This is a genomic window from Bifidobacterium saimiriisciurei (genome assembly GCF_010667655.1).
GTDB lineage: Bacteria > Actinomycetota > Actinomycetes > Actinomycetales > Bifidobacteriaceae > Galliscardovia > Galliscardovia saimiriisciurei.
In genome coordinates, this window is sequence record NZ_WHZU01000018.1 from 1 (window position 1) to 48068 (window position 48068).

General features: G+C 65.7%; 26 protein-coding genes. 18 read left to right on the plus strand and 8 right to left on the minus strand.

Going from position 1 to position 48068, the window contains the following annotated elements:
* Positions 1-2854: DNA-directed RNA polymerase subunit beta' (gene rpoC, locus GFD18_RS09610; RefSeq protein ID WP_163228278.1), on the plus strand; the 2854-nt coding region annotated here is incomplete at its 5' end.
* Positions 2855-2988: 134 nt separating this feature from the next.
* Here rpoC and GFD18_RS09615 read toward each other — a convergent pair.
* Positions 2989-4197 carry a putative ABC transporter permease gene (locus GFD18_RS09615; protein WP_163200313.1) on the minus strand — a complete coding sequence of 403 codons (1209 nt, stop codon included), beginning with the start codon at positions 4195-4197 and terminating at the stop codon, positions 2989-2991.
* Between the two features lie 288 nt (positions 4198-4485).
* Here GFD18_RS09615 and GFD18_RS09620 point away from each other — a divergent pair, with 288 nt between their 5' ends.
* On the plus strand, positions 4486-5082 hold the full coding sequence (locus GFD18_RS09620; protein WP_191997378.1) for an FHA domain-containing protein: 597 nt from the start codon (positions 4486-4488) through the stop codon (positions 5080-5082).
* 46 nt (positions 5083-5128) lie between these two features.
* Here GFD18_RS09620 and GFD18_RS09625 read toward each other — a convergent pair whose 3' ends face one another.
* The 7 genes from GFD18_RS09625 to GFD18_RS09655 form a co-directional block, all read right to left on the minus strand.
* The gene (locus GFD18_RS09625; protein WP_163200274.1) at positions 5129-5695 is read right to left on the minus strand and encodes a variant leucine-rich repeat-containing protein; all 567 of its coding nucleotides are present in this window, start codon (positions 5693-5695) and stop codon (positions 5129-5131) included.
* 7 nt (positions 5696-5702) lie between these two features.
* Positions 5703-6677, minus strand: a complete 975-nt coding sequence (locus GFD18_RS09630) for a PP2C family protein-serine/threonine phosphatase (protein ID WP_163200275.1) — start codon at positions 6675-6677, stop codon at positions 5703-5705.
* 1 nt (position 6678) lies between these two features.
* Complete coding sequence (locus GFD18_RS09635) at positions 6679-9279, minus strand: transglutaminase-like domain-containing protein (protein WP_163200276.1); 2601 nt, start codon at positions 9277-9279, stop codon at positions 6679-6681.
* Positions 9276-10526, minus strand: a complete 1251-nt coding sequence (locus tag GFD18_RS09640; protein ID WP_163200277.1) for a DUF58 domain-containing protein — start codon at positions 10524-10526, stop codon at positions 9276-9278. Before GFD18_RS09640 ends, GFD18_RS09635 begins: the two co-directional genes overlap by 4 nt.
* Positions 10527-10560: 34 nt before the next feature.
* Positions 10561-11973: an AAA family ATPase gene (locus tag GFD18_RS09645; RefSeq protein WP_163200278.1), complete on the minus strand. Its 1413-nt coding sequence runs from the start codon at positions 11971-11973 to the stop codon at positions 10561-10563.
* 26 nt (positions 11974-11999) lie between these two features.
* Entirely contained in the window at positions 12000-17936 is a 5937-nt protein-coding gene (locus GFD18_RS09650; protein WP_449727618.1) for an Ig-like domain-containing protein, read from the minus strand.
* A gap of 118 nt (positions 17937-18054) precedes the next feature.
* The gene (locus GFD18_RS09655; RefSeq protein WP_163200279.1) at positions 18055-19461 is read right to left on the minus strand and encodes a serine/threonine-protein kinase; all 1407 of its coding nucleotides are present in this window, start codon (positions 19459-19461) and stop codon (positions 18055-18057) included.
* 150 nt (positions 19462-19611) lie between these two features.
* Here GFD18_RS09655 and GFD18_RS09660 point away from each other — a divergent pair, with 150 nt between their 5' ends.
* The 16 genes from GFD18_RS09660 (at position 19612) to GFD18_RS09735 (ending at position 47929) form a co-directional block, all read left to right on the plus strand.
* Positions 19612-20625 carry a zinc ribbon domain-containing protein gene (locus tag GFD18_RS09660; protein ID WP_163200280.1) on the plus strand — a complete coding sequence of 338 codons (1014 nt, stop codon included), beginning with the start codon at positions 19612-19614 and terminating at the stop codon, positions 20623-20625.
* Between the two features lie 17 nt (positions 20626-20642).
* The gene (locus GFD18_RS09665) at positions 20643-21902 is read left to right on the plus strand and encodes a zinc-ribbon domain-containing protein (protein ID WP_163200281.1); all 1260 of its coding nucleotides are present in this window, start codon (positions 20643-20645) and stop codon (positions 21900-21902) included.
* Positions 21903-22023: 121 nt separating this feature from the next.
* Complete coding sequence (locus GFD18_RS09670; RefSeq protein WP_163200282.1) at positions 22024-23241, plus strand: zinc ribbon domain-containing protein; 1218 nt, start codon at positions 22024-22026, stop codon at positions 23239-23241.
* Between the two features lie 19 nt (positions 23242-23260).
* Complete coding sequence (locus GFD18_RS09675; protein ID WP_163200283.1) at positions 23261-24286, plus strand: serine hydrolase; 1026 nt, start codon at positions 23261-23263, stop codon at positions 24284-24286.
* A gap of 498 nt (positions 24287-24784) precedes the next feature.
* Positions 24785-29446, plus strand: a complete 4662-nt coding sequence (locus tag GFD18_RS09680) for a PD-(D/E)XK nuclease family protein (protein ID WP_225433052.1) — start codon at positions 24785-24787, stop codon at positions 29444-29446.
* Positions 29443-33645 (plus strand): ATP-dependent DNA helicase, encoded by a 4203-nt coding sequence (locus GFD18_RS09685; protein ID WP_163200284.1) that lies wholly within the window; start codon positions 29443-29445, stop codon positions 33643-33645. Before GFD18_RS09680 ends, GFD18_RS09685 begins: the two co-directional genes overlap by 4 nt.
* 140 nt (positions 33646-33785) lie before the next feature.
* Positions 33786-35132: an MFS transporter gene (locus tag GFD18_RS09690; RefSeq protein ID WP_163200285.1), complete on the plus strand. Its 1347-nt coding sequence runs from the start codon at positions 33786-33788 to the stop codon at positions 35130-35132.
* A gap of 62 nt (positions 35133-35194) precedes the next feature.
* The gene (locus GFD18_RS09695) at positions 35195-36526 is read left to right on the plus strand and encodes an MFS transporter (protein WP_163200286.1); all 1332 of its coding nucleotides are present in this window, start codon (positions 35195-35197) and stop codon (positions 36524-36526) included.
* Between the two features lie 73 nt (positions 36527-36599).
* Positions 36600-37346, plus strand: a complete 747-nt coding sequence (gene dapB / locus GFD18_RS09700; protein WP_163200287.1) for a 4-hydroxy-tetrahydrodipicolinate reductase — start codon at positions 36600-36602, stop codon at positions 37344-37346.
* Positions 37347-37632: 286 nt separating this feature from the next.
* Entirely contained in the window at positions 37633-38538 is a 906-nt protein-coding gene (gene dapA, locus GFD18_RS09705) for a 4-hydroxy-tetrahydrodipicolinate synthase (RefSeq protein ID WP_163200288.1), read from the plus strand.
* A gap of 57 nt (positions 38539-38595) precedes the next feature.
* Entirely contained in the window at positions 38596-40395 is a 1800-nt protein-coding gene (locus tag GFD18_RS09710; RefSeq protein WP_163200289.1) for a ribonuclease J, read from the plus strand.
* A gap of 115 nt (positions 40396-40510) precedes the next feature.
* Positions 40511-43105, plus strand: a complete 2595-nt coding sequence (gene pepN / locus GFD18_RS09715; protein WP_163200290.1) for an aminopeptidase N — start codon at positions 40511-40513, stop codon at positions 43103-43105.
* 17 nt (positions 43106-43122) lie between these two features.
* Entirely contained in the window at positions 43123-44802 is a 1680-nt protein-coding gene (locus GFD18_RS09720; RefSeq protein WP_163200291.1) for a PucR family transcriptional regulator, read from the plus strand.
* A gap of 366 nt (positions 44803-45168) precedes the next feature.
* Positions 45169-46113, plus strand: coding sequence for an ABC transporter permease (locus GFD18_RS09725; RefSeq protein WP_163200292.1), 945 nt, complete (start codon positions 45169-45171; stop codon positions 46111-46113).
* Positions 46114-46128: 15 nt separating this feature from the next.
* Positions 46129-47022, plus strand: coding sequence for an ABC transporter permease (locus GFD18_RS09730; RefSeq protein ID WP_163200293.1), 894 nt, complete (start codon positions 46129-46131; stop codon positions 47020-47022).
* 1 nt (position 47023) lies between these two features.
* Positions 47024-47929, plus strand: coding sequence for an ABC transporter ATP-binding protein (locus tag GFD18_RS09735; RefSeq protein ID WP_163200294.1), 906 nt, complete (start codon positions 47024-47026; stop codon positions 47927-47929).
* The last annotated feature ends 139 nt before the right edge of the window (positions 47930-48068 follow it).

Sequence of the window (48068 nt, forward strand, 5' to 3'; positions counted from 1 at the left end):
CGGCCGTTCCGTGATCGTCGTCGGCCCGTCCCTGCGCATGCACCAGTGCGGCCTGCCGAAGCCGATGGCCCTCGAGCTGTTCAAGCCGTTCGTCATCAAGCGTCTCGTCGACCTCAACTACGCGCAGAACATGAAGAGCGCCAAGCGTCTCGTCGACCGCGGCGACTCCGAGGTGTGGGGCGTGCTCGAAGAGGTCATCTCCGAGCATCCGGTGCTGCTCAACCGTGCACCTACGCTGCACCGTCTGGGCATCCAGGCGTTCGAGCCGATCCTCGTGGAGGGCAAGGCCATCCACCTGCCGCCGCTCGCCTGCGCCGCCTTCAATGCCGACTTCGACGGCGACCAGATGGCCGTCCACCTGCCGCTGAGCGCCGAGGCACAGGCCGAGGCCCGCTCGCTGATGATGGCTTCCGACAACATCCTCAAGCCCGCCGACGGCCACACCGTGACCATGCCTTCGCAGGATATGATCCTCGGCCTCTACTACCTCTCCACCGTGATCGAGGGAGCCAAGGGCCAGGGCCGCATCTTCTCCTCGCTCGACGAGTGCCGCATGGCCCTCGACCTGCACGAGATCGACCTGCAGGCCAAGGTCCTCATCCGCGTGCCCTCCGACTTCGTGCTGCCGAAGAACTGGGAGCCGGGCGAGGTCAAGGTCGTCGACCCGCGCGACGGCGAACCCGACACCGTCAAGGAGGAGCGTTTCGCCGACGGCTCCGTGCTGTTCGCGACCAGCTACGGCCGTATCCAGTTCAACAGCACCCTGCCGGTGGACTACCCGTTCGTGAACCACCAGGTGGCCAAGAAGCAGCTCGCCGGCATCGTCGACGACATCGCCTCGCGCTACTCCACCCAGCAGGTGGCCGCCTCCCTCGACGCCCTGAAGGACATGGGCTTCACGCGCGCACCGTGGTCGGGCGTGACCTTCGCCTTCTCCGACGTCATCGAGCCGCCGGAACTCGACGATCTCGTGAACAATTCCGAAGAGGAAGCCCACAAGATCAACAACAACTACAACATCGGTCTGCTTACGGAAGAGGAGCGCCGCCAGGAGCTCATCGACCTGTGGAACGAATGCACCGACAAGGTCTCCAAGGCCGTCGAGGAACACTTCGACCCGCAGAACAACCTGTCGATCATCGTGAAGTCCGGTGCACGAGGAAACATGATGCAGATCAACCAGATCGCCGGCATCCGTGGCCTCGTGGCGAACCCGAAGGGCGAGATCATCCCCCGACCGGTGAAGTCCAACTACCGCGACGGCCTGTCCGTGCTGGAGTACTTCATCTCCCAGCACGGTGCGCGTAAGGGTCTGGCCGATACCGCACTGAAGACCGCAGAGTCGGGTTACCTCACCCGTCGTCTGGTCGACGTCTCCCAGGACGTCATCGTGCGCGAGGAGGACTGCGGCACCAAGCAGGGTCTGAAGATGAAGGTCGCCGAACGCGACGACGACGGCAACCTCGTGCTCGTCTCCGCCGCCGACGGTGGTCCGTACTCCCGTCTGCTCGCGGCCGACGTCATCGACCCGGCCGACGGCGAGACCGTGCTGTACAAGCGTAACGACGCCCTGTCCATGGACGTGCTCAACGACCTCGTCGCCCACGGCGTGGAAGAGGTCAAGGCCCGTTCCGTGCTCACCTGCGAATCCAAGCGCGGCGTGTGCGCCAAGTGCTACGGCTGGTCCATGGCCACCAACAAGCTGGTCGACGTCGGCGAGGCCGTCGGTATCGTCGCCGCCCAGTCCATCGGCGAGCCCGGTACCCAGCTGACGCTGCGTTCCTTCCACTCCGGTGGTGTGGCCGCCGCGTCCGATATCACCCAGGGTCTTCCCCGTGTCACCGAGCTTTTCGAAGCCCGTACGCCTAAGGGCGAGGCCATGATCGCCGAGTACGACGGCACGGTGAAGGTCGAGGACAACGAGACCGGACGCACCGTGACCCTCACCCCCGACGACAAGGAGGCCCGCAACTCCGACGGCGACAAGGTCGAGCAGTTCACCTACAAGGTGACCCGCCGCGTGCCGCTGCTGGTGAAGGACGGCGAGCACATCAAGCGCGGCACCAAGCTGTACGAAGGCTCCGTCGACCCGAAGCAGATCCTGCGCATCATGGGCGCCCGCGCCGCGCAGACCAACATCGTCGAGGAAGTGCACACCGTGTACCGCTCGCAGGGCGTGGACATCCACGATAAGCACATCGAGGTCATCGTCCACCAGATGCTGCGCCGCTACACCGTGCTCGACTCCGGCGACACCGAACTGCTGCCGGGCGAGCTCGTGGACAAGGCCCGCTTCAAGGAGATCAACAAGGCCGCCGTCAAGGCCGGCAAGAAGCCCGCGACCGGCCGTCCGGAGCTGATGGGCATCACGAAGGCCTCGCTGGCCACCGATTCGTGGCTGTCCGCCGCCTCCTTCCAGGAGACCACCCGCGTGCTCACCGAAGCCGCCCTGAACCAGAAGGTCGACGACCTCAAGGGCCTCAAGGAGAACGTGATCATCGGTAAGCTGATCCCGGCCGGTACCGGCCTGGCCCGTTACCGCAACGCCAAGGTCGTCCCCGACAAGGCGATCCGCGACACGATCTACCCGAGCTTCGGCCTCAGCGAGGACGACGGCACCAACCTGAACGACCTCTCCGACGCCGATCTGAGCGATGTGGACTTCTCCAACATCGACTTCGGCGATCTGAGCCTGGGCGACGACTTCAACCCCGACGATTTCCTCAACGATCTCGGCGGCGAGTCCGACCTCGGCGATGACAACGCCTCCGGCAACGGTGACAACGGCATCGACCTCGGCAACCTGCCGACCGACGGTACCGACGACACCTCCCTGCCCGGCGACATCAAGTAGTCGATAACAGGCCGACAGACAGCAAGGAGCCGCAGCCCCCGTTCCGGGGCTGCGGCTCCTTTCGTCGTATTGGCGGACATTCGGATCCTCGTCGGCGAATATTCCAACGGTCGAATATTCAAATATTCAGGCCGTCACACACGGCCGCTCAGCGTCGGGTCGATGGTCATCGTCTGGAAACGATGCTGCATGTAGGCGTCGTCAAAATGATTCGCGAAGAACAGTTCGATCGGCGAACCCGGCTCGAATCCAGCGACCCTCGTATACCAGCAGTCCAAGGCCATCAGCGTCATCGTGCCATCGACGAACATGAGCACGAACGCCGCGACCGTCACCGAATAGCGCCACGCCCATGGAATTCGGTTGATGAGCCGCAGCAGATGCGGCAGGCACCAGCGTATCCACAACAGGCCGAGGCATCCCCACATGATCATGTACTTGCCGCTCGTGCGGCCGCCGATCGACAGCCACTGGCCGGTGTAGTCCCACGCCGTCACGCCGAACGCCACCTGCATGAACAGGCTGGTCGCATATTCGAACGCGCCTCCGATGATGGCGCTGGCGATGAAGATGAGCAGCGGCCGGCTATCCCACAGACGGTTGAGGAACACGGTGAGCAGGACCGCGCCGAAACCATAGATGGGAGAGAAGGGGCCGTACAGCAGGCCGGCGCGATCCTGCCATTCGCCGTTGTACAGGACGAAATGATAGACGGTCTCGATGCCAAGACCGACGACGCAGGCGACGACGAACACCCAGAACAGGTTGAAGAAGTCCAGCGCGATGTACCCTTTGCCGGTCAGATCACGGCCGACCATACCGATTTTCGCGGCCTGTTCGAGCTGGTCGCGTTCCCTGAGCCGGCGCAACGTACGCTGCAGCTCGCGCTCCCGACGCAGCCACGGGTCCGCGGTGATGGAAATGGTCACCAGCAGAATCAACTGGATGAACGGCAACAGCAGTTCGATGTCCAGACTGTACAACGCCAGGTCCGACAGTCCCTCGACGAGGGTGACGGGAATGAGCGCATACGCCCATCGGGCGGCATGACGGCGACGGTTGCGTACCAGCAGGAAGCCGAACACGATGAGGCCGGCGCTGTTGACGACCAGCACGACCGCATGAATGCAGGAGAGGATGAACGTCAGGGACGTGTCGACGTTCGACGGGTTCAGCGCCCGGACCGCGACGACGATGGCATACACCAGCATCGGCAGCGTGACAAGGCCGTTGACCAGGCACAGTGCGCCGTAGACCTTGGCGATCAGCGGCAGGCGACGGCCTTCGAGCGCGCGTTCGCCGACGGCCGTCTCGTTGTCGAGCGCGGCCTGCGTGGCCGCCATCGTGGTGTCACGCGCGAGATCGTCGACATCGGGAGGCGGGACGGCGGGCACGCTCCGCCCGGTCGTTCTCGTGCCATGCTGTGGATGAAGCGGTAATGCCATGTCATCTCCCCGAACGTGAATGAGTAATGACGTCTGTATCCTACGATGTCTGTCATCCTAACCGATGCGATGACACGGCAGCGACGTCTGGGAAATCGATGTCTGCGAATGCGATGGCGTATGGATGCCGGATGCCCGGCGAAAGAATGACGACGCTTTTACGCGATGTGTGGTAGGAATGAAATCATGACCTCTCATATTCCTTATCCGCCGCCGCCCGAGCCGGGCTGGTACGACGACGACAGCACCGTGCTCGGCCAGATTCCGGTCGTCTCCCAGGATGGTGCGTCTGCTGACGCTTCCGCAGATGCCCCTGCGGCGGTGCAGGAGCGGACCGGCGCCGAGCCGCAGCATGTGGAGGCCCGGGCCTCCGGCTCCGAGGCGATCGATGACGCCAGCCAGGACTGGGACAGCACCGTGCTTTCGCCGTCCTTCACCATGAAGGAGCCCGAGCACCGGTACCGTCTGCATAACGAAAGCACCGGCCAGACGGTGGTGCTGGAGAAAAGCACGCTGCTGGGACGCAAGCCGAGCCAGAGCATTCCCGAAGGCGCCACGTCGGTGACGCTGGCTGACCCGACCCGCACGATCTCGCGCAACCACGCCGCCGTAAGCTTCGACAAGGACGGTGCGCTGTGGATCGAGGACTACGGTTCGTTGAACGGCACGTTCCTCATCGTCAACGGCGAGGAATCGCAGGTGGTGAAAGGCACGCCCGTCAAGGTGAGCGTGCCCTGCACCGTACGCATCGGCGACCAGTTCTTCTCCCTCGAAGAGGCCTAGTCCATCCGAATCATCTGAATCGTCTGAATCATCCAGGACCCGGAGATCAGCCGCGCTGGGCGAGTGCGGCATTGATGGCCGGGTCTCCCAGGGAAGCCAGCCAGTTGAGCAGTTCGGGGTAGGTGCTCGGGTTCTGCGCGATGTACACGCGCAGCTCGGGTGCATACTGTGCAATCTGCGCGATGGTCATCAGGTCGGTGTTCGGGTCGAGCGCCTGCGCCACCGTGAACCCGTACTGGTTCGTGGCGACGGGCTGCTCGGCCACCTGCTGCACGGGCTGTTGAGCCTGAGCCTGAGGCTGCACGGCAGGCTGCTGCGGTTCGGCGGCCGCCGGTTCCTCGTATGCGGGCTGGGCCTGCTGGGGCTCGTCCCGCACCTGTTCCGAAGCGGCCTGACCGTAAGGATTCGTGGCGACGAAGCCTCGTTCGCGGGCCGTCTCCTTCGCCCTTTCATCGCCGAACTCGGCGATCCACCTCAGCAGTCCGGGGTATGCGCGCTCATGGGCGGCCACATTGGCGCCGAACTCCGGGTTCTCATAGGCGATCTTCGCGAGAAAGACCGGATCGGCATCGGGGTCCTGCACGGCGGCGACTGCGGAGTCATAATCAACCATGGTGTGCTCACTTTCCATTCTGTCCGGCATTGCTCCGGGCGGTTACAGTTCTCAGTGTGTCCAACGTCGAGTCGTCGACGTCGAAAATGTCCTCATTGTGGGCGATTTTCACGTACGACCATGAATCGTCGTTTCCGGCGTCGTCGTCCGTGATGCCGTCGTGGCCGTCGGCCTTGGTGACGTCCACGACGATCACCGTCACGTTGTCGCGGCCGCCGGCGTCAAGCGCGGCGGCGACCAGCGCGTTCACGGCGTCCTGCGGCGTCTCGTGCGCGGCGGCGATGGCCGCGATGGAGGCGTTGTCGATCTCCGAATGCAGGCCATCGGAGCAGACGATGAACCGTCCGGTCAGGTCGGCGCGGAAGAAGTCCGGCTCGATGCCCTCGGGTGCGCCCACGCATTGCGTGATGATGTTGCGCGGCACCAGCTGTTCGGCGAGCTCGGGAAGCATGGCTCCGGTGTCGATGACCTCCTGACGGCGAGAATGGTCCCTCGTGATCTGCACCAGGGACGAGGCCTCCCATGCCGAGCCGTCGGGCGTGCGGCCGAGATGGTAGGTCCGTGAATCACCCACGTTGACGACGTACCAGACGTTGCCGTCACCCGTCTCATGTCCCAGCCGCTGATGGAATCCGAAACCGTCGTCATCGTCCGCGGCGTCGGCGAGCGCGGAGGCGTCGGCGAGGATGAGGCCGGTGGCCGTGGTGCCGGCCACGCCGCCGTATTCCGCGCCGAGCCGCAGCGTCTCCTGCTGCGCGGTCTCGAACGTGGCGCCGATCATCTCCTTGGATCGCGTGGGCTGCTGTGCCAACGCGTCGAAACGCTGCAGCGTGCGGCTGCTGGCCTCCTGTCCGGCCACGCCGCCGCCCATGCCGTCGCAGACGAGGAACAGGCCGTGACCGATGAGACCGCAGTCCTGGTTCATGCTGCGCTTGCGCCCCACGTCGCTCAGCAGGGCGGCATCGATATGCAGATCGGTCATGTCATCCTTTCCTTGTCGTGCCGTTGGCGTCGGCATCGGCTGTGTCGGCGGCGGTTCCGTTGCCGGAGCCCCGGCGTGAACGTCCGGCGAACGGTTTTGCCATCAGCGATCGTATCGTGGACCATGCCGAAGCGCGCCACGTCGCCGTCGTTCCGTCACCATTGTGCGTCGGATTGGCGGATATCGGGTCGGCGAACACGCCCTTGAGCGAAAGTTTCGTACGGATCCGACGATTGCGCGGCAGGCCGCGCAGCATCGCCGCCCGTACCTGGTCGACCGTGTTCCAATAGGTGGCCGCCGACTTGTCGTTGAGCGTGATGCCGGAGAACGCCGCGTAGTCCGCCTGCTTGCTCAACGCGTCCAGCGTGGACTGCGGCAGTGCCAGCTGGCGGGCGAGCTCGCGGCTCTGCTCCCGGCGCGTGCCGGTCGCATGGACGCCGCTTTGCCGCGCCAATATGCAGATCTGGCGCCATCCCTCGGCGATGCGCATGTCGGGGTCGCCGCGTTTGCGGGCCCTGGAGAGCATGACCGCCTTGATGCCAAGGATCGTGCCGACGACGATGAGCAGCAGCCACAGCGGACTGCCATACAATGCCACCATGCCCACGACGCGCAACACCTTGCGCAGCCATAGCGACGAGGATTCGTCGTCCGCATCGCTGCCGCCGAGATTCGACTGGCCCTTGGTCTGGTTTTCGTCGCGCAGCGGATCCTGCAGCGGCACCGGGGGCTGGCGGACGAGGTTCTGCGGCTTCGGGGGAGTGAGGTTCTGGTTCTCGTTGGGGACCTTCGTCTCCTTCGGCGTCGGATAGAACGCCGTCCATCCGTAGCCGTCGAGCTTGATCTCCACCCAGGCCTCGATGTCGTTGCCGGTGAAGTCGATGCTCGTCGTGCCGTCCTTGGCGGTCTTCGTGCGCGCGTCGGTGATCTCGCCGTCCTTGTTCTTCGGGATGAAGCCGAGCACCACGCGCGATGGCAGTCCGAGCTCACGGGCCATCAACGCCATGGCCGAGGCGTACTGTTCGCTGTCTCCGACCATCGAACTGCCGGCCAGCAGCTTGTCGATGCGGTAGGCGCCGTGGCCCGGCAGCGACGGATAGTCGCCCTTGAGGCCGTGGGAGAACCAGCCGTTGTCCTTGAGCTTGTCGGCGAGGCGCTGCGCCGCCGCCCCGCCGTCGGTGCTGCCGCCGGCGAACGATGTGGCGAGCTTGCCCACCGAATCGGGCACGTCCTGCGTTTCGGGCTGGGAGATCGAGTCCGCCTGTGCGTTCTCGACCTGCTTGTCGGTCGGCTTCGCCGGCACGACGCCATGCTCGGTGTATGTCAGGTTGCCGCGCACCTTGTTGGTGAGCAGACCGGAGTTCGTGTCGGTGTTGTAGTAGAAGGATTCGGCGTCGCCGGATGCCGAACCGGATCCGAACCTCACCGACGTGGCCACGCCGGCGGTGGGGAACCACACGTCGTCGAGCCCGTTGTGCACGGTGAACGTGGCGGTGAAGCGCTCGCCCTTCGTGTTTGCGCGCTCCTCGCCGCCGATGGTGTCGCCCATGCGGCGGTAGTCCGAGGAGTCGGACGATTCGGACGAGTCGGAAAGGTTCCACACCGTGCCGTCGAAGCGGTCCATGACCGCCAGACGGACGGGCGTGCCGGCAGGCAGATTCCTCACCGTCAGCAGCTTGTCGGTCTTGTGGTTCTTCACGAAGGCGCGCATGCCGCTCATGGGGCTTGCATAGTTGTAGGGGCTCAGCGGCGGTTCGTACTTGTCGCGCAGGATCTGACGGTCCTGGCCGACGGCGAAGGATGCGCCGACGGCGGCGCCCGCCGCGATGACGACGATGAGAATGGCCGAGACGAAGCGGTTGAACTCCAGCAGTCGCATGCGCCAGCTCAGCCAGACGATGAGCAGCAGCGCCAGCACGACGCCGATGGCCACCGGCTGCACGCCGACGCTGGTGCCCAGAGCCGCGCACACGGCGAAGTTCACGGCCACGGCCACCAGCGACAATACGGACACCAGCTGCTTGCGGGCGAGCGCGAACACGCCGGAGAGGAAACTCATCCACAGGACGATGGTCAACAGCGCCATGAGGTCGCCTTCGCCGGTGCCGACCGCCGGATCGATGGAGATGAGGTACTTGTATGCGCCGAACGTCGCCGAAGCGCCCTTCGCGAGGGTGTCCACGGATGGGATGACGTGAGCGATGGTCGTGTTCTGCAGTGCGATGACCGGCCCGACGACGAACTGCGCGACCAGCAGGAACACCAGCTGCCACCACAGTCGCAGCGAGGTCTTCAGCCCCGCGAGCGCGACGGCGACGCCGATCAGGGCGGCCGGCAGCGCGCACAGCGCCCACATGCCGATCGTGCCATAGACATCGATGAGGTTGGCCGCCGCGAGAAGGTTCGTCACCAGCATGACCAGCAGGCTGATGAGATGCGACGGCATCGACTGGGCGTCCAGCAGCGCGGTGCCGCGCAGGCGGTCGCCGCCCTTGAGGCCACGCGTGATCCATATGGCCGAATGCGTGGATTCGGCCCACGTGCCGGTCGCCGTGCCGGTGCCGGTCACGGTGCCGTCCTGAAGCGGAGTGAATTGCGTCATGCGAGCACCCCCATCACCATGGGCAGGTCGTCGAGCTCGCCGATGGTGGCGAGCACGAAATCATCGAACCGACGGATCGAACGCTGCGCTCCCATGTCGGCGCACAGCACCAGGCATGTCGCGCTTTTCGGCAGCGGCATCACCATGCGTTTGATGACCTCCACGTTTTTCATGCTGCCGACGACGAAGCAGTAGAGCGAGGCGTCCGGGCAATGCCTGAGCGCCGCCACCGAAAGATTCGGGTTCTCCTCAGCGTCCGGCAGGATCGCGCTGCACGAGTCGAGGAATCCCATCGCGTTCTTCGGCGTATCATGCTCGTCGTCGACGAGCACATGAAGCTGACGTTCCTGCAGCACGCACTGCACGCCGATGGACGCATAGACGGATACGGCGAGCTCGAACTCGGCGGCGTCCACGTAGTCGTGCGGGCTGACGCCGATGCCCAGCGCCGTCGTGGTCTTGCGCGTGGCCTCGTACTGCCGGATCATGAGTTTGCCCGACTTCGCCGTGGACAGCCAGTGCACGTTGCGCATGTCGTCGCCCGGCTGGTATTCGCGCAGACCGTAGAAGTCGAGGTCGTCGTCGACGATGTCGCCGCTGGGCTGGCCCTCGAGATCGCGCTGGATTCCGGCGTTCAGCGATTGTAGGCGCGCGATCTTGGGATGGATGAACACGTTGATGCGGCTGGCCAGCGTCTTCTCGTGGCGAATCAGACCGAACGGGTCGCCCTTGCGGATGCGCAGCGGCCCGACCGGCAGCACGGCGCGCGAGATCGTCGTGAACTCCACGCTGGTGTGTTTCTCCTGCTTCGGCGCCAGCGCGGGGATGGAGAAGCTTTCATGCATCGTGCCCAGCGACAGGTCGCCGCGCGCATGCGTCGTCGGTGTCTTGCCGGGGTTCTTGATGGAGACGTCGACCGGCACCACGTCGCCCACGGTCAGGTGACGGCTCGGCACCGACAACGCCGCGGAGAAGCCGGTGTTGCCCAGCGACAATCCTATGGCGATGACCATCATGACCGAGGCGACCACGCACATCGCCAGCAGCTCATGCCAGCGGACGAACGAGAACGCGACGCCGCAGACGACGGCGAAGCCGAGCACCGTCCAGCCGAGCGGCGATACATACGATTTGAGGAAGCGCAACGGGCGTTTGCCCTTGTTGCGCCAGTCGCTGCGCCTGCCTCGGCGCGGGGGAGCGGAGCGTCCCCGGCGCCGGACATGCTGATGCAAAGCGGGATGAGCCATGATCATTCGTTCCTTACGGTCTCGTCAGGCTCTGTCAGGCGCCGATGGTCGGGGCGACCACGTCGTCGAGGATGGATTCGATGACGCTCTTCGCGGTCTGCCCGGCGAAGGTGGCCTCGGCGGTGAGGATGATGCGGTGGGCCAGCACCACCGTGGCGAGGTCCTTCACATCATCGGGCACCACGTAGCCCCGGCCGTCGGCGGCGGCCCACACGCGGGCCAGACGGATGAGCGCCAGGGCGCCTCGCATCGAGGCGCCGACCATCACCTGGTCGTTGTGGCGGGTGGCCTCCACCAGACGCACGACATACTCCTCGATCGCCTCGTCGGCGCGCACCGTCTGCGCGATCTCGCGCAGACGCAGCACGTCATCGGCGCTGGCCACGGCCTCGACGGTGTCCGCGCGGTCGCGCACATTGGCCTCGTGCAGGATCTTCAGGCTCGCCTCATGGCCGGGGTCGCCCAGCGAGGTCTTGATGAGGAATCGGTCGAGCTGGGCCTCCGGCAGCTTGTAGGTGCCGAGCTGCTCGATGGGGTTCTGCGTGGCGATGACGATGAACGGCTGCGGCACCGGATACGTCACGCCGTCGACGGTGACCTTCTGCTCCTCCATCACCTCGAGCAGGGCCGACTGCGTCTTCGGCGACGCACGGTTGATCTCGTCGGCCAGCACGGTCGCCGCGAAGATCGGGCCCTGACGGAACGTGAACTCGCCGCTCTTCTGGTCGTAGAACGTGACGCCGACCACGTCGCTCGGCAGCAGGTCGGGGGTGAACTGGATGCGCTTGAACGGCGTCTCGATGGAGTTGGCGAGGCCTCGCGCCAGCTGGGTCTTGCCGGTGCCCGGATTGTCCTCCAACAGCACGTGGCCGCCGGCGACGAGGGCCGCGACGCACTGGCGGATCGTGGTCTCCTTGCCGATGATCACCTGGGAGATGTTCGAGACTATGGTGTTGAACACCTGGTCGAAATGCGCAACGTCGGCGTCGGGCGTCGGCAGTACGGCCGCATTGGCGGTGGCGTGGCTGACGGACTTCGGCCGGGGCTGATTCTTCGGCTGCCGGGACGGTTTGGCGGCAGTCTCGGGGGCGGCCGTCGTGGCGGGGGCCTGCTTCGGCTGGGACTGGGCCTTCGACTTCGAGGGGATCGCCACCTTCTTGGTGGCCGGCTTCGGACGCTGCGGCAGCGCCGGCTTGCCGGCTTTGTGCTCGGACTCGGCCTTCTTCGGCGTCACATGGGTCTTGGAGCTCAGCTGCGTGGCATCGGAGAGCACGGTCGTGTCCGACAGTCTGGTCGTGTCGGAAAGCACCGTGGAGTCCGACAGCACCGTGGAATCATCGGCCTTGTTCGCCGGCCTGGCGGCGTTCTGCGGCCTGTCCGCCTGCTTGGGGGCCGTCTGCTTGGGCGCGTTCTGCTTGGCGTCGGCTCCGGCGTTGGATTCGGTCATGGTTGTTCTCCTTTGTTCCCTGTTCTCTAGTACAGCTGCCGTAGCGCTGCCGGTCTGATGAACGGCGATGACTGCCGCTCCACATATTTCGATTCCACCGATGGTTCGGGCGTCACCACCTTGCGGGTGCCGTTCACCGTCTGGTCCTCCACCTTGGTGGAGTAGTTCGAGTCGCTGTTCAGCGTGACGGTGAGCGACCAGGTGGGCGCGTTGCTGGCGATGCCCTTCGCGTCGATGGTCGTGCGGTCGGGGGTCCATCCGTCGATGGTCTGTCCGTCGACGACCAGCTGGTAGGTGGCGTTCTGCCCATAGCGGTTGATGGCCTGCGAGGCGCCGGTCACGGTGATCTTGTCGTGGTCGGCGGAGTCCCACGTCAGCTTCATGACGCTGGCGTCGACCTTCGGCTTGACCTTGTAGGTGTAGTTGTCCTGCGAGGAGACGGCCTCGCCCTTCTGCCCCTGCAGCGTCTGGTAGGCGGTCGCCTTCGGGCAGCTCGACCATTCGCCGATGGGGATGCTTTCGTCACCGCTTTTATCGCTGTAGGTCTTGCCGCCGAAGGAGACGACCACGGCATCGACGTCGCCGACGCTGGACCAGCTGACCGAGCACGAGCCCTCGCCATGGGATGTACGCAGCGTCGGCTTCTTGATGGCGTACGTGGGCGTGATGGTGTTCGAGGAGGCGGCCGCCGGCGCGGGCCCGGTCTTCTCCGGGTTCACCGTGGCCGTCACCTGCAGCGGCTTGAACAGCTCGTCCTTGCCGATGGTGAAGCTGGTGCCTCCGCCGCCGCAGGGGACGCTGCCGCCTCGGGAGACCTCCACGCTCGAGCATCCGGCGCCGTGCAGGTCGCCGACCTTCACCTCCACGCGGATCGTGTACGGGTCGCTTTCGGACTGTGCGATGCTCACGCTCGGCTTGTCGACGTCGCCCCACGGCGCGTCGTTCTTCGTGCTCGTGCCCTCCACGCCGTCGCCGGCGCGGTTATGCGCCCGCACCTTGGCGGAGAACGTCTGGCCTCCGGCGCTGCCCGGCACCTCGAACGTGGCCGAAGTGGAGTTCACCGTCTGCGACTGGCTGCCTGCGGCCGACGATATCGTCACCGTGTACTTGTCGGGCGCGCTGCCCACATAGTCGGGCGTGCTCCACTGCACCGAGACCGCATGGTATCCGCCGGTCACCTCGATGCCGGTCGGGGCGTCGGGCACCTTGTCGGGCATGCCCTTCACCGTGTTCGACGGCGCCGACCAGCCGACCTCGTTCATCGCCCTGACGGTGAACGAGTATTCCTTGCCGTTGGTCAGGCCGGTGATCTGACAGGTGGTGTTGGCGCCGCAGTTCTTGGTCTTGCCGTCGTAGTCGACCTCGTACTGGGTGACCGGGCTGCCGTTCGACGATCCGGGCGTCCACGCGAGGTTCACCGCGCCGTCGGCCGGCGTGCCGGCGACGGGGGAGAGCAGCGGGGCGTTGGGCTTGTCGACGATGGAGACGGTCACCGTGGCGGTCACGTTGCGCGAGGCGTCCTTCGTGCCGTCCTGAATGGTCACGATCACCTTGTTTGTCGAGGCGCCGATGTCGTTGCCCGGCGTGATGGTCAGGTCGCCGTTCGCCGTATAGCTCACGTTGAGCTTCGCCGCGTTGTCGGTCGTCGCGCCGATCACCGTCAGCGGCGTATCGGGGAACGGGTTGTAGGCGCCCTGCAGGATGTTGACGTGCTCGGCGGTTCCGGCCTTCGCCTTGATGCTCATGCCGGAGACGCGCGCCAACGGCTGGTTCGTCTGCGTGACCCGCAGCGTCACGCCTGCGCTGACGGACCCGCTGTCGGAGTATTTGATGCTTACCGGCATGTTCACGATGGTTCCCGGTTTCGCGTCCTTCGGCGCGCTCACCGTCAGATTGCCGTCCGAGGACAGGCTGGACTCGATGGGGGAGGTGCCGCCCGACGTCGAATACGTGTAGGCGCGCTCGTCCTCGTAGGTACCCTCCGGTGCATGCGTGAGCTCGCGCAGCGATACGGTCTTCCGCCCCTCTCCGGGAACCACGTCGATGGTCGGCGCGGAGAACGTGGGCGGCGGCACCTGACGGCCGATCACGGTGATCGGCAGCGTGATCACGGCCGAATTGATGATGGCGTTCTTGTCCTTGTCCTTCTTGCCGTCGACCGCGGTGAACGTGATGGATGCGGGGCCGGCGTAGTCCTTGGCCGCGGTGAACTTGAGCTTCGTGTCGCTCACGTACAGGTCGCCGCCATCGGACTTCGTGGCGCTTACCGAGCCCTTCGACTCGATGGTCGCGGTCTTTCCGGCGCCGACGCGCACATAGTCGGCGATGTTGATCTCGATGGTCTCTCGCGCGCGCACCTCGAGCTTCGGGGCCTTCGGCCGCAATGTCGGCGGGAACACGCCGTATGCCGGCACTTGGATGAACGCCGTCGACGTGACGTCGTACTTGGTGTTCGTCACCGTGTACGGCACCGCGCGGGCCTCGTCGGTCAGATCCACGGAGATGACGGTCGACTTGTCGCCGCCCTTCATGCGGGCGTGGGACGATGCGCTGGGATGCACGGCCACCTTGAGCTCGTCCATCTTGCCGGAGGGATTGGCGATCCAGTCCTTCACGTCCACGTCCACGGTCTTCTTGTCGATGGTCGCGGCCGCCGGGACCTTGTAGTCGTAAGCCGTCGGCGGTGATATCGGCGCCTTGTCGGAGACGTTCACCGTCAGCGTGCCCGTGTCGGACAGCCCGGCCTTCGTCTTCACCGTATAGATGATGTATGCGGTGCCGGCGCTGCCCGGCGCGGTGAGCTCCACCATGTTGTTGCGGGCCTTGGCGTCCTTGATGCCCTGCAGCTCGAGCTTGCCGTCGAGCGTGAGGCTCTCGCTGTCTCCGGAGATGTCGTTGAGCAGGACCGGCACGTCGACCGCGGTGTTCGGCCGGATGGATATGGAGTCGTCGCGCGCGTACACGCCCGAATCGGATTCGCTCTTGAACACGCCCACGCGGATCTGCGCCTGCGCGCGCTGGCCGGTCCAGTCCTCCACGGCGTACGAGAAGGTGTCGGTGCCGGAGGAGTCGGCGTACGCCTCATACACCAGATAGTCGGCGCCCGTCTCGGTGATGCGGCCCAGCTTCGGCGCCGCGTTGCCCAGTCCGTTGAGCGTGTCGCCGTCGCCGTCCACGTCGATGCCGGTGAGCGTGATGGGGATCTTCACCTTCTGTCCGGCAGCCACCTGCGCCTCCACGTCGGCGGGCGTGGGCGCGGGCTTGTTCGCCGCGTCCTTCTTGTGCACGGTGATGGTGATGGTGCCCGAGGCCGTGTTGCCGAGATTGTCCTCCACCGTGTAGGTGACGGGGAACACGCCTTCGGCGTCGGTCGCCTGGTAGCGCACCGTGTTCTCGGAGACGAACACCAGTCCCTTGAACGTCTTCCTGTCGTACTGCAGATGGTCGCGCAGCTTCACGGTGGTGCCGTCGGCGTAGCTCACGTGGTCGAGCACCGGCACGGTGACGATGCCGTCGGCACGCACCTGCGCGTTGATGTTGCCCGCCTTCGGGGCGGAGTTCTGCGTGGAGAGGGCCGGCGGCTGCAGTATGATGCGGCCCTCCGACGAGCCCTGGGCGTTGGCGACGGTATAGGTGACGGTCACCGGCTTCGTCGGCACCTGCCGCGCGGTCAGATACACGCGCTTATGGCTCACGATGCCGGTCTTCACGCCCGAATCGCCGTCCACGCTCACCGAACTGATGGCCAGCACGCCGCCCAGCGGGTCCACGTCGTTCTTCAACGGCTCGACGATGGCGGTGTTGTCGGCGCCGAGCAGGGCCACGTCGTTGGCGGCGATCGGCTTGGCCGCGCCGCCGCCGACCGGCTGCACCTCGATGCGGGCGAGACCCGTGGCCGGCTGCGTGCCCTGGGCGATGGTGTACGACACATAGTAGGTGCCGGGGTTCGCGGCCTTGAACGTGAACGTCATGTCCTCGTTGTTGGCCGTGGTCGAGGCGTTCTTCGGCTGGTTCACCGCCGAAAGCTGCGCCGGCTGCACCGACGTGCCGTGCACGTACGGCTTGAGGTCCACGGTGATGCTCTTGTTCGGCTGCGCCTGGCGAACCACCGGGTCGATGACGGCGATCAGCGTGTTCGCCGGCCTTACGGAGAAGTACACCATGCCTTTGCCGGTCGATTCGCCGTCGGAGACGGTCACCTCCACGCCCACGCGGCCGCTGGACTGCGAACCGGTGTTGAACACGAGCTGGCCGTCGGCGCGCGTGGAGACCATCACCTGGTCCGAATTGGTCGGCACGGCGGAGACGAGCGTCATCGGGTCGCCGTCCGCGTCGGTGAAGCTCGCCAGCGCGTTCGCCGTGTACGAGGCGCCCTGCTCCACCTGGTATTCCGGCGGGGTGTCGGTCTGACGCGGCGCCTTGTTGCCGCCGTCGGCGATGGTGAGCGTCACCGTGGCCGACGACGTCTGCTCGCGGCCGTCGGAGATCGAGTACGAGAACTTCACGGTGCCGGCGGAGGCGTGCGTGGCGTCGAGCTGCAGGTACCGTCCGTCATACACCGGCGCGACGCTCATGCCGTCGCCTACGGACTCCACCTTTTCGATGCGCAGCACCGAGCAGTCGGTCTGCTCGTCGTTGCGCAGCACGTCGAGGATCTCCTCGCTGCCCGCGCGCACGCCGAACGAGTCGTCCACCGCCTTGATGGAGCCGGACGTGGCCGAGCATTTCTCCGCGAAGTTCTGATGGTTGGTGGCCGTATCCTGGCTTTCCGCCGTCTTTTCGGTCTTTTCCGTCTCTATCTTGTTCCACTGGATCTTGATGACGTCGGTGGAGGAGTCGGGATTCCAGACGTTGCCGTTCGTCACGTCGTTGAGCACCACCAGACGATGGTTGGTGCGGAACTTCAGCTGCGAGGTCTCCGTGACCTCCTTCAGCGTCTGGAACTGCGGGTCGGACTTCAGCGAGCCGTTGCCCGGGGCGCCGCACGCCTTGATGAAGTTGTTGGCCTTCTGGCTCCACGCCGCGTAGATGCAGCCCGCCGAGGAGACCGGCTGCGCCACGTCGCCGGTTCCGCCGGACTTCAGCTGCACGGGCCTGTCCTTCGGATGGTCGAGGTTCGCCAGCATCAGGCCGCCGGTGGTGGATGCGGCCACCCATGAGGAGTCCTGCCGGTCATCGACCGGGGCCTGCTGGAGGGTCACGCGTCCCGTTGCCGGCAGTTCGATGGAGCCCTTGTCGAACGTCAGCGTGGAGTTCGAGACCACGACCGGCCTGCCGCCGACCACGGTGAAGTCGTCGGCGACCAGCTGCTTCCCCCCGTTGAGCGAGCCGAGCTCGCGGGGGTTCGTGCTCTGTGGATTCTCCAATGACAGCACCATGGCGTCGGACGGCCGGTATCCGTAGACGACGCCGTGGCTGTCGACGACGATTCTGCCGCCGTCGCCGAGTCTCATCGACGGCTTCGACGTCGTAGGGGTCACGGAGTCGATGGAATCGGCCTTGCCGACCCACACGTTGCCGTTCTTCGTATTGATGAACGCGACGGTGTCGCCGCCGATGAACGACGTGGTCTCTCCCTTGAGATCCGTCTGCCCGGCGATGCCGATGGTCGACGACTTGACCGCCATCGCGCGGCTGCCCTCGGTGAGCACCGTGTTCTCGCTGGCCTGCGATACGTCGAACTGCTGCGCCGACGAGGACACCGCCGCGTCGGCGTCCTGCAGTCGCACGTTGAATCGTGCGGCCTTCTGGTTCTTCAGCGACGTGATCCACACGGTGCCGTTGTCGAGCTGCACATGCTGCCGGGTGATGGAACTGATGATGATGGCGCCGGCGACCACGCCGAGCACCAGCAGCAACGTGATGACGGGCATAATCCAACGGTTGCGCCTCGTGGGCAGGACATTGCGGATGCGCGCCAGACGCGCGCGTACTGACGGGTGTGCTTCCTCGCTGCCGTTCACGGCTTCCCCCTACTTGCTGGCTTGTGCTCTCGGTCTCTCGATACTGCAACTCATGGTACGCGGCCGGTGTAACCGGGGCAATGCCCACGATTATTGCCGGCCGCTGGAAAATCATGCGTCATCGTCGCACGGCGCAGGCGGTCGCCGGCGTCTGGGACATCTGGCGGTCGGCCCGCACGATGCTCACCTGGATGCAGGTCTGCTCGTCGGTGACGTCGTCGATGGTCACGGTGGGGGAGTCCACGAGCGTGGTGTCGGCGTCCTGCTGGGCCGAGTCGTCGCTCACTCGGCTCCAGGCATACCGATCGCCGTCCTGCGGGTCGGGATTCGTCCACGTGAACGTCACCGAGGAACCGGAATAGCTGCCCGTCAGGCCGGTCGGCGATGGCACCTCCCTGGTGGAGATGCCATCATCCGACGGGTCGCCGCCCTTGTTCAGGGCGCTCGCATCGTCGCCGACGACCTGTGACGCGTCTCCACCCCGTCGCGAATCGACGTTCGGCAGCACGACACCGACGAACAGGCCTACGACGACGGCCAGCGCGGCGAGCGCCGAGACGGCGATGATGACGGGCTTCCTCCACGACCTGCCGGACTGGCCGACGACCTCCGGCGAACCGGCCGCGGGCGCCTGGCGCTTGCGGCGTCGCTCCTCGGGCAGATACTGCGGCACGCCTTCGACCGTGACCGGGGTCTGGTGCCCATAGCATTCCTGCTGCACGCGCTGCAGGTCGCGGGCGAATTCCAACACGGAATAATACCGTGCGTCGGGATTCTTGTTCATGGCACGGCGCAGCACCTTCTCCAACGATTTCGGCACGTCGGAGCGGCGGATGCGCGGCAGGTCCTCGTCGACGATGACCTGCGCCAGCTCCTTCGTGTCGGCGACCTTGTACCCGTATTCGAACGGTGAGTGGCCGACCAGAAGGCCGTAGAGCGTGGCGCCGAGAGAATAGATGTCGCTGGCCTCCGAACCGCCCGAGCGGCCGGTGAGGATCTCCGGCGGCGCCCAGGGGATGGAGAAGCCGCGGGCGCCGCGCGTGGTGTAGATGGTCGTGGAGATGCCGAAATCGGCCAGCACCGGCAATCCCTGCGCCGAGATGAGGATGTTGCTGGGCTTGAGGTCCCTGTGGATGATGCCGCGCTTGTGTGCGGTGAACAATGCACTCGCCACGTCGATGCCGATGGCGAGCACCTGGTCCACGGTCAGCTGGCTGGAGCGCGACAGCTCCTTGTAGCTGCCGCCGCGCGCGTATTCGAGCACCATGTAGCCGCGGCCGTCCGCCGTGATGCCGGCGTCGTAGATGGAGAGGATGTAGGGGTGCTCGGAAAGCTGGGCCATGAAGTTGGTCTCGGAGCGGAACCGATTGCGGTCCTCGCGCCGCGCGGTGGCGGCGTTGTTCACCTTGATGGCGACCAGGCGGTTCGGCGTCCGCTGGTGATACAGGAACACCGTGGCCGTGCCTCCCGAACCCAGGGTTCGTATGAAGTCGTAGCCTTCCAGAAGTGGCGGGTTGCCGTTCATGATGCTCTCCTCGGCTTTATGGGTCCTGCTGTCTTGCATCCTAGCGGGGGGAGCGGGATATCGTCGGAATCCTTCCGTTGTAACCAGCCTCGGCTTACAATGGGTCGCGATAGAGAAGAGCCCCCGTATATGCAAGGAGAAGCGAAGCATATGAAGATCTGTGAGCAGTGCGGACTGCAGAATCCCACCGAAGCGAAGTTCTGCCGCGGCTGCGGCCATCCGTTCCCGGCCAACGAGCCGGTTTCCGAAGAGACCCTGCTTTCCGAGCACGCGGCCGTCCCCGCGCCGTCCGCAGTGCCGGCCCCCTCCACCCCTCAGCCGCAGGCCGCGGCGCCCCAGCCGACCGCCCAGCCGGTGTATGCCGCGCCCCAGGCCCCGCAGCCGACGGCCGTGCCCCAGCCGCAGTACCAGGCCCAGCAGCAGCCCACCCAGCCGATCGCCATGCCCCAGCAGACCCCCGTGCAGGGGGCTCCGGCCGTCGCCCAGCCCGGCGCCGCCAACGCCTTCTTCGTGTGGCTGTGGGAATCGTTCAAGCATCCGTCGAAGCGTTACGCCACGCAGGCGTGGTGGGCCATCATTCCGCTCGTGTTCAATGCGTTCCTCATGGCCCTGACCGTCTACATGTGGGAAAGCAAGGCCGTGAGCGCAGCCGCCAACGTGGGCAACGGCATCCTCGGCGGACTGAGCCACGACCTCACCGGCAGCTCGTCGTACGCGCCGCAGATCGCGTCGCCCGGCGTCTCCATCTCCGAGCTGTTCAAGTTCTGGGTCATCTTCGCCGCCCTGCTGTACGTCATCGTGCTGATCTGCTTCATGGGCCGCAAGATGCTTGGTGAGGCGCAGACCACGTTCTCCACCATCCATGTGGAACTGGCGCAGAAGACCATGCCGATGGTGGCGCTCAACCTCGTCGCCTTCCTGTGCGCGCTCATCGGCTCCGGCATGCTGTTCCTCTCCTCCCTGCTGTTCATGGTCGGCCTGACCTTCATCATGGCCATCCCCGGCGCGATCGTGGCCCAGGGCGTCAACGCCCGCAAGCTCGACAAGACGTGGATGTGGATCTTCGTCATGCTGCTCGGCGGCCTGATCCTGTTCGTGTTCTTCATGATCATCGCCGTCGCCGGCGTCGCATCCGCCGTCTCCACCGTGCAGTCCCTGCTGTAACGGGGGGAAACGGCATCATGATTTTCTGCACAAGCTGCGGGGCCCGCAACGATGACGGAACCAGGTTCTGCATCAGCTGCGGTCATGCCCTCCAGGCCCAGAACAACGTTGCCGCGCCGCTGCCCACGGCCGTGCCCATGCCCGGCGTGCGCTCGCTGGCCGACGTCGCCGACGCCACGGACGCCACCGACGCGGCCGCGCCCACGGTCCCGCAGAAGATGAGCCGTCGCACGATGATCATCCTATGCGCCATCGGCGCGCTGATCATCGTGCTCGCCGCCGTGTTCATCACGCTCAGAAGCACCGTGTTCTCCCCGCAGGGGCCGTTGAACTCCTACGTTTCGGCCATCGCCGAAGGCGACTACGAGAAGGCGTCGAAGCTCGTCGACCCGGGCGTGGAGAACGACGCCCGCGCCCTCATGGTCAACAAGGCCGGCGAGAACGAGAGCCGCCGCATCAAGAACGTCGAGGTCTCGTCCATCAACCAGAACCGCGTGACCGGCAAATGGGAGGCGACCGTCTCCTATTCGGTCGATGGCGTGCAGAAGTCAAGTCAGATCACCATGGAGTCCGCAGGCAAGAAGCTCCTGTTCTTCGACTCGTGGAAGGTCGCCTCGCCCATGCTCACCACGTTGAAGATCGCCGTGCCGAAGACCATGACCAACGTCTCCGTCAACGGCGTCGACATCGACCTGTCGAAGGCCGCCACCGACAAGAGCGACGCCTCCGAGCCCGACGACCCCTCCTCGGACGTCGACTATTCCGAGATGGTGGAATACTCCGTGCCCGCATACCCCGGCGTCTACAACGTCGGATTCGCCGACTCCCAGTACGTGACCGGCAACGAGGTGAAGATCAACGACGCCGCCAAGGCCGCGTATCTCGTGCCCGAGGCCACCGACAAGCTCAAGAGCGAGATCCTCTCGCAGGTGCAGAAGCGCATCGACGACTGCACGGCGTCGAGCGCGCTGAGCAAGGACGGCTGCTCGTTCTCCAACGGCAGCTTTTCCTCAAGCTCCTCCATGGCGTACACGAACATCAAGCGAACCGCCACGAACACCCCCGAGATCGCGGAACTCGATCTGATGAGCGGCAGCTTCACCACCACCACGATCCAGACCACCATCACCTACCAGGAACGCTACTATTCCGACCAGCCGTGGGAGAACGACTCCGAAAGCGACTCCGGCACCATCTCCGGCACCATCAGCCTCAGCAACGAGAAGCTGACGGTCGACATCCCCAACACCGACGAGGACTCCGACGGCGGCTGGTGATCTACGCCATAGGCCGGAACCATAAGCAGCCATAAGCAGGGTCGTCGGGAGACCGGCGGCCTTTGCGCGCCCCGCAAACAACCACGACGAACAACCGAATGAGGACGAGAAGAGGACGACGATGAAATTCTGCACGAACTGCGGCGAGCAACTCGACGAGGAGGCCAGCTTCTGCACGAACTGCGGCCAGCCGGTCGACGACGCCGAACTGGGCGACACCCTCGCCGGCGATCCGGCGCTGGGGGAGACCATCATCCGCGGCAGCGACGACCCGCAGTCGCTGCCGGCCATCGACATGCCCGAGGAGGCGCCCGTGCAGGCGGCGCCGACCGTCAGCATGACGCCGGTCGACCCGCAGCCCCGACAGACCGTGCCGGCGGCCGGTTCCGTGGCCCCGCAGCCGCAGGCCGGGCAGCCGGCCGCGCCGGGAGCCGCCGGCGGCAACGGCAACGGTCCGAAGAAGAAAAACCTGCCGCTGATCATCATCGCCTCCGTCATCGCCGCGGCGCTGTTCATCTGCGGCGGCATCGTCTACGCCTACAACGCCGGCGCCTTCTCCGACGACGGCGACCAGAACAGCGAGCCGACGGCCACCGCCACCGTCACCAAGACCGCGACGTCCACGCCGACGGCATCCTCGTCCAGCCCCACCCCGAGCCAGACCGCCACCACCAAGGCCGCCCCCGCCCTGGACCCCACCAAGCTCGACGCCATCGTCAACAAGTACTCCGCTTCGAACTCGGCCGTCGCCGTCGTGCCGGTCAACGGCGCACAGGCCTACTACTCGCAGCAGGCGAACAGCAAGTACGTGGCCTCCGGCCTGTACCTGCCGGTGTATCTCGAAGCGCACAGCACCGGCAACTCCACGGCCGCCAGCTACGCCGACGCCATGATGAAGACGATGAGCAACGAATACGGCAACAGCGCGATCAGCGCCATGGGCGGCCGATCATCGCTCAACAGCTGGCTGTCGAGCCAGGGCTACACCAACACCGACTTCGAGCGTGACTTCGGCGACGTCTCCGCCTCGTCGGCCGGCTACGAGAACTACACCTCCGCCGCCGACGCCGCCAAGATGCTCGTGGCCACCGAACAGGCCGGCGGCACCGGCCTCATGGCCTACAGCCTCGCCTCCGAAGGCGTCTCCGCGCCGGCCGGCACCTCCATCAACGGCCATCGCGGACAGGGAATCAAGAACGCCTACAACTTCTTCATTGTCATGAAGTCGTCCAAGGGAGCCGTCGGCGTGGCCGTGATGACCCAGAACCAGGGCCGCAGCGTCGCCGTGCAGATGGCCAACGACATCCTCGCCGAAGTCAACGCCGAACTGCTCAAGTAGTCGGAGCGAAAACACGAACATGGCAGTGAATGGTTCCGATACGCCGCAGCACAGCGGCGGGCACGGCGCCCATGCCGGCTCGCCGCGCCGCGGCGGACTGGCGGCGATCGTCATCGTCGTTGTCGTCATGGCCCTGCTGGCCTGCGTCGCCGTGATCTCGGTGCGTCGGCATAACGCGGCAACGAGTGCGTCGTCGGTATCCTCGTCGGTCGCGTCGTCGTCGAAACAGGCGCCTTCGACGGCGTCGGCAAGCGCCACGAAGAAGGCCGTCCCCACCGTCGACCCCGCCGAGGCGGCCAAGCGGTCGAAGCAGAGTCAGCTCGACGGACTCAACACGAAACTGGCCTCGCAGATCGCCGGCTACCCCGGCACCTGGTCGGTGTACGTGGAGGATCTGAAGACCGGCGCCTCGACCTCCATCAACAATCATGTGCAGCCATCCGCCTCGGTCATCAAACTATATGTGATGCTCGCCGTCTATACGAAGATTGACGAGGGCGGGATGCAGGAGGACTTGGCCACCAACGATCTGCTCACGCAGATGATCACCGTCAGCTCGAACCAGGCCACCAACACGCTGGTCAATCTGCTTGGCAACGGCGACACCAACGCCGGACTCGACGTGGTCAACCAGGTGGCGAAGGCCAACGGCTTCAACGAAACGCGGATGAAGGACCTGCTCTACGATTCAGGCACCCACGACTCCAGCCTCAAGCAGACGTCGGTGTCCGACTCCGGCAGGTTCATGGCCAAGGTGTATCGCGGACAGCTCGTCTCGAAGCAGGCGAGCGAGAAGATGCTGAACCTGCTGCTGCAGCAGCAGCGTCGCGCGAAGATCCCCGCCGGACTGCCGCAGGGCACCAAGGTCGCCAACAAGACCGGCGAGATCATCGGCACCGAGAACGATTCCGCGATTATATATGGCACGGCCTCGGACCATAGCAGCGACTACGTGCTCACCGTGATGACCCAGAACGTGGAGAACGGCACCGCCCAGACCCAGATCGCCGCCCTCTCCACCACCGTCTGGGACACGCTGCACTAGTCATTGTGGTCGGCGGCGGCCGGCGGTTTGCGGATGGTCTACGGGCGTAAGCCTACCGGTCGGATGCATGGTGTCTCGTGGATTCGAGCGAGTATCGTGATTATTTGCGATGCATGCCATGCGTATGACCTCATGGTGTTGGACGCGAACGGAAAATCGCCGTATTTGCGTTGTGGTCCAGCGAATCTCAATCAATTCGATGGACCACAACGCATTTCGCGCCATATGCAACGCAATCCATCAATTTCGACCATGATTTGATGGACTGCGGTGCTTTTCGCTGTAAATACGGCGCAATCCATCACATCCCAAACATCGGCAATCCAAGAACCGCATGATTCCAACGTTCTTGAAAACACCCTGCTCGTTTTTCGATGGACTACGCCACAAATTCCTTAAAATGCACCGCGCTCCATCGCGATGAATCATAAGGAACGTCGTTTTGCGCGACGATGACCGAATGGCCGCATATCCAACGGTATCGTGGTGGATATGACGATGGAATGCACCAGGGATGAGGCGCTGCAACTGGCGAAGCGCCTGTATATCGGCATGCTCGGCCGGCCGGCCGACGGTCATGTTTCCGGACCTGCCGATGGTCGGCGTGGTTTCGACGATGACGACGATGCCGCGCAGGTCACCAATACGCTGCTGGTCGCCGGCGCCCCGCGCAGCGGCAAGACCGAGTTCGCGTTCGCCGCCCTGCTGGCCGCGCTGGATGAATTCGGCGAGGACGCCGCGGCGATGACCGTATCCGGACGCGTCGCCGCCGAGGACTTGGGCAATCGGGTGATCGCGCATATCGGCGCGACCTCGCAGGCACGACCCGTCACCACATTGTCCGCGCTCGCATTCCGCATGATAGCCGCGGCCCGCTCGCATGCCGGGGAATCCGCGCCACGACTGCTCAACGGCGCCGAACAGGACGCTTTGCTGCGTTCCGTGCTCGCCGTGCACGTGTCGCATGTGCAGGCCGGCGACCAATGCGACACCTGCCGGCTGCTCGGCGCATACTTCGCCGAATCGCATTGGTCGAACCTCATCGCCGCGGATGCGGATATACGGTCGGCGCCGAACAGGCCTTCGGGCGCAAACGGGCAATCGCAGCCGAACACGCCGACGTCGACGAGCACGCAGACGCCGCCGAACGGACGGCCCGGCGACGAACACCGCGCCGATACGACCGACACCCTGCTGATCCGTGGCATCAGCGACGCGTTCGTCAACCAGCTGCGCGACATGCTGGCGCGTATGAACGAACTCGGCGCTACCCCGAGCAAAGAGGACGCCATCGTCGAAACCCTCGCCGACAACCGGGGCGAGGCCGGCATGGCCAGCGAACGGCTCGCCGCGCAATGGCGTCTCGCCTTCGCGCTGCGTCGCGAATACCAGGCCGCCGTTGTGAACGCCTACCCCGACGAGTACCGTCTCGACGCCTCGCAGCTGCTGGCGGTCGGAGCACAGGCGGCAGCCGGAGTCGATGTCGCGGACCTGCCGCGTGCCGTGATCGTCGACGACGCCCAGGACATGACCCTCGCCGCCATGGCATTCCTGCAAACGCTGGAACGACGCGGCTGCAAACTCGTGCTCGTCGGCAACCCCGACGAGGCCGTACAGGGATTCCGCGGCTCGTATCCGGAATTCCTGTTCCTCCGCGCGGTACAACCGGCCCCGCACGCCATGGCTGCCGGCGATGACGATGCCGTCGGCACCATCGACGACCGTGACCTCGGCCGACTCGGCGCGCTCGCCGTCACACTGCGCGAACGAACCGGAAACGAACAGGCCGGCAACAAAGACAACGAAGACAACGAAGATGCGGAGCATCCGGTCGACGCCTCGCCCGTTCCCGAGGCCCCCTCGTACCTCGATTTGGTGGCCTCGCGCATATCGCTGGGCATTCTCTCCGTGGAGGCGAACCCGCAGCCGGTCGCACGCCGACTCGGCAAGACGCCACGATACCGCGGCGCGATGCCGATTGTCGCGACCGACGAGACGCAGGACCTCGCGCAGGACGGCACCGTGCGCGGCGCACTGTACCGCAGCGTCGGCGAGGAGCTCGACGACGTCGTATGGCATGTGAAACGCGCCCACATGGTCGACGGCCGTTCATGGAACGACATGGCGGTCATCGCCCACGACAACGCCACCGTACGCGTGTTCGGCGAACGGCTGCGGCGCGAAGGCGTGCCCGTGCGATACTCGACGGTCACACGCCCACTTAAGGAGGAGCCGTTCGTACAGGGCCTGTTCGCCATGATCGAACTGGCAAGACTGCGCAACGAAGGACTCGCCGAACGCATGATCGCCGGCCGGATGAGCGGCCCGCGCACCCTGGCCGCGCTGGTCCGCGCCCGCATGCGCACGCTGCTCGCCAGTCCGTTGATCACCGTGCAGCGGGGGAGCGGCAGCCGGCCGATGCGCATGGACGCCGTTACCGCGGCACTGCGCTCGCTGGAATCGTTGTCACGTGTGATCGGCTCCGAAAACGATGATGCCGCATCAGGCGGTCGCCACGCACTGCAATCCATGATGACGCAATGGGCCGGACTGTCCGACGCATTGTCGACGGCGCAATCCGAAAGGCAGGACAGCGCCGGCATCGTCATCGATGATTCCGTGTTCAACGGCGAGACCACCGGCGACAAGTCCGGCAACGCCATCGTCGGCCCCGACGCAACGGATGCCGGCCGGACCATGCCGTTCAACGCCGACGCCATGCTGTTGCTGCTTGCGCAGGGCGGGGACGGCGCGGACCAGGTGCTGCAGTCCGTGCATGCCGTGCTCGGCAGCCGCGGCGACTACACCGATCCGGAGGCCGCGGCATTCGCCCGCGCATGGGGAATGATAGGCGAACTGGCCGAATCCATGCGCACGATGCCGGTGCGGGAGTCACGATACGTGCTGTGGCAGGCATGGCGGACCAGTGCGGTGGCCGAACGTTGGCAGCGCGAGGCATTGGAAAACACCGAAGACGGCCGTGCAGCCAACGACCGGCTCGACGCCGCCATGAGGCTCTTCCAATTCAGCGAGTCGTCCGGCGCCAAGCGGGACGTCATGGACTTCATCGACCAGGTGCGCAACCTGGAGATCGAGGCCGACTCGCTGGCACACGTCGGACCGGTCGAACAGGCGGTGACCCTGACTACACCGGCCGGCGCCGTCGGACGGCATTGGGGACTGGTCTGGCTGCCGGCCATCCAGCAGGGCGTCTGGCCGAATCTCGCCGCACGAAACACCATGTTCGGCACCGAGGACCTCGCCGACGTCATGCTGCACGGACGCATCGGCGCCATCGGCGGCGGCGATATCGCGTCCGGCCGTTCGGAACGCATGGCATCCGTGCTGTACACGGAGAAGAAGAGCCTGCTCGTGGCGTTGACCCGCGCGGACGAACGCGCATACGCCAGCGCGGTCGCGGACGACGACCACACGCCGTCGGATTTCCTCTACGGATTCATGCCGGAACGGTTCCATCGCACCGAAGAGCCCGAATACGTCGAGGTCGGCCAGGAGGGCGAGTTCTCCGGCCTGGAATTCAGCGCGCGCGGCATCATCGCCGCGGCGCGCGGAACCTTGGGCAGATACTATCGGAACGCCGAATCGGCCGACGACGTCAATGATGTAGTAGACGACGCGACCGCCGCAGACGCCGCGCGTACGCTGGCCTATCTCGCCGAACACGGCGAGAGCGAGGCCGATCCCGCGCATTGGCCGTTCCTGCACACGGCATCGCAGGCCGTTTCGGACGCGGACGATCGCGCATCGGACGATCGTGCCTCGGACGACATCACGGCGAATGATGCGGCCGACGCGGCGCCGCAATCCGATTCCGCAGCCGCCTCCGGCATCTCCTCGAACGCCGACGCCGTATTCGCCATCGAATCCCTCCCGACCGGCGTTCCGGCGAAGGAACAGGAACGATTCGCCGCCGACGATGAAAAGACCACCGTGGTCACGCTGTCGCCGTCCGCCGTGGACGGCATCTGGAACTGCCCCGTCTGCTGGCTGATGGACAACCGGTTCGCCGGACCCCGCCCCTCCGGCGTGGCGTCCGGCTTCGGCACCATCATCCATGCGGTCGCCGAACGGGCCAGCGCCGAACACCTCGACCTGCCCGAACAATGGGACGGCATGATGCGTGACGACGCCGTGCAACGCATAGCCGACCGCATGACCGAGATCTATCGGGAACTGCGCGTCGACCCCGATGATGCGGCAAGCGTGGCCGAACGATACGCGGCCCTGCGCAAGGACCGCTCCGCCCCAGGACTGCTGCATCACATCGCCGAATACTTCGTCGACAGCAACGACGCCGCCTATGCGGCGACGAAGAAGGTCACCATACCGGTCGGCACGCTCGTCGCCGCCGAATGCGAGAAGCCCTTCGTCGCACGGTTCGGTCTTGACGACATCGTCCGTGCATACAATGCCGTGCCAGACTCCGAGCCGGTCGACGCCGACGAACTCTACGCCATCATGGGCACGCTCGTCGGTGGTTGGCCGCAGGGCATGCGGCCGGACCTCGGCATCCGCATCTCCGGACGCATGGACCGCGTGGAAGTGCGCCGGACCGAGGGCGGCCACAAGCAGATTCGCCTCATCGACTACAAGACCGGCCGCACCCGAACCGCCAAGCAAAGCTTCAGCGACCTGCAGCTCGTGTGCTATCAGCTGGGCCTGCTGTTCGACGAGCAGACACGACGAAGCGAAGGCGCCGCCGCATCCGGTGTCGCGGACGTCGACATCGCCCAGTCCGGCCTGTTCTTCGTGGCGGGCAACGCCTCACCGTCGAATTTCTACGGACCGGAGGGCTGCCATCAGCCCGCGCTGTTCCGCGACGGCCATCTCAACTCCGATGGATTCCTGCCGCGCAATCGCGTCGGCATGCTGTCCCGCCTGTTCGACGACCCCGAGCTGCCGGCCATGCGGCCCGACGACGTGGGCGAGGACGCATGGAAGCGTCTGCTCGGCGAGCGCGGCACGCAGACGCTATGGGCGCTTACGATGATCGCCCGTGTGTTCTATGCCGCCGGGGCCGTCGAATCGCAGCGGCTGGTGGCGCATCCCGATCCCGCGCACGTCGACGGCTGCTGGCATAAGGACAGCTGCCCGGCCTGCGCCGACGACATCACATCCGTACTGGAGGTCCGCTCATGACGACGTTCACCGATACCGCGGAACAGGCCGCGGTCATCAACGCTCCCGCACGCGACGACGTGCTGGTGGTGGCCGGCGCCGGCTCCGGCAAGACGTATACCATGACCCGGCGCATCATCTCGCTGATCGAACGGGGGGTGCCGGCCGAACGCATCCTCGGCCTGACGTTCACGCGCAAGGCGGCGTCCGAACTGCTGTCGCGAGTATCGGCCGCCGTATTGTCGGCGTCGACCGATGGGAACGCCGACGGAGATGCCGACGATGAGGGAACGGCGGCCGATCCCGACCGCGCGTTCCTGAAGCCCGACATCTTCACCTACGATGCGTTCTTCCAATCCATCGTTCGCCAATACGGCCTGCTCGTCGGCATGGACCAGAACACGCAGCCGCTGAGCGACGCCGGCGCGTTCCAATTGGCCGGCGACGTGGTCGGCCGGCATATGACGTTGCTGTTCGCCGCCGGCAACGACGAGGACGCCGATGCCGGCGATGATTCCGCGCCGACGCTGGACGACGGCGAATCCGACCTCGGCGCCTTCTCCACGCTGACCGGCCAGTTGATGGCGCTTTCCCACGCGATTTCCGATGCGATGATCGGCGGCGACGTCATGACGTTCCACGACGCCGTGGAACGCGTGCGTCGATGGGACGGCGCGTTCATCGAACGGCTGACGACGGCCATCGGCGACGAGACCGTCGACTCGGCGGAGCCGAGGTTCAGCAAGCCGCCGAAGCGTCTGAAGAAGGACACGGACGACTCGTACGCCGAGAAGATCGCGGCGTACGAGGCGAAACGACGCGAGGAGATTCATCGGCATGCGTTGTTCTCCTGCGGCAGGCTGCTGGCGTCGACGCGCCGCCGGGAATTGCTGCTCACGCTCGCCGAGGAGTTCCACGAGGCGAAGAGTCGCGCCAACATGGCGGAGTTCAGCGACTTCACCATCGCCGCGTTCCAGCTGGTGCGACGGTTCCCGTCCATCGGCGAGGAATACCGGCGCCGATACTCGCATGTGTTCTTGGACGAGTATCAGGACACATCCACCACGCAGGCCACGCTGCTGGCCGCGTTGTTCCACGTGGAACCCCGTGATGCCTCGAATCGCGGCGTTTCGGCGCATACCGCGGTCAACGCCGTGGGCGATCCGTTCCAGTCCATCTACGCGTGGCGAGGCGCCAGCCCCGGCGCGTTCCGCATGTTCCAGCATGACTTCGGCATGGATATGCATGGCCGCCCGTATGCGCTTTCGCAGACACGGCGCAACTCCCGCATCGTGCTCGAGGCTGCCAACGACCTGACCATACCGCTGCGCCGGACCCCACGACGCCCCGGCAGCTCGCTGATGCGCGAGGTGGACGTCGCCGCGCTGAACCCCATGGAGCAGGCGCCGCTGGGTACGCTCGGCGTGCAGGGATACACGAACCTCGGCCAGGAGATCGACGCCGTGGTGCGGTTCTCCAAACAGGCCATCGCGCTGTACGGCGTCGACGCCGAAACCGGCGAGCGCCGTGACGGCACGCATGTGGCGGTGCTGTTCCGGTCCAAGACCGCGTTGCCCGCGTACCGTGACGCCTTGGAGGATGCGGGCCTCACCTGCGAGGTCGTGGGGTATTCCGCGCTGTTGGAGCGGCCGGAGGTGCGTGACCTGCTGGCGTTGCTGCACGCGGTCGCCGACCACACCGACACCGGCGCGCTCATGCGGCTCATGGCCACGCCGCGATTCGGTCTCGGCGCAGACGATCTCAAGGCCGTCGCGGCCGTGGCGGACCAGCGGAATCTGGAATACCGGTATCGTTCTCTTGTCGAGGCCGGGCTGGCCGTCGGAGACGAGCCTCGTCGCGAATGGGGCGGCATCGTCGCCGCCCACCGCGACGTCGTGCCCAACGGCGTGTTCCTTGCCGACGTGCTGATGGACGAGCATGTGGAGCGCATGCTGCGGCCCGTCCCGGCATCCGCGGCATCCGGCAGGACCGTATCCGACGGGGGAGTGCGGCTGCTGGCCGAGGTCTCCCATATGCTGCGGGCCGTGGAGGCGTCGGCGCATCGTCCGCTTGTCGACGTCATCCGTGTGGCCGTCGAGGCGCTGGGGCTTGACATCGACTGCGTGGTCGCGCAGTCGATGGCCGATGCGTCCGGCCGGCGAACGCCCACCGACGCTCGTGCCTCCATCGACGCCGTCATCGACCTGGCCAACACGTATCTGCAGGAGCTGCCTGACGGCACGTCGCCGTCGCTGCGCGGCTTCGTCTCATGGGTCGACGCGCTGGGTTCGGTGCCCGAGGCCTCGCAGGGCGTCAGCTCCGGCAAGGCCGACGTCACGCTGATGACCATCCACCAGTCGAAGGGCCTCGAATGGGACGCCGTCGCCGTGGTGGGACTGAAGAAGCGCGGATTTCCCAGCTCGCAGGGCGATCACCTGAGCGTCAGACCCGACGACGAGCATATCGGTGGCGTGAAGGACGGCGTCTGGGAGCCGCCGGAATACCGGGAGACCGCGCGCACGTGGCTGGTGGATCCGACCGCCGTTCCGGTGCCGATCCGTGTGGATTCCGGCATCCTGCCGCGTTTCCCCCATGACGCCGACGTGGAATCCGATCCGATTGCGGAGCTTGACGGTCTGGCCACGGCGGAGGCCATCGCCACCGAGGTGTTCGTCGCCGATGCCGAGGCGATCGCTTCGGTATCGGCCGCCGGCCCGGACGATACCGCGCCGACCGGCGACGAAGGGCGCTTCCTCAGCCAGGAGGAGGAGTACGGCCGACGGCTCCATGCCGACGAGCGTCGTCTGATGTATGTGGCGTTGACCCGAGCCCGATACGACGCCATGCTCACGTTCAGCGCCGACGGCGACATGTCGTCGCTGCCGGCCGACGACGCCAAGCCACTGGACGTCGAACGCGCCGCGTCGAACTTCTGGATGGAGGTGCACGAGGCATTCGCCGCACATGACCGGGCCGTGAGCGAACCCACGAACGTCGGATCCGCGGCCGGCGGCGGGAAGTCGGTTCCGTCGGCGTTGACGCAGTCCGTCGCCGGCCTGTTCGTCGGCGAGCGCGCACAGGAGTACGAGAACGCCGTCGTCGGCGGAGCATGGCTCGATCCCCATGACGACGATTCGGACGAGTCGGAGCACCCATGGCCGCGTCCGCTGGAACCCGTGGTGGCCGACGCGATGCGCCGCAGCGCGCGGGCCGTCCGACGGCAGATGGCCGGCGACGGCCACGACGGCCAATTCACGGCCGGGGAAGCAGACGTCTCCATCCCCGATTCCGCAGGCGATTCGACACTGCTCGCCCATGCCAGAAGACTGGTGGAGGCGGGCCTGTTGTCGTCGTCCACGGGCGGCCGCGACGATGATACGGCGACTCGTCCGGACGACGTTGCCGCGCTGCGTGCCAAGGGCGAGCGCATCCTGATGACCGGGCGCCAGAACGTCACGGCTATCCAGGCGCGGTCCACCGCCTTGGGCGACGGCGATTCGGAGGCCGAACGCCGGCTGTGGGCCGGCATCGTCCGGCCGATTCCTCGCGTCGCCTCGCCGAGCGCACAGGCCGGCACGATATTCCACGACTGGGCGGCGCGATTCATCTGTCCGAACGGCGGCGACGCCATGACCGCATCCGGTGATGTGGCCGTCGGCTCGCGTGCCGCCATGATGGACGACCTTCGGCGCCGCGAACACGAGCTTGCAAAGGATGCGGCTTCCACCGGCGCGCCATCCGGCGAGCCGGATGACAGCGCCTCGGGCGCCGGCGTCGACGGAAAGCTGCTGACATGGCAGCGTCGCCTCGCCGATTCACGATGGGCCGGCAGGCGGGCGATCTGGGCGGAACGCTCCATCGTCGTCGCGGTGAAGGACGGCTCCGGTGCGACGCGGATCGTCGACGGCAAGCTCGACGCCGTGTTCCACGGAGGCCTCGATCCCGATGACACGACCAAACGGTTCACGATCGTCGACTGGAAGACCGGACGCAAACCCCACGACACGCAGGACGTCGCCATCAAACTTGCCCAGCTTGATATGTATCGGCTACTGTTGTCGCGAATCGAAGGAGTGCCGCTGGCAAGCATCGACGCCACGCTGTACTACCTGAGCGTTGACGACGAGGCGGAACGCGAACTGCACGCCCTGCCCAAGGGCGAGGCCGAGATCATCAGTGAGCTTGACGGCGGTTTGCCTCCGCAGTCGGACAACGATTAACGCGAGCGGAAGCCAGGCCGCCCGCCGCGGGCCACGGAACGACGCGGCCGCGGCGGAATCCCTGCCCATCGGATTGGACGCAGGGCGGCTGGTTCGATGGCGCCCCACCCGTATTATCGAGTCCGAGGAAACGATACCGAATGTCGAATTCGCATCCGAACGCATCGCGCCAGACCATCCGCCGAACGCCGGGCAAACGCCGCGAATCCCCATACAGGACCATCTTCCGCACGCCCGGAGCCAAGGCCTTCTCGGCGGCGGCGGCCGTGGCCCGACTGCCCATATCGATGATGGGACTGGGCATCGTGCTGGCCCTCAACCACATCTACGACAACTGGACCACTGCCGGCGTGATGAGCGCCGTCTACGTGCTGTCCGCCGCCGTGGTCACGCCGTTCTACGCGCGGCTGTTCGACCGGTTCGGCCAGCGCAGGGTCGGTCGCGTGGCCCTGGTGCTGCAGGTCATCGCCATGCTGTCGTTCGCTCTTGGCGCCCTGCTGCGCATACCCATTCCCGCGCTGTTCGTACTGGCGGTGCTCATGGGCATCACCCAGTTCGCGTTCGGCGCGCTCGTGCGCACCCGGTGGGCATGGGCGCTGCGCGGCGAAAAGGACGATACGTTGCTCAACGCCGCCTATGCGTTCGAATCGGCCATCGACGAGACGGTCTTCGTGCTCGGACCGATTCTCGCCGCGTTCCTCGCCACCTCCGTGCATCCCGTCTCACAGCTGGTCATGCCGGCATTGTGCGCGCTCGCCGGCGGCATGGTGTTCTTCTCGCTGAAATCCACGCAGCCGCCGGTGGTCGCCACCATCGCCGACATCGCATCGGACGGCTCCGGCAGCGTGGTCGGCGGCGACGGCAACGTGCTCGAAGGCGCCGACACCCGTAAGATACGCGCGCGCGGCCACGTCCGGAGCGCACTGGTCTATCCGGGCATCGCCCTGCTGGTCGTCGTGTTCGTGGCGTTCAACATGAGCTTCTCCGCGTTCGACGTGTCGGTCACGGCCATCACCAAGTCCATGGGGATAGAGAAGATTGTCGGCCTGCAGCTGGCCCTGTTCGCCGTGGGCTCGCTCGTCGGTGCGCTGGTGTTCGGCTCGCTTAAACTCAGGGGCTCCCATTGGAGCCACATGGTCGTGCTGCTCGCCGTGCTCTCCATATGGTACGTGGGCTTCCGCATGAGCGCCGACAACCTCGTCGTGCTCGGCGTCCTCGAGGTGTTCGCCGGCCTGTTCGTGGCGCCCACGTTCGCCACCGGCAACCTCATCGTCAAGGACATCGTGCCCGACGAATCGCTTACGGAGGGCCTCTCCTGGCTGGCCACCGGCAACTCGGTCGGCGTCTCGCTCGGCTCGTCGGTCGCCGGCGTCGTGCTCGACGCCTACGGCACCCACGCCGGCATGTGGATTCCGTTCGCCGCCACCGCCTGCTCCGTTCCCCTCGCCGCCGTGGCCTGGCTCCTCGCCCGGCGCCGACGCCGGTGACGGCGAACAACGGCGGGGAATGATATGCCGCCGTGCGTACGATGGGCGATATGAATCAGCATATGGGAGAAGATCGCGCCTCGGTCAGGGGACGCGTATCCGAGAACCCCGGATTCAAGACGCGCAAGGGAGGGGCAAAGGCATACGCGACATGGGCGGTGGCCATGGCCGGATACGTGTTCGCCGTCACCTGCCGCTCGTCGATGTCGGCGACGGGCATCACCGCGGCCGAGCATTTCCACACCACAAGCACGGCGCTGTCGATGTTCCTCTACCTCCAGCTGTTCGTATACGCGATCATGCAGATACCGGCCGGCGTGATGCTCGACCGCTTCGGCGCGCGCAAGCTCATCGCCACCGGAGGATTCCTCATGGCGGCCGGACAGATGATGATGGCCGTCGCGCCCGTCACCTCGCTGGCCATCGTCGGCCGCGGCATCGTCGGCATGGGCGACGCCATGACGTTCATCTCCGTCATACGACTCGTCTCCGCATGGTTCCCCCTTTCACGGGTGCCGCTCATGAACCAGCTGACCTCCATGCTCGGCGGCATCGGACAGATCATCTCCATCTACCCGTTCGTCTGGCTGCTGAACCTGACGAACTGGCAGACAGCGTTCCTCTCCCTGACCGGCGCGGGCGTCTGCATCGCCGCCTGCGTGCTGCTCGGCGTACGCGACGACCCGCGGCAGAGGGGCCGGCGCCACGAACGCCCCGCAGGCGGCATGAAGGCGGCCCTCGGCGGGCTGAAGGCCGCGCTCGGAACCCCCGGCACATTCTGCGGATTCTGGGTGCACGCCACCACATGGTTCTCCATCAACATGATGAACCAGCTGTGGGGATTCCCGTTCCTTCTCGCCGTGGAACACTGGTCCAGGACGCAGGCCAGCGCCTACCTCGCCATCGGCATGGTCATCAACGTGGCATGGGCGCTCGTCATGGGCCGAATCGCCGGACTCCACCCCATCCACGGCCGTGCCGCCGTCGTCTACGTCACCGTCGGCGCGCAGATCGTCTGCTGGACCATATTGCTGCTGACGCCCGGACCGCATCCCACATGGTTCATGTGGCTGCTGCTGCTCGCCATCTCCAGCGGCGGCCCCGCCTCGAACATCGCCTTCGACTTCGCGCGCGACACCAACCGTCCCGAGAACCTCGGCGCGGCCACCGGATTCGCCAACACCGGCGGATTCCTCTCGTCCGCCATCGTGTTCCTCGGCGTCGGACTCATGCTCGACGCGCAGGGCGCCACCGACCCGAGCCTGTACACCGACCACGTGATGCGCGTGGCCGTGCTCATCCAATACCCGTTGTGGGCGCTGGGACTGACGGCCTTCACCATCATGCTGCCACGCACCATGCGCGTCCTGCGCCAACGCTTCCATCGCGACTGATCGTGGTTAATCGTGGTCTCCGTCCATACTTATACGCAGAACGAAAAACAGAACCATATATAAAGGAGCAGCCATGATCAAGGTTTCCGTAGTCGGTGCGAAAGGCCGCATGGGCGGCAACGTCGTGAACGCCGTCACCGACGCCGACGACACCGAACTCGCCCTCGCCCTCGACGCCGGCGACGATCTGACCCGCATCACCCCGGACAACACCGACGTCGTCGTCGAATTCACCGTGCCGTCCGTCTCCCTCGACAACGTGCTCACCCTCATCGGCCAGGGCGTCGACGTGGTCGTCGGCACCACCGGCTGGACCGACGAGAAGCTCGACCAGGTGCGCGCCGCCCTCGCAGCCGCCCCGCGCAAGGACCAGGCCGTGTTCATCGCCCCGAACTTCGCCATCTCCGCCGTGCTCACCGACTACTTCGCCGGCATCGCCGCCAAGTACTTCGAATCCGCCGAAGTGGTCGAGATGCACCACCCGAACAAGGTCGACGCCCCCAGCGGCACCGCCATCCACACCGCCCACACCATCGCCGAGGCGCGCAAGGCCGCCGGACTCGCCCCCGTGCCCGACGCCACCGAAACCGACGGCGGCTCCCGCGGCCAGGTCGTCGACGGCATCCACGTGCACGCCGTGCGCCTCCGCGGACTCAACGCCCACGAGGAAGTGCTGCTCGGCAACCCCGGCGAACAGCTCGTCATCCGCTCCGACTGCTTCGACCGCGGCTCCTTCATGCCCGGCGTCCTCCTCGCCGTCCGCAACGTCGGCTCCCACCCGGGGCTGACCATCGGACTCGACAACTTCCTCTCCCTGTAGTCGGGGAATAACGGAGCGTCGTCTGCGTTGCGGCAGACTCGACGTATGGCATACGCCTTCGCCTGCCGCGCCTTGACGCCGCACGCGGTATTCCCCGACTAGGCCGTTGGCGTTGGGTCGTCTGCGTTGCAGGAAACTCGACGTATTGCATACGCCTTCGTTTCCTGCGCCTTGACGCCGCGCACGGTATTCGCCCGGCTGCGGCTTTGGCGGCACGTGTTCGCCATTCGGAAGGAATCGGCGGACGGGCTTCCGCTCGTCTTCGGCGGTAGCTAAGTTGAGCAGTATGAGTGACGGTACTATGCATCTCCTTGATCCGGCCCCGTTCGGGCGCATCCTTCCCGCAATGGTCACCCCGATGACCGCCGATGGCAGCGTGGACTACGAGGCCGCGCAGGCCCTGGCGCAGCATCTGGTCGCCGACGGCGCCGACGGCCTCGTGGTCAACGGCACCACGGGCGAATCCCCCGTGACCCACATGGACGAGAAGGTCGCCCTGGTCAAGGCCGTCAAGGAGGTCGTGGACGTACCGGTGATCTCCGGCGCGGGCTCCAACGACACCGCCCACACCGTCCGCATGGTGGAGCAGACCCAGGAGGCGGGCGCCGACGCGGTGCTCGTCGTCATGCCGTACTATTCGCGTCCGAGCCAGGAAGGCATCGTCGGCCACTACAAGGCAGTGAACGAGGTGGCCGAGAAGCCGATCATCGTCTACGACGTGCCCGGCCGCACCGGACTCAAGGTCTCCATCGAAACCTACGACCGTCTGGCCGAACTCGACCACGTCAAGGCGGTCAAGGACGCCACCGGCGACCTCGCCGCCGCCGTGGAGAAGCAGCAGCGCACCGGCCTCGCCTGGTATTCCGGCGACGACGGCCTGTTCCTGCCCTTCCTGTCCATCGGAGCCGTCGGCATCATCTCCGTCATCGCGCACGCCGCCGCCAACCCGATGCGCCGGCTCGTCGAGGCGTTCGACTCCGGCGACATCGCCACCGCGCGCCGCCTCGCCAACCAGCTGGCGCCGCTCGTGCACTCCCTGAACGGCGACGGCTACCAGGCCGTCATGGCCAAGGCCGCATGCAAGATCAAGGGATACATCCCCGACACCACGATGCGCCTGCCCAACATCGGACCGAACGCCGACCAGCTGGCCAAGGCCGAGGCGGGCATTCGCGCCGCGGGTCTGCTCTAGGCCCAATCAGCGTCGTCTTCGCAGAGGCGAAGGCAAGAAAACAAGAAAACAAAGAGAATGGCAAACGAAACCAAGAAAAAGAATTCCAACTCTCGCTCCTCCCGCAGGGGAGGCTCCCGCCGCGGCGGTCGCCGCAGCGCGCCCCAGAACAGCCAGCCGCAGGAGAAGAAGCTCGTAGCCCCGCCGAAGTACCGCAAGGGCTCGATGCGCATCACCCCGCTCGGCGGCCTCGGCGAAATCGGACGCAACATGAACGTGATCGAATACAACGGTCACCTGCTGCTCATCGACTGCGGCGTGCTCTTCCCCGAGGAGGAGCAGCCGGGCGTCGACCTCATCCTCCCCGATTTCAGCTACATCAAGGACCGTCTCGACAAGGTCGAGGCCCTCGTGCTCACGCACGGCCATGAGGACCACATCGGCGGCGTGCCCTACCTGCTCAAGCTGCGCCCCGACATCCCGCTCATCGGCTCCAAGCTCACGCTCGGCTTCGTCGAAGCCAAGTGCAAGGAGCACCACCAGAACCCCACCACGGTGGAGGTCGAAGGCCGCGATCGCCTCAAGGTCGGTCCCTTCAACCTGGAGTTCGTGACCGTCACCCACTCCATCCCCGACGCGCTCGCCGTCATGGTGAAGACCCCGGCCGGCAGCCTCATCGACACGGGCGACATCAAGCTCGACCAGCTGCCGCTCGACCACCGCATCACCGACCTCGTCGAATTCGGCAAGCTCGGCGAACAGGGCGTCGACCTGCTCATGATGGACTCCACCAACGCCGAGGTGCCCGGCTTCGTCAAGCCCGAGACCTCCATCGGCCCGGCCCTCGACCGCGTGTTCGCCGAAGCCAGCCGCAAGATCATCGTCGCCAGCTTCTCCAGCCACGTGCACCGCGTCCAGCAGGTCGTCGACGCCGCCCACAAGTACGGCCGCAAGGTCGTGTTCGTCGGCCGTTCGATGGTGCGCAACATGGGCATCGCATCCGACCTCGGCTACCTGCACATCCCCGAAGACACCGTCATCGACCTCAAGCAGGCCAACGACGTGCAGGACGACAAGCTCGTCTTCATGTGCACCGGCTCGCAGGGCGAGCCGATGGCGGCGCTCGGCCGCATCGCCGACGGCAACCACCCGTACATCAAGGTCAACGAGTTCGACACCGTCATCCTCGCCAGCTCCCTGATCCCGGGCAACGAGCACGGCGTGTACAAGGTCATCAACAAGCTCGTGCAGATGGGCGCCCGCGTCGTCAACCGCGACAACGCCGCCGTGCACGTCTCCGGCCACTGCAACGAGGGCGAGCTGCTGTACATGTACAACATCGTCAAGCCCAAGTGCGCCATGCCGATCCACGGCGAGAACCGTCACCTCGTGGCCAACGGCCTGCTCGCGGTCAAGACCGGCGTCGACCCGAAGAACGTGGTCCTCGCCGAGGACGGCGACGTGGTCGACCTCTACCACGGCCAGGCCGCCATCGTCGGCTCCGTCCCCTGCAACTACGTGTACGTGGACGGCGACTCCGTCGGCGAACTGACCGACGAGGAGCTCGAGAAGCGCCGCATCCTCGGCACCGAGGGCTTCGTCTCCAGCTTCGTCGTGGTCGACACCGAGACCCGCGAGGTCGTCAGCGGTCCGAAGATCTACCTCAACGCCGTGGCCGAGGACGAAAGCGAATTCGAGCACGTGCGTTCGCAGATCGTGCAGAACCTCGAAGACGCCATGATGCAGGGCACGAAGAACACGCACCAGCTGCAGCAGATCATGCGCCGCACGCTGGGCAGCTGGGTCGCCCGCAAGCTGCATCGCCGTCCGATGATCGTCCCCGTCGTGGCCGACATCGCCCAGGACCTCGAAAACTGAGCCGATAGGTCAGGATAGGCCAGAAGGTCCGGAATATGGCTCCCCTCCGTGAGGGGAGCCTGTTATATATACGCCGATACGCAACCGAACACACGAACACAGAAGGGGAAAAACCATGCCGGGAGCAAATCTCACCAAGGTCGAGGCCGCCGAACGCGCAGACGTCGTCTCGAACGCGAAATACACCGTCGAACTTGATCTGACGAAGGGCGCCAGGACCTTCGGCTCGGTCACGACCATCGAATTCGACGCCAAGGCCGGTTCGTCCACGTTCCTCGACCTGATCGCCGACTCCGTCTCGTCGATCGTCTTCAACGGCGAATCCGTCGACACCGCCGCATACGACGACTCCCGCATCGCGCTGAACGGCCTCGAGTCCCACAACACCGTCGTCGTGACGGCCCTGTGCGACTACTCGACCACCGGCGAGGGCCTGCACCGCAGCGTCGACCCCTCCGACGGCAACGTCTACCTCTACACGCAGTTCGAGGTGCCGGACGCCCGCCGCGTCTACGCCGTGTTCGACCAGCCCGACATCAAGGCCACGTTCGACTTCACCGTCACCGCGCCGAAATCATGGGACGTCATCTCCATCGGCACCGTCGACAGCGTCGAGAACGTCGACGTGACCACCGAGCCGGGCACGCTCGGCGACAAGCCCGCCGAAACCGCCCGCCGCTGGACGTTCGCCACCACGCCCGTCATGAGCTCCTACCTCACCGCCCTCGTCGCCGGCCCCTACGCCAGCTGGCACACCGAATACGCCAACGAGGACGGCCGCACCGTGCCCATGGGCATCTACTGCCGCCAGGCCCTGAAGGACGCCATGGCCAAGGACGTCGACTACCTGTTCGACATCACCAAGAAGGGCTTCGCCTTCTACAACGACCAGTGGAACGTGCCCTATCCGTACGCCAAGTACGACCAGCTGTTCGTGCCCGAATACAACGCCGGCGCCATGGAGAACATCGGCACGGTCACCATCCGCGACTCCTACGTGTTCGAATCCAAGGTGACCGACGCGCTCGCCAACCGCCGCGTGGAGACCATCCTGCACGAGCTCGCCCACATGTGGTTCGGCGACCTCGTGACCATGAAGTGGTGGAACGACCTGTGGCTCAACGAATCGTTCGCCGAATTCATGTCCACGCTCGCCACCGCCGAGGCCACCGACTGGTCCAACGACTGGGCCACCTTCTGCGCCGGCGAGAAGAGCTGGGCTCTGCGCCAGGACCAGCTGCCCACCACGCACCCGATCGTCGCCCCCATCAACGACCTCAACGACACGTACGTGAACTTCGACGGCATCACCTACGCCAAGGGCGCCTCCGTGCTGAAACAGCTCGTGTTCTACGTGGGCCGCGAAAAGTTCTTCGAGGGCATCCACAACTACCTGACCGGCCACTCCTACGGCAACGCCACCCTCGCCGACCTGCTCGGCGAACTCGAGAGGACCAGCGGCCGCGACCTGAAGGCATGGAGCCGCCAGTGGCTCGAATCCGCCGGCATCAACACCATCGCCACCGAACTGGAGACCGCCGAGGACGGCACCATCGAACGCTTCGTCCTGCGCCAGAGCGCGCCCGCCGAATACGACGTGCTGCGCGTGCACCGCCTCGCCGTCGGCTTCTACGACATCGACGACGCCGGCAAGATCGTGCGCACCGGGCGCATCGAACTCGACGTGGACGGCGAGACCACCGAGGTCGCCGAAGCCAAGGGACTCAAGCGCCCGGCGTTCATCATGGTGAACGACGACGACCTGACCTACACCAAACTGCGTCTCGACGCCGAATCCCTCGAATTCGCGCTCGACCATCTGCCCGACTTCACCGACGCGCTCACCCGCGCCACCATCTGGCTGAGCCTGTGGGACATGACCCGCGACGGCGAACTGCCCGCCGAACGGTTCATCGGCACGAGCCTGCGCGCCCTCGCCACCGAAACCGAATCCACCACGTTCCGTTACGCGCTCGCCCAGGTGAGCACCACCGCGCACCACTACGTGGCCGCCGCCCGCCGCGACGACGTGCTCGAACAGGTCTCCGACCAGCTGTGGAAGCTCGCCAACGATGCTGCCGCCGGCTCCGACAACCAGTTCCAGCTGCTCAAGGCGTACCTCGGCTACGGTCACGACGCCGGCTTCGAATCCAACGTGCGCGGCCTGCTCGACGGCACCCTGACCCTGCCGGGACTCGACATCGACAACAACCTGCGCTGGTCGCTCATCCACGCGCTCGCCGACCAGGGACTTATCGATGCCGACGGCATCGACGTCGAGCTCGCCCGACGCGACACCACCGAGAACCGTGAGTTCGCCGTGGGCGCCAAGGCCGCCATCAACACCGTGGAGGCCAAGCAGTGGGCGTGGGACCAGGCCCTCAACAACGGCGATCTGACCAACTCGCAGCTGGAGGCGGTGGCCTACGCGTTCTCCGGCACCGACAGCCGTGAACTCGCCGACCCGTATGTGAGCCGCTTCTTCGACACCATCGACTGGGTGTGGAAGAACAAGACCTACCACATGGCCGAAACGCTGCTTAACGGCCTTTACCCGGGCTACGCCGATCCGGCCGCGCTCGTGGCCGCCGGCGACGCATGGCTCGCCGCCCATAAGGATGCCGACCGCGCGCTGAAGAGGCTTGTGGTCGAAAACCTCGCCGGTTCCCGACGCACCCTCGCCGTCCAGCGCTACAACAACGCGCTGTAGGGGCGGAAGAGCGGACCATGCGTGGTGCCTCGTTCTCGCAGCGTGACGACTCCGGCGAAGGCATCACGCTCGACCAGTTGCTCGCCGACCCGTCGCTGAAACTGCGCCTGATATGCCCCGGCGCCCAAGGCGCGTTGAAACGGCACATCTCGTGGGTCCATCCCGCCGAGATCCTCGACATCGCCATGTGGAGCGAGCCGGGGGAGGTGCTGCTCACCACCGGCGCGAACTTCCCCACGGAGTCGATGGACGCCGACGACGACCATACGCTGCTGGTCAACGCCCGCAAGGCGGTCGGCCTGCCGGCGAGATTCTCGTCGGCGTCGGCCGCCTACCGGGAATGGTGCGACGCCTACGTGACGCAGCTGAGCCAGGCGGGCGTGCTCGCCATAGGATTCGGCGTGGCCGTCAAGCACCCGGCCACGCCCATGGCGCTCATCGACGCCGCCAACCACGTCGGGCTGCCGCTGTTCGAAGTGCCGTTGGAGATTCCGTTCTCGCCGATATCCAAGGCCGTCTCCCGCGCGCTCAACAACCGTCACGACGATGCGCTGCGGCAGTCGTCGCTGCTGCAACGCCAGGTGCTCAAGGCCGCGGCCGGCGACGATTCCGTGCACGCGTCCATCGTGACCGCCGCGCGGCTGGCATCCGGTTGGGCCGCCTACGTCGACACGGACGGCACCGTGCTCGACATCTCCAACCGCACCTTCGGCAAGCAGGCGCAGGACTGGGCGATGAAACTGGCGGCCAAGGTCGCCGAGGCACGCTCGAACCCGAGCCTCACCACGGTGTTCGGCTCCGACTCCGGCCGTGACTTCTGCGCCGGCGTGGTCCACGACTCCTCCGGTTCCCATGACCGCCTTGTAGGCATCGTCGTCGTCTCCGCCGTGCAAAGCGGGAGAACCGACACCCTGCTGCGTTCGGTGACGATGGTCACCGCCGACGTGCTGTCCGTCATCGTTCCCCGGCTCAGGGGAGAGGAGCGCCGCATCCGCAGGCTGCGCTCCGCATGCATCGGCGCGTTCGCGCAAGGCCACGGCACCGCCATGCTGTCGATGGCCGACGAGCTGTGGCCGTCCGGCATCCCCCAGCCGCCGCTGCGCCTTATCTGCGTGGACGGCGAGACCCGCATGACGGAGCGCCTCTACCGTTCGCTCGACGACGACGTCACGTCACTGGTCGACGACGGTGCCGCGATGTTCGGCGAATACGACCGACGGCTATGGGTCATCACGGCCGCCTCGGCCGCGCAGAAGGTCGAGGGCGAGCTGCTGACCCGCGACGGCATCGACTTCGGATCATGCGACTGCTCGTCATGGCAGGCCATGGAGGAACGCATCCCCGAGGCCGTGCAGGACCTGCATCTGCGCCGACTGGGCGAGGACGGACGCTCCTTCTCCGACATGTCGGTGCACGAGCTCATCCGTCCCGACCTCGCCGTCGTCTACTCGCAGGAGCTCCTGAAGCCCCTGCATCATCTTCCCCGGCAGGAGGCCGACGCGCTGCTCGCCACCATCCGCGAGCTGCTGGCCACGTCATTCAACGTCGGCGCCACGGCGAAGCGCCTCGACGTCCATCGCCACACCGTCGAAAACCGATTGAACAAGATAGAACGCCTGCTTGGCCTCGACCTGTCGCAGGAGGCGTCGAGGGTGCGGTTATGGATCGCGTGCTCGTTCATCCGCAGCGGCCGATGATTCACGAATCGCAGGATACATGTCGTTCTGGGCGGGGAAACATCCCTATCCCGCGATTCGTGAATCACGAACGCGGAATTTCGTATGTAAATTCCGCGTTATGTTCTGTTACCGCTTGTGTATGTCGAATGTTACGGCGATGGCGCGCGGCGCCCGCCGTCATTCGATGATTTTCGTTGCCATTCCAACGAATTAGAACAATCAAAAATATTTTCCGCCATATTTCGTTACCACGATCCTCGAATGGACAATATGACCATGATGACATCGATGTTGGATTGATTGTCCATTGTAGAGCACCCTCGTATCGAGAAGACTCCCTATATAGACGCGTGAAACGGACGCCTACAGGAGAGGGGTACCAATATGAGCGGTTCGAAATGGCTATACATCGGTAAGCGGCTGCTGCTGCTTATCCCGACGGTGTGGGGATGCGCCACGCTGACGTTCTTCCTGCTGAAGCTCACGCCGGGCGACCCCGCCGTGCAGGCGCTCGGTCCGAAGGCCAGCAAGCAGGCGCTCGCCGCCCTGCGCGACTCCTGGGGGCTGAACGACCCGCTGTGGCAGCAGTACCTGCGGTTCCTCGGCGACCTGTGCACCGGCAACCTCGGCACCTCGTACTCCGCGAAGGCGCCGGTCGCCGAGCTCATCGCCACCAGGCTGCCGGTCACGCTCATCATCATGGTCCTGGCCGCCGCGTTCGCCGTGGTCATCGCACTGCCGCTGAGCGTGTGGGTGGCCACGAGCGGCAACCGCGTCGTCACCGAGTTCGTGCGCATCCTCAACGCCGTGGCGCAGGGATGGCCGACGTTCTTCCTCGGCGCCATCCTGCTGCAGGTGTTCGCCATCCAGCTCGGCTGGTTCCCCATCGGCTCCGTCTCCGGCGGCGTGGACGTGGCGGCGCTCGTGCTGCCGTCGCTCGCCGTGGCCGTGTCCATCGCGCCGATCATCGTCCGCAGCCTCACCCAGTCGCTGCAGGATTCCGTGAACAGCGAGTACGTGAACTTCGGCAAGGCCAAGGGACTGAGCTACCGCAAGGTGCTGTTCGGCTACGCGCTGCGCAACGGCTCCATCTCCGCGGTATCCGTGCTCGGCATCCAGGTCGGCTTCCTCGTCGGCGGCACACTCGTCGTCGAGAACGTGTTCGCCGTGCCCGGCCTCGGCCAGCTGCTCATGGACTCCGTCATGAAGCGAGACCTCCCCGTGGTGCAGACCCTCACCGTGGTGTTCGGCATCATCGTCGTGCTCGTGTATCTGATCACCGACCTCGTATACGGCGCGCTCGACCCGCGTGCGGCCAAGCGCGGCTGAAAAGAGGAGAGAGAAATGCCCGAAACCAAGAAAATCCCCGTGGCGCAGGCCAGCAAGGACTACGCCAAGATCCGGCTCACCGGCTCCAAGCCCCGCAAACGCAGCCACGCCAACGCCGAGATCGTCATCGGCTGCGTGCTGCTCGGCATCATCGCCCTGATGGTCATATTCGCGCCGTTGCTCACCTCCTACGACCCGACGCACCAGAGCCTGCGCGAGGCCATGCTCGGCTCGTCGCCGGAGCACCTGCTCGGCACCGACCAGTACGGCCGGGACATCTGGGCCAGGCTCCTGTACGGCGGACGCATCGACCTGTTCGTCGCCATCATGGCCGTGCTCACGCCGCTGGTCATCGGCACCATCCTCGGCGCCGTCGCCGGCTACTTCGACGGCATCGTGCCCACCGTCATCATGCGGCTCGCCGACCTTGTCTCCTCGTTCCCGTTCTACGTGCTCGTCATCGTGCTCGTGTTCGTGCTCGGCAACGGCGGCACCTCCATCTTCATCGCCATCTCCGCGGTCTCATGGGTGCCGTACACCCGCATCAGCCGCGGCGAGACGCTTATCCTGCGCGACCGCGAGTTCATCGCCAGCTGCAAGGCCTCCGGCTTCTCCGACATCTGGGTGCTGTTCCGCCACGTCATCCCGAACATCGCCTCGCAGGGCATCGTCTACGCCATGAGCGACATCGTCATGAACCTCGGCATCATCGTCACGCTGAGCTACTTCGGCCTCGGCATCGTGCCGCCGACCCCCGACTGGGGCCAGATGATGAACGACGGCCAGCAGTTCCTCGCCGCAGGCGTCTACAGCCTCACCGTCATCCCCACCATCGTCATCATCCTGATCTCCCTGGCGTTGTCGTTCATCGGCGACGGCCTCGCCAACGTGCTGAAAGTGAGGCGCTAAGATGTCCGCCACAGAAACCACCGCCACCGCAACGACACCGGCAGGAACCCCCGACTACGAATACGCGCTCGAGATTGTCGACCTGTGCATCGACGTCGACAAGCACGGCGAGCGCGTCCCCGCCGTGAAGAACCTCACCATCCGCGTGCGCCCCGGCGAATCCCACGGCCTCGTCGGCGAATCCGGCTCCGGCAAGAGCCTCACCCTGCGCGCCGTGATGGGACTGTTCTCCAAGGGCGCCTACTACCGCTCCGGCTACATCAAGGTCTGCGGCAAGGAGGTGCTCGGCCCCGACGCGCCGCAGTACGACCCGTCCATGCGCGGCAGGGGAGTGGCCATGGCCTTCCAGGAGCCGGCCGTCGCATTGAACCCCATCATGAAGGTCGGCTGGCAGATCGTCGACGCCCTGCGAGAGCAGGAGCATCTGAGCCGTGCCGAGGCCCGCAGGCGCGCCATCGAGCTCATGGACAGCGTCGGCATCACCAATCCGGAGGACCGGTTCGACGCCTACCCGTTCGAACTGTCCGGCGGCATGCGCCAGCGCGTGATGATCGCCGCGTCCATCGCATGCAAGCCCAAGGTGCTGCTGTGCGACGAGCCGACCACCGCCCTCGACGTGACCATCCAGGAGCAGATCCTCAAGATCTTCCGCTCCATCGCCGACTCCGGCACCGCACTGCTGTACGTCACGCACGACCTGGCCGTCGTCTCCCAGCTGTGCGAAACCCTCAGCGTCATCTACCACGGCGAGATCGTGGAGGAGGGCACGCTGCGCAAGGTGTTCGATACCCCGGAGGACGACTACACGCGCCAGCTGCTCAGCTCGACGCCGTATCTCAAGGGCCGCATGAAGGCGGCCGCATCCGACAACGCCAAGAACGTCGACAACGCCAAGAAGGGGGAGTGACCGATGTCATCGTGGAGCGACATGATCGTCTCGGCCGAGGACAAGGCCGAGAAGGACGGTACCGAAGGACGCATCGTCAACCCGTTCGGCGAGGATTCGAGACCGCACGCGCACGCCACGCGTCTGCTCGACGTGCAGG

What these genes read in the sequence shown, in the direction of transcription:
- GFD18_RS09615 (WP_163200313.1), bottom strand. Translation starts at nt 4,197, where the DNA reads ATGGCGGCCACGCAGGCCGCGCTCGACAACGAGACGGCCGTCGGCGAA.
- GFD18_RS09730 (WP_163200293.1), top strand. Translation starts at nt 46,129, where the DNA reads ATGCCCGAAACCAAGAAAATCCCCGTGGCGCAGGCCAGCAAGGACTAC.
- dapA (WP_163200288.1), top strand. Translation starts at nt 37,633, where the DNA reads ATGAGTGACGGTACTATGCATCTCCTTGATCCGGCCCCGTTCGGGCGC.
- GFD18_RS09720 (WP_163200291.1), top strand. Translation starts at nt 43,123, where the DNA reads ATGCGTGGTGCCTCGTTCTCGCAGCGTGACGACTCCGGCGAAGGCATC.
- GFD18_RS09635 (WP_163200276.1), bottom strand. Translation starts at nt 9,279, where the DNA reads ATGACGCAATTCACTCCGCTTCAGGACGGCACCGTGACCGGCACCGGC.
- pepN (WP_163200290.1), top strand. Translation starts at nt 40,511, where the DNA reads ATGCCGGGAGCAAATCTCACCAAGGTCGAGGCCGCCGAACGCGCAGAC.
- GFD18_RS09620 (WP_191997378.1), top strand. Translation starts at nt 4,486, where the DNA reads ATGACCTCTCATATTCCTTATCCGCCGCCGCCCGAGCCGGGCTGGTAC.
- GFD18_RS09675 (WP_163200283.1), top strand. Translation starts at nt 23,261, where the DNA reads ATGGCAGTGAATGGTTCCGATACGCCGCAGCACAGCGGCGGGCACGGC.
- dapB (WP_163200287.1), top strand. Translation starts at nt 36,600, where the DNA reads ATGATCAAGGTTTCCGTAGTCGGTGCGAAAGGCCGCATGGGCGGCAAC.
- GFD18_RS09690 (WP_163200285.1), top strand. Translation starts at nt 33,786, where the DNA reads ATGTCGAATTCGCATCCGAACGCATCGCGCCAGACCATCCGCCGAACG.
- GFD18_RS09670 (WP_163200282.1), top strand. Translation starts at nt 22,024, where the DNA reads ATGAAATTCTGCACGAACTGCGGCGAGCAACTCGACGAGGAGGCCAGC.
- GFD18_RS09725 (WP_163200292.1), top strand. Translation starts at nt 45,169, where the DNA reads ATGAGCGGTTCGAAATGGCTATACATCGGTAAGCGGCTGCTGCTGCTT.
- GFD18_RS09735 (WP_163200294.1), top strand. Translation starts at nt 47,024, where the DNA reads ATGTCCGCCACAGAAACCACCGCCACCGCAACGACACCGGCAGGAACC.
- GFD18_RS09665 (WP_163200281.1), top strand. Translation starts at nt 20,643, where the DNA reads ATGATTTTCTGCACAAGCTGCGGGGCCCGCAACGATGACGGAACCAGG.
- GFD18_RS09630 (WP_163200275.1), bottom strand. Translation starts at nt 6,677, where the DNA reads ATGACCGATCTGCATATCGATGCCGCCCTGCTGAGCGACGTGGGGCGC.
- GFD18_RS09680 (WP_225433052.1), top strand. Translation starts at nt 24,785, where the DNA reads ATGGAATGCACCAGGGATGAGGCGCTGCAACTGGCGAAGCGCCTGTAT.
- GFD18_RS09660 (WP_163200280.1), top strand. Translation starts at nt 19,612, where the DNA reads ATGAAGATCTGTGAGCAGTGCGGACTGCAGAATCCCACCGAAGCGAAG.
- GFD18_RS09710 (WP_163200289.1), top strand. Translation starts at nt 38,596, where the DNA reads ATGGCAAACGAAACCAAGAAAAAGAATTCCAACTCTCGCTCCTCCCGC.
- GFD18_RS09655 (WP_163200279.1), bottom strand. Translation starts at nt 19,461, where the DNA reads ATGAACGGCAACCCGCCACTTCTGGAAGGCTACGACTTCATACGAACC.
- GFD18_RS09695 (WP_163200286.1), top strand. Translation starts at nt 35,195, where the DNA reads ATGGGAGAAGATCGCGCCTCGGTCAGGGGACGCGTATCCGAGAACCCC.
- GFD18_RS09645 (WP_163200278.1), bottom strand. Translation starts at nt 11,973, where the DNA reads ATGACCGAATCCAACGCCGGAGCCGACGCCAAGCAGAACGCGCCCAAG.
- GFD18_RS09640 (WP_163200277.1), bottom strand. Translation starts at nt 10,526, where the DNA reads ATGGCTCATCCCGCTTTGCATCAGCATGTCCGGCGCCGGGGACGCTCC.
- GFD18_RS09625 (WP_163200274.1), bottom strand. Translation starts at nt 5,695, where the DNA reads ATGGTTGATTATGACTCCGCAGTCGCCGCCGTGCAGGACCCCGATGCC.
- GFD18_RS09685 (WP_163200284.1), top strand. Translation starts at nt 29,443, where the DNA reads ATGACGACGTTCACCGATACCGCGGAACAGGCCGCGGTCATCAACGCT.